Source organism: Actinomadura rifamycini DSM 43936, from assembly GCF_000425065.1.
Classification (GTDB): domain Bacteria; phylum Actinomycetota; class Actinomycetes; order Streptosporangiales; family Streptosporangiaceae; genus Spirillospora; species Spirillospora rifamycini.
On record NZ_KE384300.1, the window covers coordinates 38,559 to 94,294 of the forward strand.

Genomic DNA, 55,736 nt, shown 5'->3' on the forward strand with positions numbered 1-55,736 from the left:
GGGGGAGGGGCGGTCGGCTCCGGAGGTGCGGCTGGGAAAGGGGGCCCGGTTGTTTCTGGGGGGCATGGCGCGCATCGTATGGGAGCACGCGGCGGTCTCGGCCGCTGGGGTCAGTGGGCGCTTACTGCGGGTCCGGGGCGTAGTAAGAGTCGACGGCGGGCTGACCGGTGTAGTTCGGGCCGGCCCGGTCGTCGGCGCCCAGGTACCGGTACGGGAGGGTCGCCTCGCGGCGGCCGCGCAGCGTGATGCGGCGGCGGCGGGCGTCGTGGCCGAAACCGGCCCGGCGGAGCGCGGCCGCCAGCGGGCGCCCGGCGGGGGAGCCGTCGGCGAGCCGCACCGAGCGCGAGTCGAAGTCGGCGACCAGCAGGCCGCCCTCCGTCAGCCAGGACGCGGCGCGCGCGAGCAGCCCGAGCTTGTCGCCGACGTAGTGCAGCCCGTGGACGCACGTGATCAGGTCGGCGGGGGCGTCCGGCTCCCACGCGGTCACGGAGGCCACGACGAACCGGACGTTCGGCGGCGGCACCCCGGGCAGGAAGTGGCCGACGAGGTCGACGCCCGTGATCTCGACGTCCGGGGAACGTCCGGCGGCGTCGACCAGGGCGCGGCCCGTGCCGCAGCACAGGTCGAGCCAGCGGCCGGTCCCGTGCCGGGCGGCCTCGGCGAGGGGATCGACCCCGAGTTCGCGGCGGTAGGCGGCGAGGGTCCGTCCGCGGTTCATGGCGTTGTTCGCCACGACCGGGGACGCCTCGAGTGCGGCGTCGTCGAGGCGGCGCGTCATGCCCCGATCATCGCAGCACGGGCGGGCGCGCCGTACGGCCCCGCCGCGGCGGGCCGGGCGCGTAGCATGACGGCGGTGAGCACGCGGGACGTCCTGGAGCACCTCCGGCGGCTGGGCATGTCGGGGTACGAGGCCAAGGCGTACGTGGCGCTCGTCGCGGCGGGCCGGCCGGTCAACGGGTACGAGGTCGCCAAGCGGTCGGGGGTCCCGCGCAGCACCGTGTACGAGACGCTGGGCAAGCTCGTGGCGCGCGGCGCCGCGTACGAGGTGCGCGGCTCGTCCGACGCCACCGAGTACCTGCCGCTGCCGCCCGAGTCGCTGCTGGACCGGATGCGCCGCGAGTTCGACGGCTCCGTCGCGGCGCTGCGGACGGCGCTGCCCGCGGTCGCCGCCGCGCCGGAGGCGCCGCCGATCCACGGGCTCAAGGACGCCGAGGCGATGCTCGACCGGGCCGGGGACGTCGTCGCGGCGGCCCGCCGCGACCTGTTCGTGTCGATCTGGCCGGAGGAGATGCGGCGGCTGCGGGGCCCGGTCGAGGAGGCCGCGGGACGGGGCGTGGACGTGTCGGTCGTCGCGTTCGGCGACGACGCCGGGCCCGGCGCGGACGCGGGCGCGCGCGTCCACCGGCACCGGTACTCCGCGCCCGAGGCCGTCCTGGAGGACCTCGGCTACCGGCTGATCGTGGTGGTCGGCGACCGGCGCGAGGCCGTGGTCGGCGGCTTCGCCGAGAGCGCGGCGTGGGGCATCTACACCGCGGACCCGGCGGTCGCGCTGATGGCGGCCGAGTACGTCCGCCAGGACATCGCCCTGCAGATCCTCGCCGACCGGGTCGGCGCCGCCGAGCTGGACCGGCTGTTCGCCACCGACCCCGACCTGCTCCGCCTCCTCGGCCGCAGGTGAGCGCGGGTCACGGCCGCTCCCGGCGGACGGAGCCGAGCGCGAGCAGCGCCACGTGCAGCGACACGCACGACTCGACGTCGTCGAGGTCGGCGCCCAGCACGCGCCCGATGCGGCGCAGGCGCTCGTAGAGGGCGGGGCGCGACAGGTGGGCGCGCTGCGCCGCCTCGGCCTTGTTGCGGCCGCACTCCAGGTACAGCTCCAGGACGCGGGCGAGGTCGGTGCCGTGCGCGGCGTCGTGCCGCAGCAGCGGGCCGAGCTCCCGCTCGACGAACGTCTGCACGCGGGCGTCGTCCCGCAGGAGGTGCAGCAGGCCGCGCAGCCGCAGGTCGGGCAGCCGGTAGAAGGGGCGGTCGCCGGGGCCGCGGGCGGCGACGTCGGCGACCTGCTCGGCCTCCAGGAACGAGCGGCGCACGTCGCGGACCGTCTCGACGACGGAGCCGGCGGCGAGCACCCCGTCGTGCACCGACTGCCGGCGCAGCAGCGCGGCGATCTCGGTGAGCGCGGTCTCGGCGCCGGTGCGGGCGGGCAGCGACGCGAGCACGCCGACCCGCGCGTCCGGCCCGCCCTCGTCCAGCACGCCGACGAGCGCGGCGACCCGCGCCCGCCGGCAGGCGGCGGCGGTGGTCTCGGCGAGCTGGGAGAGCTCCCCGCCCGGCGCCGCCCCCGCGGCGCCCCGGTACCGCAGCACCGCGCCGAACAGCCGCCGCCCGGTCAGCGGGACCCCGAGCGCCCGGGCGCGCGCCGCGGCCTCCTGCGGATCGGAGTGGGCGTGCGCGATGATGCGGGCGAGGAGCGTCCCGTGCGCCTGCCGCTCGAGGCTCTCGGCGTGCCGGTCGAGCAGCCGGCCGAGCGCGAGCGTGGTCGCGGCCCGCTCGACCAGGACGGTCTCGCGCGGCGTCGGCGGCGACCCGAGGACGATGATCAGCCGTCCCCAGTCCTCGCCGCGGGCGCCCACCGCGGTCGCCAGCCAGCCGGACGTCGCGTCGTAGCCGGTGCGGCCGCCGGGCCGGACGGCCCGGGACCGCGCCTCCCACGCCGCCAGCACCTCCGCCGGGTCGGCGCCGCCCGCGTCGGCGGCCAGCACCCGGTGCGACAGGTTCTCCAGGACGACCGGGTGCCCGGCGAGCGCGGCGACCCGCCGGACGACCTCGTCGGTGGAGGCGCCCTCGACCGACAGCCGGGTGAAGATCTCGTGCAGCCGCTCCGACTCCCGCAGCTCCGCGAACTGCTCCTGGACGATCCGCGCGTGCACGGCCTCGGTGATGTCGACGAACACCGGCTCGTGCTCGAGCACGACCACCGGGAGTCCGTGCCGCTCGGCGGCGTCGATCAGCGGGCCGGGCAGCGCGGTGGCGTACCGGCGGCCCAGCTCGATCATCAGCCCGCACACCCCGACCTCGGCGAGGTCGGCGATGTAGGCGCGCAGCCGGTCCGGGTCGTCGGGCAGCGCGATGCCGGTGGTGAGGACGAGCTCGCCGCCGCGCAGCAGGGGCGCGATGTCGGTGACCTCGGCGACGTGGACCCAGCGGACGCGGCCGCCGGTGCGGTCGGCGCCCGCGACGACGCGCGGCCGGCAGCGGCGGACCGCGTCGAGCCGGAGCACGTCGTCGACCGTGGGCAGCATCACGCCGATGCTACCGGGCACAGTGTCAAGGACGCCGTTCGCCGCGTTACAGGCTGCCGGTGCCGGCGGGCCGCCCCCGGCCGCGTTTGCGTGGCCTTCTTACGGACCCGGCACGGCCGCGAATAATAGCAACTTCCATTGACTCGTTCTGTGCGCGGCGACACAATCTGACTGTCTCAATTAAATGAGGCGAAAATGAAAGTCAGGGCCCGGTGGCGACCGTGACCGCGGGGCCGGCGCAGGGAGCCGCGCAATGACCGCAGACGACCATGCCGCAGAGGTCGACGCGCTCGGACGGCGTTTTCCGGGCTGGACGTTCTGGTTCGGCCCGTTCACCCGCCGCTGGTGGGCGCTGCCGCCCCGCGAGCTGGACGTCGGCGACTTCCTGGAGGCCGACACCCCGCAGGCCCTCATCGCGCGGATCGAGGCGATCCGGCGGACCCCGCCCTCCGGCGCGCGGGGTCACCGGCCGCCCCTCCCCGACGACACCCGGCGGGACGCGCGGCGTCCCTCGAACCTCCTCCGGCTCGAGGGCGTCACACCGTCGCCGTTCCGCCGGGCGCCGGCGATCGCGTGGCCGGGCGGCTCCGCAGGATGACCGCTGTTCCCCGACCCGCCGCGCCCGCCGGTGCCGTCACGGCCCCGGGCAGGACGGTGTCCGCGCCGCAGCCCCCGCCGGAGAACTCCGTGTGCGGCGCGGACGCCGGCACCCGCCGTCCCCCGGGGCCGTGGCGGGTCCCGCGCCACCCGGGTGAAGGGCCGGAAACAGTGGCGGTAAATGGCGGTGAATGGTCGCCGCCGGCCGTGGCGGATCGGGTTCCGCCCCGGCGGACGCATTAGGCGCCGCCCCGCCGCTCGTGTTGCGCGTTGTTCCGGCCCATCCGAAATCCGGACGTCGGTTCGGGCGACGAACGGGCGGCGGTTCTTTCGCCGGGCGTCGTCCGTCCGAGGAAAAGGGCGGACGGTCCCGCGGCGCGCGCCCGGCCCCGCGCGGTCCCGCCGCCGCCCCGCCGCGAAGGCGCTACGCTGCGCCGACGGGGACGTTCGCGAATCCGGGGGAGCGGACCCGCGAGGCGAGCTGGGAGCGACATGCGGCTGACGGGCACGCGCCCGACGAACACGCGCCTGCTGGACGGGGTGCGCGCCAAGGTGCTGGCGGCCCTGGGGGCGTCCGCGGTGCTGGCCGCGGCGGGACTCGTCGCGTGCAGCGGCGGCGAGGACGACCGGGAGCCGGTCGGCGTCGCGAAGGCGGCGAGCACGCTCGGCCCCGGCGAGGGCGTCCTCAACCTCGTGACGCTGCCGGGCTACATCGAGAACGGCGGCACCGACCCGCGCGTCGACTGGGTCACCCCGTTCGAGGAGCGCACCGGCTGCAAGATCGGCTGGAAGGTCGCGACGACCCCGCGCGAGATGGCCGACCTGATGCGCGACGAGGGCCGGCACTACGACGGCGTCGCCGCGCCGCCCGAGGTCGCCGGGCGGCTCATCGCCGACGACCAGGTCGTCCCGGTGAACACCGACCTCGTGGACGGCTACAAGAAGCTCGAGCCGACGCTGCGCGGCCTGCTCGAACGGGACGGCGAGTACTTCGGCGTCCCGTACGTGTGGGGCTCGAACCTGCTGGTCCACGACTCGCGGTCGGTGCCGCAGCCGTCGAGCTGGGCCGCGCTGTTCGACCCCGACCGGGCCCGCGGCCGCTCGGGCGGGCTCGTCATGCGCGACAGCCCGCTGTCGATCGCCGAGGCCGCGCTGTACCTCAAGGGCGCCGAGCCCGGCCTCGGCGTCGAGGACCCGTACTCGCTGACGCCCGAGCAGCTCGCCGCCGCCGGGCGCGTCCTGAAGGAGCAGCGCCCGCACGTCGCCGAGTACTGGGAGCTGCCCGCCGACGCCGTCAGCGCGTTCGCGGCGGGCGGCGCTGTCCTGGGGCAGGCGTGGCCGTACCACGTGGACGTGCTGAACCGGGCGTCGCAGCCGGTGCGGGGCGCCGTCCCGGCGGAGGGCGTGACCGGCTGGCTGGACGCTTGGATGATCAGCTCCCGGGCGCAGCACCCGAACTGCATGTACCAGTGGCTGCAGTGGACGGCGTCCGCGGACGTCCAGCAGCAGGTGGCCGAGTGGACGGGCGTGGCGCCCGCCAACCCGCAGGCGTGCTCGGGCGACCGGCTCCGGCCGGGCTTCTGCAGCGCGTACCGCGTCGGCGACCGCGAGTACCTGGAGGACGTGATCTTCGCGCACACCCCGCGCGAGGACTGCGGCCGCGAGCCGGGCGCGGACGCCGGGGACGCCGGGGACGCCGAGGCGGGTTCGGGCGAGGACCGGTGCACGAGCTACGCGGAGTGGACGCGCACCTGGATCGAGTCGACGAAGCTGTAGCGGCGGTCCGGTGGGACCGTCAGAGGTCTCTCCGGCGCGCCCGACCGCCCCCAGCCGGGCGCGCCTCTCGGGTGGTCCCGGGCTTCCCCCCGAATGCCCGGGTCACCCTTCTCCCTGGAGAGACTCCATGGCGACGGCGGCGTGCAGAGCCGTCACCGGCGCCGGGTCCGGCTCTCCGACCGGTCCGGCGCCCGTGAAGCGCGGTTCTCGCGGGCCCCGCCGCGGGCGGGGTACCGGCGGGGCGGGTGCGCAGTCGTCGCACGCGAACACCCCGGTCGAATCCGGCAGGCGGCCGACGCGGACGCGCGGCCGGGGCCATCTCTTGCCGCAGACGACGCACGCGTCGCCCAGGCGCTGCGCTGTGCTCAGCGGCGCCGGGTCGAACGTCGGGTCACCCGCCTGGCCCATGTCCCATCCCCTCGCGGGAGTCGGCTTCACGTGACTCCTTTATAGGCCGGGGAGTGTGTTGTCCCAGCTAGCGAAGGTGAAAAGGGCGGCAAAGGCTCCTGTGCCGCCCGCCGGGGGCGCGGCCGGACGACCGGGCAGAAGATCAGTCCGCCCCATACGGTCGGCGCAGGTCTCCTTTGCCGTGGAATACGTACAAAGGAGACATGTCGGTCCGGAAAGCCGAGGGCCGGGTGCACCGGCCGCGCTCCGCACCGGCGCGTGGGACGGTGGGCGCGCTCGCGGTGACGGGGCCGCCGCTGCTGCTCGGAACGGTCGCGGCGGCGGTGGTCCTGCACGTCTTCGCGGACGCCCGGTGGAGCGTCCTCGCGCCCGTCCTGGCCGCGCTGCTCGCCGCCGCGCTCGGCCTCGGCGCCCGCGCCGCCCGGCGCGCGGCCGAGCGCGCGCTGCGCCCGGTGGCGGACGCCGAGGCGCAGATGGCGGAGATCCTCGAGACGGCGGACGCGTCCCGCCGGGTGCGCGTCCCGCCGACCGGCGACGCCGCCGACCGGCTGGCCGCGCGGATCAACGGCGTGCTCGACCGCCTGGAGCGCTCGGGCCGGCAGCGGCGCGCGTTCATCGCGGACGCCTCGCACGAGCTGCGCACCCCGCTGACCGGGCTGCGCACCCGCATCGAGCTGGCGCTGGCCGCGCCCGGCGACGCCGACCTCCCCGAGACGCTGGACGGCGCGCTGCGCGACGTCGAGCGGCTGCACCGCATCGTCGACGACCTCCTCGCGCTGGCCCGCCTGGACGCCGGCGAGGAACCCGCCCGCGAGCCGGTCGACCTCGGGGCGCTCGTCGAGTCGGAACTCGCCGTCCGCACCGCGCCCGTCCCGCTCAACGCGAAGGTCGAGACCGGGGTGATCGTCGAAGGCAACCCGATCCGCCTCGGCCGGCTGCTGGTCAACCTGCTCGCCAACGCCGAGCGGCACGCGGTCGGCCTCATCGAGGTCGAGGTGCGCCGGGACGGCGCGGAGGCCGTCCTGGAGGTCCGCGACGACGGCCCCGGCATCCCGCCCGCCGACCGCGACCGCGTCTTCGAGCGCTTCACCCGCCTGGACAGCGCCCGCAGCCGCGTCGACGGCGGCACCGGTCTCGGCCTGGCGGTCGCGCGCGCGACCGCGGTGTCGCACGGCGGCCGCCTCTACGCCGCCGACACCGGGCGGGACACCGGACGCGAGGCCCGCGGCGCCCGGTTCGTCCTGCGGCTTCCGCTCCTCCAGGGACCGGACGGGCGCGACGGCTGAGCACCGGAGACTCGCCATGGGCGGGGCGCGATGCGCGAGAATGGCCCCGTGATGACTCCCTCTGACGCCGCCGCCGACGCGGCCGCCGCCCGTGACGTCGTCCTGCTCGGCTCCACCGGATCGATCGGCACGCAGGCGCTCGACGTGATCCGCCGCAACCCCGGCCGGTTCCGGGTGACGGGCCTGGCCGCCGGCGGCGGCCGGGTCGGCCTGCTCGCCGAGCAGGCGCTGGAGTTCCGGCCCGAGATCGTCGCCGTCGCCAAGGCGTCCGCCGCCCAGGACCTGCAGCTCGCCTTCTACGCCGAGGCGAAGCGCCGCGGGTACGCCGCCGGCGAGTACCCCATCCCGAAGATCGTGGCCGGGCCGGACGCGGTCGCCGAGGTCGCCGGGTGGCAGTGCGACGTGGTGCTGAACGGCGTCACGGGCGCGCTCGGCCTGGCGTCCACGCTGGCCGCGCTGGACGCGGGGCGGACGCTGGCGCTCGCCAACAAGGAGTCGCTCATCATCGGCGGGCCGCTCGTGCGGGGGCGGGCGCGGCCCGGTCAGATCGTCCCCGTCGACTCCGAGCACTCGGCGCTCGCGCAGTGCCTGCGCGGCGGCGGTCCCGAGGAGGTGCGGCGGCTGGTGCTGACGGCGAGCGGCGGACCGTTCCGGGGCCGCACCCGGGACGAGCTCGCGGACGTCACCCCGGAGCAGGCGCTGAACCACCCGACGTGGGACATGGGCCCGGTCGTCACGATCAACTCGGCGACCCTCGTCAACAAGGGCCTGGAGGTCATCGAAGCCCACCTGCTGTTCGACGTCCCGATGGACCGCATCGAGGTGATGGTGCACCCGCAGTCGGTGATCCACTCGATGGTGGAGTTCACCGACGGCTCCACGCTCGCGCAGGCGAGCCCGCCCGACATGCGGCTGCCGATCGCGCTCGGGATGGACTGGCCCGACCGGGTCCCGGACGCCGCCCCGGGCATCGACTGGACGCGGGCGCACACGTGGGAGCTGTTCCCGCTGGACGACGAGGCGTTCCCGGCGGTGCGGCTGGCGCGCGGCGCGGGGGAGCGGGGCGGCACCGCCCCCGCCGTCTACAACGCGTCCAACGAGGAGTGCGTGGAGGCGTTCCGCGCGGGCCGGCTGCCGTTCCTCGGGATCGTCGACACGGTCGCGCGGGTCCTGGACGAGCACGACTCGGGCTCCGCCGGGTCGGCGGCGGACCTGACGGTCGACGACGTCCTCGCCGCCGACGCGTGGGCGCGGGCCCGCACCCGCGAAGTGATCGGCCTCCCCTGACCCGTCCCGCGCGGCGGACGGCCGCCGGGCGGGGCCGGGTGTGGGCGGTCGCCCCTCGGGAACCACGCGCCTAGGCACCCGGGGCCCGCCCGGGACGGACCCCCGAGGGGGCTGGGATGGCGTTCCTGCTCGGCGCGGTCGCCTTCGTCGTTGCGCTGCTCGCGTCGGTGATGCTGCACGAGGCCGGGCACCTGCTCACCGCGAAGCGGTTCGGGATGAAGGCCACCCAGTACTTCGTCGGGTTCGGGCCGACGCTGTGGTCGCGGCGGCGCGGCGAGACCGAGTACGGCGTGAAGGCGATCCCGCTGGGCGGCTTCGTCAAGATAGTCGGGTACACGCCGCTGGAGGAGATCGATCCGGCGGACCGGCCCCGCGCGTTCTACCGGCAGCCCGCCGGGCGCCGCGCGATCGTGATCGCCGCGGGCGTCGTCGCGAACTTCGTGTTCGCGTTCCTGCTGCTCATGGTGATGGCGATGACGCTCGGGATCCGCGACCCGGGGACCGTGACCACGACCGTCGACCGGGTGTCGGCGTGCGTGCCCGCCGGGGCGGGCGCCGAGTGCGGCCCGGACCGTCCGGCGTCTCCGGCGGCGCGGGCGGGACTGCGGGCGGGCGACCGGATCGTCGCGTTCGACGGCGCCCCGGTCGGCGGCTGGCGGGAGCTGACGCGGGCCATCGAACGCGCCGGAGCCGGACGGGCGGTCGCGGTGACGGTCGAGCGGCCGGGGGCTCCCGAGCCGGTGACGCTGCGGATGCGGCTCGCGGAACTCGGCGGCGAGCCGTTCGTCGGGGTGTCCGCGCGGGTGGCGGGGGCCGGGTACGAGCGGGTCGGGCCGATCAACGCGGTGGTGTTCGCCGGGCGCGGCATCGCGACGACGCTCGAGGGCATCGGCCGGGTCGCGGCGGACCTGCCGTCGGCGATCCCGAACCTGTTCTCGGACGAGCGGGCCAGCTCGCCCGGGGGGCAGGTGGGCAGCGTCGTCGGCGCGACCGACGTGTCGGGGCAGATCTTCGCGTCGGACGACTCGGCCCGCGACAAGCTCGCGCTGTTCCTGTCGCTCGTCGTCTCGCTGAACATCTTCCTCGGCGCGCTGAACGTCGTGCCGCTGCTGCCGCTGGACGGCGGGCACCTCGCGGTCGTCGCCTACGAGCGCGCCCGGGCGGGCATGGCGCGGGTCCGCGGCCGCCCGGATCCCGGCACGGCCGACATCACCAAGCTCATGCCCCTCACCTACCTCGCGGTCCTCCTGCTCGTCGGTTTCGGGGTCCTGCTGATACTGGCCGACCTGTTCAACCCGCTCGAGCTGCCCGAATGACCCGGGAGGTTTACGGTAAGTAGCTAAACGGTCACACTATTACGTGCCGGTCGCCGTCACCGCAATCGCCCGAGGCGCCTAGGCTTGTACGGGCCGGGCGGCCGTGTCACGCGGGGGACGCCCGCCTTCTCTGCGGGGGGCCGAGAGCGTCTCCGGTCGAGCAGAGGCGAACAGAGGAGAGGGATGAGCGTTTCACTGGGAATTCCTACGGTCCGTGACGGGCAGGAAGCGGGGCCCGCGGCCGGGCCGCGCCGCAAGTCCCGTCAGATCATGGTCGGGAACGTGCCGGTGGGGGGCGACGCGCCGGTGTCGGTGCAGTCGATGACCACGACGCTGACCGCCGATGTGAACGCCACGCTGCAGCAGATCGCGGAGCTGGCCGCGTCCGGCTGCCAGATCGTCCGGGTCGCGTGCCCGTCGCAGGACGACGCCGACGCGCTGCCCGCGATCGCCCGCAAGTCGCCGATCCCGGTCATCGCCGACATCCACTTCCAGCCGAAGTACGTGTTCGCCGCGATCGACGCGGGCTGCGCGGCCGTCCGGGTCAACCCCGGCAACATCAAGAAGTTCGACGACAAGGTCGGGGAGATCGCCAAGGCGGCGTCCGAGGCCGGGGTGCCGATCCGCATCGGCGTCAACGCGGGCTCGCTCGACAAGCGGCTGCTGGAGAAGTACGGCAAGGCGACGCCCGAGGCGCTGGTCGAGTCGGCGCTGTGGGAGTGCTCGCTGTTCGAGGAGCACGGCTTCCGCGACATCAAGATCTCCGTGAAGCACAACGACCCGGTCGTGATGATCGAGGCGTACCGGCGGCTCGCCGCCGCCTGCGACTACCCGCTGCACCTCGGCGTCACCGAGGCGGGCCCCGCCTTCCAGGGGACGATCAAGTCCTCGGTGGCGTTCGGCGCGCTGCTGAGCCAGGGCATCGGCGACACGATCCGGGTGTCGCTGTCGGCGCCGCCCGTCGAGGAGGTCAAGGTCGGCACGGCGATCCTGGAGTCGCTGGGGCTGCGGCAGCGCGGCCTGGAGATCGTGTCGTGCCCCTCCTGCGGACGCGCGCAGGTGGACGTCTACACGCTGGCCGAGCAGGTCACGGCGGGGCTGAAGGACTTCCCGGCCCCGCTGCGCGTCGCGGTCATGGGCTGCGTCGTGAACGGCCCGGGCGAGGCCCGCGAGGCCGATCTCGGCGTGGCGTCCGGCAACGGCAAGGGCCAGATCTTCGTCAAGGGCCAGGTCGTCAAGACCGTCCCCGAGGCGCAGATCGTCGAGACGCTGATCGAGGAGGCCATGCGGATCGCCGAGGAGATGGGCTTCGAGATCGGCGAGGACGGCTCCGTGTCCGGTCCCGGCGCCGAGGTCGTCGTGGCCTGAGCGGCCGCATGAGCTGACCGCGCCCGCCGATCCGCGCACGGATCGTCCGCGGATCGGCGCGAAGGCCCCCGGAACCGCTCCGGGGGCTTCGTCATGCCCGGGGTCCCGAACGTCCGGGACGATCACGAAGTTCCGGTGATCTCGTCACGATCGGGTCACCACCTTGTTGCGGGTCTGTCCGCGCCGACGCGAGCATCGCCACAATCTTCACTCATTTACCCATATGTCCGGCTCGACCGAGCTGGCACGTTAGGGGGATTTGTGAAGAGGATCGTCGTCGCGGCCGCCGTGGCCGCACTCGGCCTCACCGGCATGGGCGCCACGAGCGCGCAGGCCGCGAGCCCGCCCGCCGGACCGGCCGGCGGATTCGACCCCGCCGCCCTCGACTGGCACGCCTGCCCCGCGGACTTCGTGGAGACGGTGCGCTCGTCCTACGACTCGCTGTACCCGGTCTCGAAGACCGTGCAGTGCGCCGAACTGCAGGTGCCCCTCGACTACGGCGCGCCGAACGGCACGAAGATCACGCTGCAGCTCACGAAGACGCCGCACACCGGCGACGGCCCCGCCCAGGGCGACATCGTCGTCAACCCGGGCGGACCGGGCGGCGGCGGCGCGCTGTTCGGCCCGCGCGTGTTCGCCCAGAACTCCCCGGAGATGCGGGAGGCGTACAACGTCATCGGGTTCGACCCGCGCGGCGTCGGGATGAGCAGGCCCGCGCTGAGCTGCGACACGGCCTACACGAACGCCCCGCGCCCGGCGTACGGCGACGGCGAGATCGGCGCGGTCGCCACCTGGCTGTGGCGCTCGGCCGGGTACGCCCGCGACTGCGAGCGGGCCGACGAGATCGGGCTGCTCGACCACGTCAAGACGATCGACTCCGTCCACGACCTGGAGACGATCCGCAAGGCGCTGGGCAACGAGCGGCTCGACTACTACGGCGCGTCCTACGGCACGTACCTCGGCTCGTCGTACGCGACCGTGTACCCGAAGCGCGTCGACAAGATGGTGCTGGACGGCAACGTCGGCCCGTCGGACGTCTGGTACGACGCGAACCTCAACCAGGACGTCGCGTTCGACGAGAACGTCGAGTACTACTTCGGCTGGATCGCGCAATACGACGACGTCTACCACCTGGGCGACACGCGGAAGAAGGTGCACGACTTCTTCTACGGCCTGCGCGACGAGCTCAGGAAGAAGCCCGTCCGCCACACCGACCCCGAGAGCGGGCAGGAGCTCGCCGTCGGCCCGGCCGAGCTGACCGACGTGGTGCTGAACGCCGGATACCGCCGCAGCCAGGCGATCTGGCACGGGTACGCGGCCGGGCTGTCGGCCTACAAGAACGGGGACGCCGCCACGTTCGCGGGCACGTTCGGCTCGCCGACGAGCGGCGAGGCGGACGACAACGGGTACGCGATGTACCTCGCGACCGAGTGCACCGACGTGCAGTGGCCGCGGAGCTGGTGGAAGTGGTACCGCGACAACGCGCGGATCAACGCGAAGCACCCGTTCACGACGTGGGGCAACGCCTGGTTCAACGCCCCCTGCCTGTTCTGGGGCGCGAAGGCGGGCGAGCCGGTGGACGTCGGCGCGACGCCGGACCTTCCGGACGACATCCTCATGTTCCAGTCCACGCACGACGCCGCGACGCCCTACGAGGGCGCGCTCGACCTGCACAAGCGGCTCAGGGGCTCGCGGATGGTCGTCCAGGACGGCGACCGGACGCACTGCATCGTGCACCGCGGCTCGGAGGTCGTCGACGCCTACTTCGACGCGTACTTCCTGCGCGGCGAGCGTCCGGCGGAGCGGATCGTCCACGTCCCCGACCTCGGCGACCCCAAGCCGCCGGCCGGGGCGGACGCGGAGGCGGCGGCCGGCCTGCGCGCGCCTGAGGCCGCACTGCCGAAGGCGGACGTCATCCGCTGACGGGCGCACCGGCACGGCGTCGAGCGGACGGGCGGGTCCCGGGACCTCCCGGGCCCGTCCGGGCCGCCGCCGTGCCGGGCCGGAACGCCGCGGAACATCACGAAGTTCCGCTGATCTTGTCACGGTTCCGCATCCCTCTGCGGCTGCCTCTGCCCGCAAAGGGGGCGGAACCGCCACAATCACCCCGCAATTCATGCATCCGCTACGTATCGGCGCAGCTCCCCCTCCGGCGCCCTCGCGGCGCCCGGAGCCGCCGATCTGAGGGGGTCAGGTTGAAAAAGGTTCTTCTCGTCACGGCCGCCGCGGTCGTGGCGGCCGGCGGCCTCGGCGCCGCCGTGCCCGCGAGCGCGGACACCGGCCGGACGGCCGGCGCCGCCGCGCCCGCCGCGCCCGGTTCGATCGACTGGGGCACCTGCGAGGTGAGCGGGCCGGACGACCCGATGAACAACGCGCAGTGCGGCACGGTCGAGGTCCCGCTGGACCACGCGAAGCCCGGCGGCCGGAAGATCTCCATCGCGGTGTCGCGGTTCAAGCACACCGATGAGGCGAACTACCAGGGCGTCCTGTTCGTGAACCCGGGCGGCCCCGGCGGCAGCGGCCTCGCGTACGCGCCCGCGCTCGCCCGCTGGATCGCCGGCACCGGCCACGCCGACGTCGCGGCCAAGTACGACATCATCGGCTTCGACCCGCGCGGCGTCGGCTCCAGCGAGCCCAGCCTCTCCTGCGACCCGCACTTCTCCGACCCGATCCGGCCCGACTACGTGCCCGCGTCGTGGCGGGAGGAGCGGGCCTGGCTCGCCAAGTCGAAGAAGTACGCGCGGGACTGCGCCGAGAAGTTCGGCGACCTCCTGCCGAACATGCGCACCACCGACGCCGCCCGCGACGTCGACGCGATCCGCCGCGCCCTCGGCCAGGAGAAGATCAGCTGGTACGGCTTCTCCTACGGCACCTACCTCGGCGCCACCTACGCCTCGCTCTTCCCCGAGCGGGTGAAGCGCATGGTGATGGACGGCAACGTCAACCCGAAGAACATCTGGTACGACTCGCAGCTCGAGCAGAACAAGGCGTTCGAGCGCAACATCAAGTCCTGGTTCGCGTGGCTCGCCGAGTGGGACTCGGTCTACCGCCTCGGCGACACCCGGGAGAAGGTCGAGGCCAAGTACTACGAGGTGCGGGCCGCCGCGGAGAAGTCGCCGATCGGCGGCCGGATCGGCCCCAGCGAGCTGGACGACATCGTGCTCAGCGCCGGGTACAACACCGCGTACTACATCCCGTTCGGCGAGGCCCTCTCGGCGTGGGCGAACGACCGGGACCCGTCCGGGCTGCTCGGCTGGCTGAGCACCGGCGGCGACGACAACTCCTTCGCCGTCTACAACGCCGTGCAGGCCGCGGACGCCCGCTGGCCGCGCAACTGGTCCAAGTGGCACAACGACGCGGTGAAGCTCGTGCGGCAGGGCTACCGCTTCAACACCTGGAGCAACGTCTGGTTCAACGCGCCCGTCGCTTTCTGGCCGTTCCAGGGCGGGCCGGAGTACCGGCTGAAGGGGAGCAAGAAGCTGCCCGGCATCCTGCTCGTGCAGTCGTCGCAGGACGCCGCGACCCCGGTCGAGGGCGGCTTCGCGATGCACAAGGTGTTCCCGTCGTCCCGCCTGGTGGTGGAGGAGGGCGGCAAGACCCACTCCAACACGCTCAACGGCAACGTCTGCCTGGACGACAAGGTCGCGGCCTACCTCGACACCGGCGCGCTGCCGGAGAGCCGCCGCGGCGCGGACGCGACCTGCGCCGCCGTCCCGGCGCTGAACGACCCGGACCCGACGGCCGTTCAGCTGAAGGCCGCCGGTGCCGGTGCGGGCAAGGACCTTCCGGTCGGACGCCCGTAGCAGCCGCGTGACCGGGTCCCGGCCGCACGGCCGGGACCCGGTCAGGATCGGGCGGGACCCGGTCAGGATCGGGCGGGACCTCCCGGTTCGGGAGGGAAACGCGCGATCCCCGGTTCGGCGGGCCGCGGCGGTGCGGCCGATAGAAAGCGAAAGTGCCGAACCACGCAGCCCGCAGGGCCCTCGCGCGCGGAACCCGGCCCCGCGGGGCCCGTCCCCGCGGGGTCCCCGTCCGCGGAACCGGCAAGCGGGCCGCCGCCGGGACGGCCGCCGCCGCGCTCGCCCTCGCGTTCGCGGGCGCCGGCGGGCCGACCCCGCCGGTCGCGCCCGTGTCCGCCGACCTCGCCCCGCCGCCCGCCGGGATCGAGTGGAGGCCCTGCCCGGCCGAAGACCCCGTCGCGGGCGCGCGCCTCAAGGGCCTGCAGTGCGCCGAGATCCGCGTCCCCGTCGACCACGCCCACCCCGGCGGGCCGCAGCTCACGCTGGCCCTGAGCCGCGCCCCGCACACCGCGCCCGAGTCCAAGGGCGCCGTCCTGCTCAACCGGGGCGGGCCGGGCGCGTACGGGCGCGACCTCCCCGCCATGTTCGCGTCCGCGCTGCCGGACGACGTCGCCGCGGCCTACGACTGGATCGGGTTCGACCCGCGCGGCGTCGGCGCCAGCGAGCCCGCCCTGAGCTGCGACGAGTCGTACCGCGACCCGGGCCGCGCGATGCCCGACCCCGTCCCGGCGGACGCGGCGGAGGAGCGGGCGTGGGTGGAGCGGGCCCGCGCCTTCGCGCGCTCGTGCGCGGCGGAGCACGGCGAGCTGCTGCCGCACATGGGCACCGCCGACTGGGCCCGCGACCTCGACGCGATCCGCCGCGCCCTCGGGCAGGAGACGATCGACTACTTCGGGTACTCCTACGGCGCCTACCTCGGCGCGGTCTACGCGACGATGTTCCCCCACCGCGTCGACCGGATGGTCCTCGACAGCGTGCCCCGGCCGAGCGGCGCCTGGTACCAGAACAACCTCGACCAGAACGTCGCGTTCGAGGAGCGCATCGGCGCCTTCTTCGCCTGGATCGCCCGCCACCACGCGACCTACCGGCTCGGGACGACCGCCGCGGACGTCCGCGCCGCCTACGACCGGGCGCGCGCCGAGCTGGAGGCCGAGCCGATCGGCGGCCTGGTCGGCCCCGCGGAACTGGACGGCCTCTTCCTCGCCGACGGCTACGCCCAGAACTCGTGGGACGCCCACGCGCGCGCCCTGTCGGCGTACGCCGTCCGCGGCGACCCGGCCCCGCTGCGCGCCGCCTGGAAGCCGCCGAGCCGGCTCGACCTCAACGGCTACGCCGTCTACACCGCCGTGGAGTGCCGCGACGGGCCGTGGCCGCGCGACTGGTCCGACTGGCGCGCCGACGCCGAGCGCCTGTACCGGACGGGGCACCGCTTCGAGACCTGGAGCAACACCTGGTACAACGCGCCGTGCGCGTTCTGGGAGGTGGGCGGCGGGCCGCGCCCGGACGTGTGGGGGAGCGCGTCGATGCCGCCGATCCTGCTCGTCCAGGCGTCGGAGGACGCCGCGACCCCGTACCCGGGCGCCGCGGAGACGCACCTCAGGTTCCCCACCTCCCGGCTGCTGGTGCAGGAGGGCGGCGGGAACCACGGCGTCACGCTGACCGGCGACGCCTGCGTCGACCGGGCCGTCGCCGCCTACCTGGGGCGCGGCGAGCTGCCCGCGAGCCGCCCCGGCCCGGACGCGACGTGCCCGGCGGGACCGCCGCCCGTGCCCGTGCGGCACGACCGGCCGGAGGAGCCGCGCGGGCCCGCCGCCTGACCGGTGGCCGGACGGGAGCCGGTTGAGGTGATCGGGCCCGGGACCGCATAGGCTTGGCCACGTGGTGCTTTCAGTGGTGAAGGCCGCCGTGCGGGGCGCGTCCCCGGCCCGGGGCGGGTAGCGGCGGTGCGCATGCTCGGCTCGGCGCCCGTGCGGGTGCTGGACGACCGGCACCGGCGCGACGCGCTGGCGATCCTCGACGCCGACCCCGTCGCGAACGTGTTCGTGGGTTCGCGGGTGCACGCCGCCGGGCTCGACCCGCGGCGGCTCGGCGCCCAGATGTGGGGCTACCTGCGCGACGGGCGGCTGGTGTCGCTGTGCTACTCGGGCGCGAACCTGATCCCGGTCGCCGCCTGCCCGGACGCCGTCCGCGCGTTCGGCGAGCGGGCGCGGGCGCAGGGGCGGCGCTGCTCGTCCATCGTCGGGCCGGTCGACACGGTCGGCGCGCTCTGGCGGATCCTCGAGCCGTACTGGGGGCCGCCGCGGGCGGTGCGGGCGGTGCAGCCGGTGATGGCGACGTCGCGGATGCCGGACGTCGAGCCCGACCCGGCCGTCCGGCGGGTGCGGATGGAGGACTTCGACGTCGTCTATCCGGCGTGCGTGTCGATGTTCACCGAGGAGGTCGGGGTCTCGCCCAACGCCGGCGACGGGGGAGTGCTGTACCGGTCGCGGGTCGCGGAGCTGATCCGGGACGGGCGGGCGTTCGCCCGGATCGAGGACGGCCGCGTCCTGTTCAAGGCCGAGATCGGGGCGGTGACGCCGCACGCGTGCCAGGTGCAGGGGGTGTGGGTCCCGCCGGACATGCGCGGCCGGGGGCTGTCGGTGTCCGGGATGGCCGCGGTGGTCGCCGAGTCGCTGCGCGGCATCGCGCCGACGGTGTCGCTGTACGTCAACGACTACAACGCGCGGGCGCGGGCCGCCTACCGCCGGGTCGGCTTCGTGGAGACCGGATCGTTCATGTCCATCCTGTTCTAGAGGTTTGTTCTTCCCTGCCCGATTACTCCCCGATACCTGACGGGAACGGTCCGAAACGGTAGCATCCGGGCCGTGGAATTCGCCGGGGCGTTGCGGCAGGCCATCCAGGCCAGCGGTCTCACCCTGGAACGCGTCCGGCACCGGCTGGAGCGCAGCGGGCTGACCGTCAGCGTGGCCACCCTCAGCTACTGGCAGCGCGGCCGCAGCCGGCCCCGGTCCCGCGCCGTCGTCGAGTCCCTGGAGGACGTCCTCGGCGTCGCGCCGGGCACCCTGACCGCCCTGCTCGACGAGACCGCCCCCGTCGCCGGGGAGGTCGCGCGGCCCGCCGCGGGCCGGGGCGCCCTCGCCGCGGGCCCGTCCGCCGGGGCGGCCGCGTTCGCGAGCGGCCTGTGGCCCGACCCCGACGGCTACGCCCGCCTCGTCGGCCAGCTCGACCGGTCCGGCGACCACCGCCTCGAACGGCTCGGCGTCCACGACGTCTACCGGCTGGACGAGACGGGCCGCACCTGGACGCTGTCGGTGCGGGCCGTGCTGCGCGCCGCCGGGGACGACATCGACCGCGTCGTCTGCGTCCACGGCACGGGCCCCGCCGGGGACGGCGGCCCCGGCGGCTGCGCCGCGTCCGGCCTCGCCGCCGCCCGCTACTGCCGTCCCGGGCGGATCCGCGCCGGGGACGGCCTGGTCGCGTTCGAGCTCGTCTTCGACCGGGTGCTGGCGGCCGGGGACACCGCCGTCGTCGAGTACGACCTCGGCCCCGTCACCGTCCCCGCGGGGGCCGGCGCGCCCGGCGGCTACGACCGCCGCTTCCCGCACCCCGTCCAGCAGTACGTCGCGGTCGTCCAGTTCGACGGCGAGCGGCTCCCGGCCCGCTGCTACGGCTTCACCGCCGAGACCGCCGACGGGCCCCGCAACCGCCTCGGGGAGCTGTGGGTCGGGACGTCCGGCAGCGCGAACCTCGCGGTCGCGAACGTGCGGCGCGGTATCGTCGGCCTGGAATGGGAGTGGCACTGACAGTGCGGTGGGAAACGCGGCGCCGTTGTGAACCTTTGCCGGTCGACTCGGGGGACGAGGCGCCTTACAGTGAGCGCGGAAGCGGAAAATCCACGAGTCAAGGCCGTTTCACGGGGGCCGGCCGGACCGGATCCGGAGGCCCAGCAGTGCAGAGTGTCGCCGAGGACGATCTTCTCCAGGTCCTGCAGTACGGTCCCTTCAACGTCGCCCTCCAGGCCGCCATCCAGGCGCGCGGCCTGAGCCTGGAGTCGCTGCGCCGCCGCCTGGAGGAGCAGGGCATCGCCGTCAGCCTCTCCACCCTGAGCTACTGGCAGCGCGGCCGCACCCGGCCCGAGCGCGCCGACTCGCTGCGCGCCGTCCGCGGCCTGGAGGCCATCCTCGAACTGCCGCGCCACTCCCTGCTGACGCTGCTGCGCCCGTCCGCCGACCGCTCCGCCGGGCCGTGGCAGTCCGTCGAGGAGCTCTGCCCCGAGCCCGGCGTCCGCGACCTGCTCGACGAGATCGGCGACCGCGGCGAGCGGCAGCTCACCGGGCTCAGCCTGCACGACCAGCACATCATCGGCTGCCGCCGGGAGCTGCGCGAGATCCGCACCCGCGCGGTGTTCCAGGCCCAGCAGCGCGGCGTGGACCGCTGGATCGCCGTCTACCACCACCCGCACGGCATCCTCCCGTCGTCCCGGACGGCCCGCGGCTGCCGCTTCGGGCGCGTCCGGATGGACGAGTCGAGCGGCCTCATCGCCGCCGAGCTGCTGTTCGACCGCGCCCTCGGCCGCGGCGAGACGTACCTGCTGGAGTACGGGTTCGGCTTCGACGAGACCGGCCCGCCGGTGACCGAGGAGGGCCGCGGCTTCCGGACCCCGCAGCACGAGTACCTCATCGAGGTCCGGTTCCACCCCGCGACGCTGCCCGCCCGCTGCTACCGGACGTGGCGGCCCGACGGCCACACCGCCCTCAAGGACTCCGCGGACCTGCGGATGTCGAGCTACCACAGCGTCCACTACATCGAGTTCGGCATGGCCGCCGGGTACCACGGCATCCGCTGGGAGTGGGACTGAGGCCGCTACAGCACCAGCAGCCGCAGGAGGCGGTCGAGTTCGGCGGCGGGGTCCTCGGTGAGGCCCGCGTGCACCGGCCCCGGCTGGACGATCGTGCTGCGCGGCGCCGTCAGCCAGCGGAACCGGGCGCCCGGGGCCTCCTCCGCCGCCTGGCCCGCCCGCTCGCCGCCCCCGCACACCGCGTCGACGCCCGCGAGCGCCGACCGGACGCCGTCCAGGTCGAGGGACGCGTCGAGCGCGTGCAGGCGCGGCGCGTCCAGGTGGGTGCGGCAGCCCAGGTAGTCGCGGGCGCGGCAGTACACGACCACGCCGACGTTCATCGCCTCGCCGCGCTCCACCCGCGGGATCACCCGCAGCGCCGCGTACTCGAACACGGTTGGCTCGTCCGCCCGCCGGATGTTGGTCGCGCCGCTCATGCCGGGCCTCCGAGCCAGTCGGGGCGGTTCGCGCCGCGCCGCGACCCGGTGTCCGGGCGGCGCCCGGACACCTCGAGGTCCGGCAGCCACTCGCGGGGCTTCCCGGCGCGCGGCAGCAGCACCTCCACGTAGGCGTCCCGGACGGCCTGCGGCCCGGCGAACCCCGGCTCCCGCTCCAGCCACTCGTCCGGCACCAGCGCGGTCACCTCCCGCAGCATCCCCTCGGTGATCCGCGGCGCCAGCTCGGCCTCCGCCGCCTCCAGGCGCGTCGCGTACCGGGTCAGGACGTGGTCGTCGACGTCGTAGGGGCCGGAGAACAGCCGCGCCGCGTTCGCCCACGCGTGGTGGAAGATCAGGCTCGCGCCGTGGTCGATCAGCCACACGTCGCCGTGCCACACCAGCATGTTCGGGTTGCGCCAGCTGCGGTCGACGTTGCCGATGTAGGCGTCGAACCACAGCAGCCGGGACGCGAAGTCCGGTTCGGGCGTCCAGCCGAGCGGGTCGTAGCCCAGCGACCCCGGCAGGAAGTCGACGCCGAGGTTGCGGCCGGTGCTGGCCTTCAGCAGGTCCTGGACGTCCGGGTCGGGCTCGTGCCGCCCGATCACCGGATCGAGGTCGATGAGCACCTGGTCGGGCACCCGGAAGCCGAGGCGGCGCGCCAGTTCCCCGGCGATCACCTCGGCGATGAGGGCCTTGCGGCCCTGCCCGGCGCCGTGGAACTTCATGACGTACGTGCCGAGGTCGTCGGCCTCGACGACGCCCGGGAGCGACCCGCCCTCGCGCAGCGGCGTCACGTATCGGATGGCTGTCACATGAGGCAACACGCCGTAACGCTACCGGGTGCCGGGATAATCGCCCGCATGGATATGCGGCTGGTGGACCTGTCGGTGCCGATCACGACCGGCATGCAGGTCTACCCGGGGGACCCCGAAGTCGAGGCGGTTCCGGCCCTCACGGTCGCCGAGGAGGGCGTGAACGTCCTGCGGCTGCACCTGGGGTCGCAGTCCGGCACCCACGTGGACGCGCCGTTCCACATCGACGACTCCCTGCCCCGCCTCGACGAGCTGCCGCTCGCCCGCTTCACCGGGCCCGCCGCGCTCATGGACGTCCGAGGGCTGCCGCCGCGCGCCCCGATCGGGCCCGGCGCGCTCCCGGCGGGCCTCGGGCCGGGCACCGTCCTGCTCGTGGCCACCGGGTGGTCGCGGCACTGGGGCACCGGCCGCTACCTCGACCACCCGTACCTCGCGCCCGCGACGGCCGAGGCGATCGTCGCGGCGGGCGTCCGCACCGTCGGGATCGACGCCCTCAGCGTGGACCCGACGCCCGCGCCGGGCTCGGACGACGTCACCCTCGCGGCGCACCGGGTGCTGTGCGGCGCCGGGGCCGTCATCGCGGAGAACCTGACGAACCTCGACGCCCTCCTGGAGGCGCCGGGACGGGCGATCGAGGCGTCCCTGTTCCCGATCCGCCTGGCGGGGGCCGACGGCGCGCCCGTCCGCGCCGTCGCCCGCATCGGCCCGTGAGGCTCAGCCGCGGCGCATGCACCAGGTGCGGGGGCCGCCGTCCGGCAGATCCACCTCGGCGGTCGTCGTGAAGCCCAGCCGCTCGTAGAACGCCACGTTGCGCTCGCTGGAGGTCTCCAGGAACGCGGGGTACCCGGCGGCCTCCGCGGCCTCGACGCCGGCCCGCACGATCGCCGCGCCGAGCCCCCGGCCCTGCGCGTCCGGGTCGACGCCGACGGTGGCGAGGAACCACACCGGCTCGGCGGGACGGAACGGCGCGACGGCGGCCTCGGCGGCCGCGTACGCCTCGGCGCGGTCCCCGGCGAGCTCGGTCATCCGGGGGCCGAGCTCGGCGAACGCGGGGGTCGGGTCGGCGTCGGGGGTCGTCCACACGGCCACGGCGCGCGCGCCGTCCGACACCCACACCCGCCCGTACTCCATCCCGACCCGGCGGAGCAGCAGGTCCTGGAACTCCCGCACCCGCTCCTCGTGGCGGTCGGCGGCGATCACGTGGCGGGTGAAGGCGTAGTCGGCGAAGGCGCGCGAGAGCGTGCGCACGGCGGCGGGCACGTCCTCCGGCGCCGCGGGACGGACGGCGGCGTCGGCGTTCGTCATGGGCGTCTCCTCTCCTCGGTTCAAGATCACAGCGTATGCGGGGGCGGGCGTGCCGGATCCGGTCGCGGCTCCGCGCCCGGCGCGCGCGGTGCGCGATAGTGGGGGCCGGACACGGCGAGGGGAGTGCCATGCGGGTCACGTGGGCGACGGACGAGGGCGACCCGAGGCGCGGCAACGAGGACTTCGTGGCGGCGGCGGCCGGCGCGGCGGTCGTCCTGGACGGCTGCGGCCTCGCGCTCGGGACCGACCTCGGCTGCGTGCACGGCACCGCCTGGTACGCGCGCTCCCTCGGCACCCGCCTGCCGGCCCGGATGCTGGACGGCCCTGGGCCGCCGGCCGGCCCGCCGGTGGGGCCGCCCGAGGGCGCGCACGTCCCCGCGGACCGGCCGCTGGTGGGGCGACTCGCCGGCGCGATCGCCGACGTCGCCGCCGCGCACCGCGCGACGTGCGACCTGGCCGTCCCGACGACGCCCGCCGCGACCGTCCTGGCCGTCCGGGTGCGCGGCGACCTGCTCGACTACCTGGTGCTGGCCGACTCGACCCTGCTGCTGGACTGCCGCGACGGCCTGCGCGAGATCACCGGCGGCGCGTGCTGGGCCGGGGCCGACCCGGCCGGCGCCGAGGCCGCGATCACCGGGACGGTCCCGCTGCGCGACGTGCGGCACGCGCTGCTGCTCACCGACGGCGCCACCCGGCTCGCCGACCGGTTCGGCGCCACCGACTGGGCCGGACTCGCCCGCCTCGCCGTCGAATCCGGCCCGGCCGCCCTGGTCGAGCGGACCCGCGAGGTCGAGCGCACCGACCCGCGGGCCGTCCGCTGGCCGCGCGCCAAGCCCCACGACGACGCCACCGCCGCCGTCTGCGCGTTCTGAGCCCCGGCCGAGGCGCCGAGCAACCGCTTGATTAGGGTGGTCGCCGCCGACGCGCGACAGAGGGGGGCCGGGGATGCGGCTGGGCGTCACGATGTTCGCCACCGACCGGACGATGCCGCCGCACGAGCTGGCGCGGGAGGCGGAGGCGCGCGGCTTCGCGTCGCTCTACCTGCCGGAGCACACCCACATCCCGGTCGCGCGGGAGACGCCGCCGCCCACCGGCGACGCCGCGCTGCCCGCCGAGTACGCGCGGACGCTCGACCCGCTCGTCGCGCTCGCCGCCGCGGCCGTCGTCACCGAGCGGATCACGCTCGGCACCGGCATCCTGCTCCCGGCCCAGCGCGACCCGATCGTCACCGCGAAGGCCGTCGCCACTCTGGACCGGCTCGCGGGCGGGCGCGTCGCGCTCGGCGTCGGCTACGGCTGGAACGCCGAGGAGGGCGCCGACCACGGCGTGCCCTGGAAGCGCCGCCGGGCGGTGGCGCGCGAGCACGTCCTGGCCATGCGGGAGCTGTGGACGCGCGAGGAGGCGTCGTTCCGAGGCGAGTTCGTCGCGTTCGAACCGAGCTGGTCGTGGCCCAAACCGGACGGGCGGGTGCCGGTGCTGCTCGGCGGCGCCGCCGGGCCCACGCTGTTCGCGCACATCGCCGAGTACGGGGACGGCTGGCTGCCGATCGGCGGCGCGGGCGTCCGGGAGGCGCTGCCCCGGCTCCGGCGGGCCTGCGCGGACGCCGGGCGCCCGATGGTCCCCGTGGTCCCGTTCGGGACGCTGCCGTCCGCCGGGAAGCTCGACCACTACGCCTCCCTCGGCATCGAGGAGGCGGTGCTGCGCGTACCCGCCGGGGACCGCGACACGGTGCTCCCGTGCCTCGACGAGTACGCGTCGTCCTACCTGTGAGCCGGGCGGGCCGGCCGGGACCGGCCCGCCCGGGTCAGCGGATCATCCGGAAGCAGAAGAACGCCGGGATGCGGAAGTACTCGCCCCGGTTCGACTTCACCGAGCCCATGATCAGTGCGACGAACGGGCTGATCAGCACCTCGAGGTACATGACGACGAGCGGGATGAGGAACACGGGGTTCTCCGTGATCACCATGGGCACCACGGAGACCAGCAGCCACGCGACGACATGGATCATCAGCGTGATCGCGTAGTTCAGCGCCTGGGCGGCGTGGTAGCGGACGAACGCCGACTCGCGCCGCTTCACGAAGTAGATGGCGAGCGGCGCGACGAAGCCGACGATCAGCGAGCCGAGGTAGCAGAACATCGCCCACATCGGCTCGTCCCCGCCGCGGGGGCCTCCGGCGTGGGGCCCTCCGGCGTGCCCGCCCGGCGGCGGCCCGTAGCCCCAGCCGCCTTGACCGCCTCCGGGGTACCCGTACTGCTGCCCGTAACCCTGCTGCCCGTAACCCTGCTGCCCGTGACCCTGCTGCCCGTAGCCTTGCTGCGCGTAATCCTGCTGCCCGTAGCCCGCCTGCCCGTAGCCCTGCTGCCCGTACCCCGGACCGCCGTGGGCCTGCCCGTGCGACCGGTCGTCGGGCGGGGCGAAGTCGGGACGGGATCCGGATGGTTGACCGTACGGCGACGGGTGGGGCGGCGGCCGGTCCGGCCCGGGGGGCGGCTGATCGGTCATACGTCGGAATCTATCCCGGAACGGTCTTCTGCCGGGGCCCAACGGAGACCCCCGGCGTACCGGGCATGTCGCGGCACATCTTAGAATTCCGTTCGGGTTAAGGAGGCTCGATGAGAGAGGTGCTCGTGGACCGCGACGTCCTGTCCGGCGACGACGAGGCGAAGCTCGCCGCGCTCGCCGCCCGGATCCGGGAACTGGCCGAGGCCATGACCCTCACCAAGGTCGCGCCCGCCGAGGCCGCCTCGGTGGCCGCCGAGGTCGCGGCGCTCACCGACCGCCTGACGGCGGAACGCCGCGCCCACCCGCCCTTCGGGGAGGTCGGCGCGGGCGGGCTCGACCGGCAGATCGCCAACCCGGTCACCGGCCGCCTCAACCCGATCGCCCCGCCCGTGGACTTCGAGGTCTCCGAGGACGGCATCGTCCGCGCCGAGTTCACGCTGCCCGCGGTGTACGAGGGCCCGCCCACGTTCGTCCACGGCGGCGTCTCCGCGATGATCATGGACCAGGTGCTCGGCATGGCCGCCGCCGCGACCGGCACCCCCGGCATGACCGCGACCCTGGAGACCCGCTACCGCCGCCCCACCCCGCTCGGCGTCCCGCTCACCGTCGAGGCCAAGGCGGGCCGCGTCGAGGGCCGCAAGGTCTACGCCGACGGCACCATCAGCGGCCCCGACGGACGCGTGACCGTCGAGGCCAGCGCGATGTTCATCGCCCCCCAGAGCGGCCCCGCCCCCGTCCCGCCTCCCCCCCGGGCGTCCTGACGGCGGACCGTCCCGGCGGCGTCCGGTCTCACCGGCACGGCGCCGCCCCCGGCGGCTCCGGCGCGCCGTCGCCGCCGAGCACCCGCAGCACCCGGCCGGGCGTCCGGCCCAGCTCGTCCCGCATGACCCGCGTGAAGTGGGCCTGATCGCTGAATCCGAGGCCGGCCGCGAGGCCGGCGAGGTCGCGCTCGCCCCCGTCGATGCGGGCGAGGGCGCGGCTGACCCGCACGCGGTTGCGGTACCGGCTCAGCGGCATCCCCACGTGGTGGCGGAACGTCCGGCTCAGGTGCGAGGGGGACGTCTCCAGCAGCCGGGCCAGCGAGACCAGGTCGGCCGCGGCCGGTTCCCCGGCGGCGACCGCCTCCCGCGCCCGGTCGGCGAGCTCGCGGCGGCCCGGCGCGGGCAGGTCGTCGGGCTGCCCGCGGAGCACCAGGCGGAGGAGGCCGAGGAGGGCCTCGGCGGCGGCGAACGCCCGGTCCGCCCCGGCGCGCAGGAGCAGGCGGTGGGCGAGTTCTAGCCGCGCGTCCACGCGGACGGCCGGGGCGCGCGCGGTCTCCATCCCAGCGGTGAGGGCGTCGCCGGTGAACTCGACCGACGTGCAGGCGTCGCCGCCCGCCGGATGGGCGAAGCGCACCTCTTCCCCCGGACGGTGCAGATAGCCGGTGGTGGTGTCCGCCGTCAGCCGCACGCCCCGGTGGTCGAGCCGGAACCGGCCCCGCCGCACCAGGACGATCTCGGCGGCGGACGCCGCCTCGGGGCCGGACCAGCGGGCGCGGTCGTCCGCGCACTCGACCGCCCGGACGACGAAGTGCGGGCTCCGGACCACCGTCTTCGCAGTACGCACCCGCACGACCCTACGCGGCGCGGCGGAAGTCCCGATCCGCATATTTCTTCAAGACCGGCCCGGTGCGCGCACCCGATGCTCGGTCCCATGCCCCTCCCCCCTCATTCGGCCGCCGCGGCGCCGCGCCGACGGGCGGTGCTGGCCGTCCTGCTCACCGGGCAGCTCATGGCCTCCATGGACGGCTCGATCGTGTCGGTCGCCGCGCAGAGCATCCGGACCGGCCTCGGCGCGGACGGCACGGCGATCCAGCTCATCGTGTCCGGTTACCTGCTGGCCACGGGCGTCCTGCTGGTCACCTGCGCACGGATCGGCGACGTCGCGGGGTACCGGCGCGCGTTCCTGCTCGGCCTCGGCTGCTTCACCGGCGCGTCGCTGCTGTGCGGCGCGGCCCCGGACGCGGCCGTGCTCGTCGTCGCCCGCATCGCGCAGGGCGCGGGGGCGGCGCTCCTGATCCCGCAGGTCATGTCGCTGATCCAGGTGCACTGGGACGGGGCGGCGCGGCGCCGGGCGCTCGGGCTGTACGGCATGGTGCTCGCCCTCGGTGTCGCGCTGGGGCAGGTCGCCGGCGGGCTCGTCACCGGCGCCGACCTGTTCGGCCTCGGCTGGCGCCCCGTCTTCCTGATCAACGTTCCGGTCGGCGCGGTCCTGCTGCTGCTCGGCCCGCGCGTCCTGCCGGACTCCCGCGGCGACGGCCGGGCGCGCCTCGACCCCGCCGGCGTGGCGCTCCTCACCGCCGCGATGGCCGCGTTCATCGTCCCGCTCGTCTTCGGTCCCGAGCGCGGCTTCCCCGGCTGGGCGTGGTTCTCCCTCGCGGGCGGCGCCGCGCTGCTGGCGGCGTTCGTCCGGCACGAGTCCGGGGCGGGGCATCCGCTGCTGGACCCGGCGGCGCTCAAGCCGGAAGGCGTCCGGCCCGGACTGGCCGCATGCTGGCTCGTCATGGGCTGCTACACGGTCTTCCTCCTCGTCCTGACCCTGCACATGCAGTCCGCGCTGGGCTTCTCCCCGCTCCGGGCGGGCCTGGCGTTCGTCCCCTACACCGTCGGCTTCGGCGCGCTGAGCCTGACCTGGCACAGGTACCCGCGGCCGTTGCGGGACGCCCTCCCGGTCGCGGGACCGATCGCCTTCGCGTGCGGGACGGTCGCGCTGGCGATCCTCGTGCGCGACCAGTGGCACGCGTACGCCTCCGCCCCGCTGCTGTTCCTCGCCGGTGCCGGGCACGCCGCCGGCTACAGCCCCCTCATCGCGCGGATCGCGTCCCTGGTGGAGCCGCGGCTCGCGTCGGCGGTGGCGGCGCTCAACTCCACCGGCCCGATGCTGGCCGGGGTGGTCGCGGTCGCGGGGCTCGGCGGCGTCTACTTCGCGGCCCCCGCCTCCGCCGCGGGACTCCTCCGCGTGGCCGCCGCCGTGGCCGTCCTGCTCGCGCTCGGCGCGGTGTGCGCGGCACGGGCGTTGTCGTACCGGGCGGCTACGCTGCCGGACCATGCATGAGATGGCCGCGATGGCCGGATTCTTCGCCGCCCACGGTGTCTGGAGCGTCTCGGACGGCGAGACGCTGATCCCGATGCTCGCCTACGAGCACCCGAACGGCGAGCGAGGCATGGACCGGCTGGTCCACGACGACGTCGGGAATGCCGCGGCGGCCGGGCAGGAGGCGCTGCGCACCGGCCGCGACGGCTGGGTCCGCGCGGCGCTCGTCGTCGACGCCTACCTCCACCTCGACACGGGGCGCGTCGACGCGCTGGTCGTCGAGTCCGTCGAGTACGGGTCGTCCCCGCGGTCGCTGAAGATGGCCGTCCCGTACCGGCCGCAGCAGGCGCCCCGGGGGTTCGGCGTGTACCGGCCCAAGTTCATCGAGGTCGCGGGCGTCGACGATGCCGATCTGCCCGCCCTGGCCGACGCCTTCTTCGCCGGCGTCGACTCCCACGAGCAGGCGGCCGCCGTCTGGAACGCCCACCTGGTGGACGAGTCGGTGTGACCGCGCGCCCCGTCGACGCCGCCCGCGGCGGGGCCCATGATGGGGCGGCATGACGCAACCGCTCGCCGTCCTGGTCAACGGGCTGCCCGGGGCCGGGAAGACGACCCTCGCCCGGCAGGTGGGGCCCCGCCTCGGGCTGCCGGTGTTCAGCAAGGACGTCATCAAGGAGACCCACGCCGACGTGCTGGGCACCGAGTCGCCGGGCCTGCCGCAGCGCCGCTGGAACTCGATGCTCGGCGCGGCGGCGAGCGAGACGATGTGGTCGCTGCTGGCGGACGCGCCCGCCGGCGCGGTGCTGGAGTCGAGCTGGCCCCCGGACGTCCGCGGCCTGGTCGTGCGGGGGCTCGGCCGCGCCGGGAACCCTCGGACGGTCGAGGTCTGGTGCGACGTCCCGCTGGAGACCGCCCGGCGCCGCTTCGAGGACCGGCACCCGCGCCACCCGGTCCACGGCGAGCCGCTGACGGACGCCGAGTGGGAGGACCGGCGCGGCGCCCGGCCGCTCGGGCTGGGCCCGACCCTGCGGGTCGATACCGCGCGTCCGGTCGATGCGGACGCCGTCGTCGAGTGGATCCGCGCTCGGACGCCGTGAGCTGCCGGGAACCGCCCTGCCGGCGCGCGTCCCCGCCGCGTCCGTGTGGTCCCGGACGGCCGCGGAAGTCTGTAGCGGAAGGGAACCGGGACCGGCCGGGGGGCGTCCAGGCAGGAAGATCATCCGAACTTCCGAAGGGACGCCACATGGGTTACCCGGCCGAGTCTGTCGAGCTGTACGAGCGCGGGACGGCCGCGCTGGACGGCGGTCGGGGAGAGGAGGCCAGGGAGCTGTTCCGGCGCGCCTACGACGCCGGCCACCCGGGCGGCGCGCACCAGTTGGGGTGGGGCGCGTTGGCGCGCGAAGAGGACGACCGCGCACTGGAATGGTTCCGGCGGGCCGCCGAGATGGGGTACGCGGCGAGCGCCTTCGAGGTCGGCTGGGCCATGGACCAGAAGGGCGACCTCGCGGAGGCCGAGCGGTGGTACCGGCAGGCGGCCGAAGGCGGGCACGTCGGCGGCATGCTGAACCTCGGGTCGATCCTCGAGAAGAAGGACGGGACGGCCGAGGCCATGGACCTCTACCGCCGGGCCTGGGAACGGGGGGAGGACAAGGCGGCGTTCAACCTCGGCAGGCTCTTCGACGATGGAGGCAAGGGCGACCTGGACGCCGCCGCGACCTGGTACGGCCGCGCCGCCGAGCGCGGCAACGCCGTCGCGGCCTTCAACCTCGGGTTCGTCCGCGAGGATCAGGGCGACCTCGACGGGCGCGAGGCGGCGTGGCGGCGCGCGGCCGACCTGGGGCACCCGAAGGCCGCCTATGCCGTCGGCACGGTACGCGACCGGGCGGGGGACGAGGACGCCGCCGCCGCGTGGTTCCGCCGCGCCGTCCGGGAGCACGGCAGCGAGGCCGCCGCCCGCAAGCTCGGCGACATCTATATGCACCGGGACGACGCCCGGCGCGCCCGGTACTGGAGCCGCTTCCCGTCCGGCCTCGACGACTACAGCACGGAGTTCGAGCTGTTCGCCGGGGCGGGGTCGGCCGCCGCGATCCACCGGCAGGACGTCCTCTACAAGGAGATCGACACCGACGGCTACGTCGAGTTCGACCTCGACGCGCGGACCCTCACGGTCGGCGGCCGCACCTTCCGCGGCGTCACCCTGCTCGGCAGCTTCTCCCGCCTCGACGACAGCTGGCTGTGGGCCTGGGCCAACGGGAACCTGGCCCCGGACGGGCCCGCCGTCGCGCCGCTGCGCACGATCCGCGAGTACGGCGAGCGGCACGACGTCCCCGAGCTGGTGACGGGACGGCTCGACCTGAGCGGCTTCCCGGACCCGCGGCAGGCCGCGGTGACGATGGCCATCGGGGCCGCCGCGCTGCTCGGCGGGAACGGCGTGCACAGCTGCGCCGTCAACGACGGGAAGGGGTCGAGCTTCTTCCACATCGACGACCCGTCGCTGCCCGCCGCGCGGTTCGACCGGCTCGCGGCGCCGCGCCTGCTGACGACGGCCTCCCAGGTCTTCCCGAACGACCACCGCAACGTCGTCCAGGGGTTCCTGGCGCACTACGGGTTCCGCATCCGGATGTCCGCCGACGCCATCGACGGCGTGTCCCCGGACGGCGACCGGGTGACCGTCGCCTTCACCGAGGACGGGCTCATCGAGGCCATGACGGTGGGGCGCGAGGAGGACGCCTGACTCAGTACTCGTACACCCTGATCACCGGGTCGCGGCCGTTCCACGACGCGATGATCGACGACGTGCGGCGGTCGGCGCGGAAGTCGACGCGCAGCCAGCCCCGCGCGCCCGTCACGCGGGTCTCGAATCCGGGGTTCGGCGTCGCCGACACCAGCCGCACCTCGCCGCCGCGCAGCGACATCGCGGCCTGCCCGCCCTTCACCGCGTAGCTGCGCACGTTCCCCGGCGGCCGCGGCGCCGCCGGGCCGGGTGCCCGGTCGCGCCCGCCGGCGTCCGGCCGCGCGGTCGGACCGGCGGTCGGCGCGGTCGGGCTCCCGCGGATCACGGGGCCCGCGATCGGCGGCGGCGCGGCCCGTTCGGACACCGTCGCCCGCACCACGTCGCGGACGCCGAGCCATGACAGCGTCACCGCGAGCGCGGTCACCCCCGCCCACGGGGCAACATACGACATCACGCGACGCATCAGCACATCGTGGCATACGGTGCCGCCATGGCAAGTGTTCTGGTGGTCGAGGACGACGCCGACGTCCGTTCCGCCCTGATGCGGGAGCTCGGTGCCCGCTCCCACGTCGTGCGCAGCGCCGGAACCGCGATGGACGCCCTCCGCGAGGTCACCCGGGAGCCGCCCGACGTCGTCATCCTCGACCTCGGGCTGCCCGACCTCGACGGCGCCGAGGTGCTGAAGATGCTCCGCGGCGTCTCCGACGTCCCCGTCGTCATCGCCACCGCCCGCGACGACGAGCCCGAGATCGTCCGGCTGCTGCACGCGGGCGCCGACGACTACCTCGTCAAGCCGTTCTCCGCCGAGCACCTCAACGCCCGCCTCGCCGCCGTGCTGCGCCGGTCCGCGCGGTCCGGGCCCGCCGCCGAGCTGACCGTCGGCGGCCTGCACATCGACCTCGACCGCCGGGAGGCCAGCCTGGACGGCGCGGGCCTCGGGCTGACCCGCCGCGAGTTCGACCTGCTCGCCTACCTCGCGGCCCGCCCCGGCCGGGTCGTCGCCCGCCGCGAGCTCCTCGCCGAGGTGTGGCGGCAGGCGTACGGGGACGACCAGACCATCGACGTGCACCTGTCGTGGCTGCGCCGCAAGCTCGGCGAGACCGCCGCCGCGCCCCGCTACCTGCACACCGTCCGCGGCGTCGGCGTCCGGCTCGCCGCGCCCGAAGCATGAGGCGGACGCTCGTCCTGGTGTCCCTCGCGGTCACCTCGATGGTCGCGCTCGCGTTCCTCATCCCGCTCGCCCTCACGGTCCGGGAGATCGCCCGGGACCGCGCCCTCACCGCCGCCGAACGCCAGGCCAGCGCCCTCGGCCCGGTCCTCGCCGTCACCGAGGACCCCGCCGCGCTCGAACGCGCCGTCGCCAGCACCCGCGCGGGCGCCGCCGGCCGCATGACCCTGCACATGCCGGGCGGCGCGACCGTCCCGGCGGGGTCCCGCGGCGACGTCAACGCCGACCCCCGGCAGCTCGACCGGGCCGGCCGCCGCGGCCGCGCCTACACCGTCCGGGTGCCCGAGGGGTACGCGCTCCTGCAGCCGGTCGCGCTGGACGCCGGCCGCATCGCCGTCATCGAGGTGTTCGTCCCGTCCGCCGACATGTCCCGCGGGGTGCTGGAGGCGTGGCTCGTCATGACGGCCGTCGCCGCGGCCCTCGTCGCCGGGTCGGTCGCCGTCGCCGACCGGCTCGGCAACCGGATGATCCGGTCCACCCGGCGGCTCGCGGTGGCCGCGACCGCGTTCGGCGACGGGGAGCTGAGCGTGCGCATCGAGCCCGACGGCCCGCCTGAGCTCGTCGAGGCGGGCCGCGCCTTCAACGCCATGGCCGACCACGTCGTCCAGCTCCTGGCCGCCGAGCGCGAGATGGCCGCCGACCTCTCGCACCGCCTGCGCACCCCGCTCGCCGCGCTCCGGCTCAACGCCGAGGCGCTCGGCCCGGGACCCGTCGCCGACGAGACCCGCGAGGCCGTCGACCGCATCGAGCGCGAGGTCGACCAGATCATCCGCACCGTCCGCCGCCCCACCGGGCGCGGCAGCTGCGACGCCGCGAAGGTCCTGCGGGACCGCGTGCGGTTCTGGTCCGTCCTCGCCGAGGACGAGGGCCGCGCCTGCGAGCTGATCGGCGCCGAGGAGCCCGCGCCGCTCCCGCTCCCCGGCACCGAACTCGCCGCCGCCGTCGACGCCCTCCTCGGCAACGTGTTCCGGCACACCGCCGAGGGCACCGCCTTCGCCGTCACCCTGCACCAGGGGCAGGGCGTCACCGGCATCCTCGTCGCCGACGGCGGCCCCGGCATCGCCGACCCCGACGCCGCCCTGCGGCGCGGCAGCAGCGGCGGCGGCTCCACCGGCCTCGGCCTCGACATCGCCCGCCGCGCCGCCGAGTCGACCGGCGGCCACCTGCGCATCCACCGCTCGGTGCTGGGCGGCGCCCAGATCCAGATGTGGTTCCGCACGAAGTACCTGCCGCCGCCCCGCCGCTCCCGCCGGCTCGTCCGCCGCCGCCACGCCCGCTAGCGTCGGGCGCATGCACGCCATCGGAGTCGAGGCCGTCCACAGGAAGCAGACGGCCTGCCCCGCCCGGTTCGCCTTCGTCGTGCTCGACTTCGAACCGGCCGCGACGTACGCGTTCGTGAACGCGCTCGCCCCCGGCGCGATGGAGTACCCCGACTCCCAGGCACGGTTCGTCCCGGTCGTCGACGGGACCGCCCGCGAGCGGCTCGAGAACCACTTCGGCGCCGGACCCCTGCCCGTCCGCGTCACCCTCCGCGCCGCCCGCGACCACCCGACCGACTCCGACGACGCGAGCTTCCGCTTCGCGACGGCCCGGGCCGTCCACCTGGCCCTCGAACGGACGGGCCGAGAACGGGCGCTCCTCGCCGTGACCCTCGACCCGCCGACCGTCGCGGGCCTGCTGCCCCTCCTCGACGACCCGCGCCACGTCTTCCAGGCGCTCGACCTGTGCGGCGACCTGTTCCGCGAGCCGGGGCCCGCCGCCCCCGCGTCGCCGTCCCCGCGCGACACCGCCGACCTCCTGCGGCCGCTCGCGCGCCTGGCGGGCTCCCCGGACGACCGCGTCGCGCTCCGCGCCGTCCGCGTTTTGGCGCGGGCGCCCCACCGCCGCGCCCGCGACCTCGTCGCGGGCGCGCTGGCCCGCCCCGGCGGCGAGGCCCGCGACCTGGCCGTCCGCACGCTCGCCGAGCGGGGCGACGCCCGCGCCGCGCGCCCCCTCGCGGAGATCCTCGCCCGCGACCGGCTGCCGAAGGACATCGAGTGGGCCGTCCACGCGATGAAGGACCACGCGTCCGTCCTGCTGCCGCCGGTCCGCGCCCGCCTGGACGCCGCCGTCCCCGGAGCCCTCGAACCCTTCCTGTTCGAGCTCGTCTGCCAGGTCTCCCGCTGGGGCGGGACCGCCGCGCCGCTGGCCCCGTCCCTGCGGCGCCTCGCCGTCGACGACGGCACCTGGACGTCCCGCGAACTGACCCGGGCCCTCGCCCGCGCCACCCCGCCCCGCTGACCGCCCCGCCCCCTGCCGTGGAGACGGTGACCGTGCCAGCGGTAACTGGCGAATTAGCTGGCCAGGTGCGCGAAAGGCAGGCGCGGAGGCTCTGTGGATCTTGGTCTTATAAGTCCGGCTCAGCGCATCCCTAAGGGAGTCTTAAGGGGCGGGGCGGGGGGTCTGCGGGGGGCTAGCTTCGTTGTGTCGCGTCCCAGACCCGGTGGAGGTGCACTGGCGGACGGAGAAGTGGCGGCCGGACCTGGGGTCCGGCCAGGTTCCTGATTGAGACAGGATCCGGCCCGTACGGTCTCGTTACCCCGCTCTGGGACCGTCCGGGCCGGTTCCGTTTTCCCGGGGGAACGCGCCGAAGAGCAGGAGCCGGAAGGCGTCCGCGGTGCCGCCGGCGGTCGGGTCGCCGGTGGCGAGGCGGCGGATCGCGAGGCCGTACAGGAGCGCGACGACGGTGGGGGCGTGCCGTTCGGCGTCCGGGATGCCGAGCGCGGTGAGGACGGCGGCGGCGAGGCGGTCGTACGCCTCGACGGAGCGGGTCGCCGTCTCGCGGACGCCGGGGTCGCGGGCGGCGTGCAGGTGCAGTTCGAGGTTGGCGAGCTGCTCGGGGCCGTCCGCGAAGTCGATGACGGCCTTCTCGACCTGGTCGGGGGCCTGGAAGGGCGCGACGCCCGCGTCGGCGAGTTCGGCGAGGCGGGCGGTGATGCGGGCGAGTTCGAGGTCGACGAAGGTCTGCAGCGCCTCGCGCAGCAGGCCGTCCTGGCTCGGGAAGTGGTAGGTCAGGGAGCCGAGGGAGACGCCGGCCGCCTTGGCGACGGCGCGGTTGGTCACGGCGCCGATGCCCCGCTCGCCGATCAGGCGGAGGGTGGCGCTGAGGATCTGGTCGCGGGCGCTCATCGAGGTTCAGTCTTCCCCATCGCGCGCGCCGCGGATATCGTTCGTTCGAACGAACGAGAGGGGTGGTCGCGTGGATCTCGGGCTGGCCGGGCAGGCGGACGCGCTGGCGCACGGCGACGTGTCGAGCCGGGAGCTGGTGCGGGCGTCGCTGGACGCGATCCGGCGGCGGGACGATCTGGGCGCGTTCCGGGTCGTGCGGGAGGAGGCGGCGCTGCGCGAGGCCGCGGCGGCGGACGAGCAGCTCAGGGACGGCGAACGGCTGCCGCTGCTGGGCGTCCCGGTCGCGATCAAGGACGACACCGACGTGGCGGGGGAGACGACGCCGTTCGCGGTCGGCGGCGAGCACCCGGTGCGGACGCGGGACGCCGAGGTGGTGCGGAAGCTGCGGGCGGCCGGGGCGATCGTGGTGGGCAAGACGACGACGTGCGAGGTCGGGCTCTGGCCGTTCAGCGAGTCGCCCGAGTACGGGGTCGCGCGGAACCCGTGGAACCCCGCGTACACGCCGGGCGGCTCGTCGGGCGGCTCGGCGGCGGCCGTGGCGGCGGGGATGGTCGCGGCGGCGGTGGGGTCCGACGGGGCCGGGTCGATCCGCATCCCGGCGGCCTGGACCGGACTGGTCGGGATCAAGCCGCAGCGGGGCCGCGTGTCGGGGTTCCCGCACACCGACCCGTTCAACGGCATCACGGTGTGGGGGCCGCTCGCGCGGAGCGTGGAGGACGCCGCGCTGCTGCTCGACGTGCTCACCGGGAGCCGTCCGGAGGACGCCTACCGGCTGGACCCGCCGCTCCGGCCGTTCGCCGAGGCGGCGCGGCGGGACCCGGGGCGGTTGCGGGTGGCGGTGTCGTTCCGGACGGCGTTCGGGGCGAGCGGCCGGCTCGACCCGGAGATCCGGGCGGGCGTCGAGCGGCTGGCGCGGCGGCTGACCGAGCTCGGGCACCGGGTCTTCCCCGCCGACCCCGACTACGGGCCGGTGGGGCTCGGGCTGGTCCCGCGCGGGACGGCCGGGGCGGCCGACTGGCTCGACGCGATGAACGCCCCGCGGCCCGAGGCCCGCACCGAGGTGGAGGCCCGGATCGGGCGCGTGGTCGGCCGGCGCCTGCTGCCGCTGGTCAGGAAGATGGACCCCTACCTGTGGCGCAGGGTCGGGCGGATCTTCCGGTACGCGGACGTGGTGCTGACGCCCACCACCGCGTCACGCCCGCTGCGGATCGGGGCCTTCGAGGGGGCCGGGTACCGGAGGACGCAGTCCGCGGCCGCGGCGGCGTGCCCGTACGCGTGGCCGTGGAACGTCCTCGGGTGGCCCGGCGTGAACGTGCCCGCCGGGCTCACCCGGGACGGCCTGCCGTTCGGCGCGCAGCTCCTCGGCCGCGACTCGGACGAGGCCACGCTGATCTCCCTCGCGGCGCAGCTCGAGGCCGTCGAGGGGTGGGCGGACCGGCGGGCCGCCTGACGGGCGGGTCAGTAGCCGGCGCCCGTGAGCATGCCGCCGTCCACCAGGACCTCGCTGCCGGTGCAGTAGGACGAGTCGTCGGACGCCAGGTACACGACGAGGCCCGAGACTTCCTTCGTCTTGCCCATGCGGCCGAGCGGCAGCGCCTTCAGGAAGGCGTCGGCGCTGTCGGCGGTGGCGGCGACGACGTCCTCCTGTAGGGAGAGCGGGGTCAGGACGCCGCCGGGATGGATCGAGTTCACCCGGATGCCGTCGGCGCCCAGCTCGCGGGCCGCGGCCTTCGTCAGGCCGCGGATCCCGAACTTGCTGGCGCTGTAGGCGGCGAGGCCGGACGCGCCGATGAACCCCTCGGTCGACGAGACGTTGATGATCGAGCCGCCGCCCGCGTCCCGCATGGCGGCGGTCACCGACTTCACGCCGAGCCACTGGCCGACGAGGTTCACGTCGAGGACCTGCTTGAACTCGTCGACGGACATGTCCTCGATGCGCTTGTGCCGCATGATGCCCGCGTTGTTCACCAGGACGTTCAGCGATCCGTAGGTCTCGACGGCGGTCCGGACGGCGGTCGCCCAGTCGTCCGGGCTCGCGACGTCCATCCGGACGAACCGGGCGTCGTCCCCGACGTCGGCCGCGAGCTTCGCGCCCTCCTCCTCGAGGACGTCGCCGAACACCACCTTCGCGCCCTCGGCGACGAACCGGCGCACGTGCGCCTTCCCCATGCCGCGCGCGCCGCCGGTGATCAGCGCCACCTTGCCGTCGAGCCGTCCCATCAACGCTCCCTCTCGCCGTACCGTCGCAGCAAAACTAGCGAACGCTTGGTTGGCGAACAAGGGGCGTCAGCCGCGCAGCGCGTCCCGCGACAGCCGGTCCGCGCGCCGCGTCGTCTCCGGCAGCCGGTGCTCCGGCGCCAGCCCCAGGACGGTCCGGCACGCGGCGTCGAGGCCCGCGCGGTGCCCGACGGACACGAACACCGGCTTGACGCCGTCCTGCGTCCGCAGCACCCGCCCCACGACCTCGCCGCCGACCGTGAGCGGGCTCGTGTCGCCCCGCCGCCCGCCGGGCGCCGCGTACGCGCCGACGAACGCGGTCTTGCCGACCCCGATCGTGGGGAGGCCGGTCAGCACGCCGAGATGGCAGGCGAGCCCGAACCGGCGCGGGTGCGCGACGCCGAACCCGTCGCAGACGAGCAGGTCGGGGACCGTCCGCAGGTCGCGGAGCGCCTCGATCAGCGTGGGCAGCTCGCGGAACGCGAACAGGCCCGGGACGTACGGGAACGCGGCCGTCCCGACGGCGACCGACTCCTCCACCACCCGCAGCGTGGCGGCGTCCAGGACGACCGCCGCCGCGGCCAGGCGCGTGCCGGTCCCGCCGCCGTCGCCCGCGTACGAGACGTCCAGTCCGGCGACCGTCCGGGGGCGCTCGGGGCCGGGGGAGTCCAGGTCGAGCAGGGGGCGGAGCCGGTCCTGGATCGCCTCCGCCTCCTCCGGCGCGGACGGCCACGGGTGAAGATCGCGTACCTCCATGGAGCGGGACGGTATCTCAGCCGAGCGCGGCGTACGCGGCCTCGACGAGCCGGTAGGCGCGCAGGTCGCCGCCCAGGTCGCCCATGCGGTTCGGCAGGTAGGCGAGGGCGAGTCCGGCGTCGGGGTCGCCGAGCCCGATCGAGCCGCCCGCCCCCGTGTGCCCGAACGCCGTGTCGCGTCCGGCGGCCGGGACGAAGAACGTCTGCGCCGGACGCATGAAGCCGAGGCCGAACGCGCTGTCGATCAGCATCGTGCGGTCGGGGCCGCTCACCCGGGGCCGGATCGCCTCGCGGAGCGTGTCCGGGCGCAGGATCCGGCCGGCGACGAGGTCGCGGTAGAAGCCGGCGAACGCGGGGGCCGTCGCGATCATCCCCGCCCCCGGCCAGCCCGCGCGCAGGACCACCGGGTTGTTGTAGCCGCCCTTGCCGGGATGGGGGTTGTTCATCGCGCGGTTCATGCGGCTGTCCGGGTCGGTGTACGCGCTCGCGAGGCGGTCGAGGAGCGAGGCATCGCCAGCGGGACGCGGCGCATCGGTGCCGCGGGCGGGACGCGGCGCATCGGTGCCGCCGGCGGCCGTCGGTGCGCGGCCCGCCGTCATCTTCGCGGCCCGCTCGATGACGTCGTCCGGGGCGCCGATCCACAGGTCGCGGTCGCGGGCGAACTCGTCCCGGACGAACGCGCCGACCGTCCGCCCGGACAGCCGGCGCACGATCTCCCCGGCCAGCCACCCGTAGGTCAGCGCGTGGTAGCCGTGCCCCTCGCCGGGCGTCCACTCGGGTTCCTGCGCGGCCAACTCGGCGGCGCGCGCCGGGGCGTCCGCGGCCTCCTCCGCCGACACCGGACGGGCGAACGCGGGCAGTCCGGCCTGGTGCGACAGCAGGTGCGCGGCGGTCGTCGCGTCCTTGCAGGCGGCGCCGAACTCGGGCCACCAGGCGGTGACCGGGCCGTCCACCTCGTAGGCGCCGCGCTCGGCGAGCAGCAGCGCGGCGGCGGCCGTCACCGCCTTGGTGCAGGAGAACCCGAAGCAGGGCGTGTCGGCCCGCCACTCGCGGCCGGTGCGGCGGTCGGCCGTCCCGCCCCACAGGTCCACGACCTTGCGGTCGCCCGCGTACACCGCGACGGCGGCGCCCAGTTCGCGCCGCTCGGCGAAGTTCCGCTCGAACGCTTCGCGGACGCCGGCGAACGCGGGGTCGCAGTGGCCCTGCACGCCGGGCACGTCGGGGGGCACGGTCATGGGAGTCTCCTGCCTTTCCACGGGGACGTTCATCGAATCACGTTCGGGAACGTGCTCGCGATCAGGGGCGCGGCCGCGCGTCTAGAGTCGGAGGCGATGAAGAGGCTGCTGATCGTCCACCACACCCCGTCGCCGAACCTCCAGGCGATGTACGAGGCCGCGCGGTCCGGCGCGTCCACCGACGAGGTCGGGGGCGTCGAGGTCGTGGCCCGCCCGGCGCTGACCGCGTCGCCCGTGGACGTCCTGGAGGCGGACGGCTACCTGCTCGGCTCCCCGGTCAACCTCGGCTACCTGTCGGGCGCCCTCAAGCACTTCTTCGACCAGGTGTACTACCCGTGCCTGGAGGAGACGGTCCGCCGCCCCTTCGGCGCGTACCTGCACGCGGGAAGCGACGCGACGGGCGCGCTGCGGGCCCTGGAGTCGATCACCACGGGGCTGAAGTGGCGCGCCGTCCGGCCGCCCGCCGTCGTCACGGGCGAGCCCGGCCGCGCGGCGCTCGAGGAATGCTGGGAGCTCGGCGCGATGGTCGCCGCCGAGCTCGGCACCGTCTGAGCGCCCCGCCGGACGGGCGCGCCGGGCACGCGACGCGCCGGGGCGCGGCGACGGCCGCGACGGAGATCGCGACCCCGCTAACGTGCCGACATGAGCGGATTTCGGCATGTGGTGATGTTCAGGTGGGCCGAGGGGACGACCACCGGCCAGCAGGAGGACGTGGCGGCGCGGCTCGCGGAGCTGCCGGCGCTCATCCCGGAGATCCGGGAGTACTCCATGGGCGCCGACGCGGGCGTGAGCCCGGGCGCCTACGACTTCGTGGTGGTCGCGGACTTCGCCGACCGCGACGCCTACGTCGTGTACCGGGACCACCCGGCGCACCGGGAGATCGCGGACGGGCGCATCGCGCCGATCACGGCCGAGCGGGCGGTCGTCCAGTACGAGCGCTAAGGGCACCGAGCAAGCGCTTGTGTCTGAAGCTGTTTCGGGTTAACGTCGATGAGACGCCGCCCGCCGGGGACGGATCGCGCCCCGTCTCCGGCGGGCGGCCTCGATTCCGGCCGCGCCCCGCGCGCACCGTCCGTGGATCACCCGCGCGCCCGCGCGTTCAGGATCGCGTCGCGCAGCCTTTGCGGTGTCTCCGCCTCCAGCAGCCGCGGCCCGTCGCGCAGCGGCACCATGGCCCACCACGACCCGGTCGCCTCGCCGTACCAGACCCGCACCCCCGGGAACTGTTCCTGCAGCCCGCGCGCCGTGGCGCTGCGCATGGCGGGCGTGGGCTCCCCGTTTCCGGCATCCTGATCGGCCGTCATGTCGCCCTCCCCCCGTAGAACTCGTCCGTAACAGCGTCCCCACGGGCCAAGTCATCACCCCTGCCCAGGAAGTGTGACTAAGCACACTAAAGGGGTTCTCGAGGGCGCACCGGCGAATCGGCGCGGCCGCCGGGGCGGCCGGGGCGTCCGGCCCGGTCAGTGGAGGTTGATGCCGTCGAACATCACCTTGAGGTAATGCTCGGCCAACCCCTCGGCGTTGAGCTGCCCGCCCGGCTTGAACCAGCGGATGGCGACCCACACCGTGTCGCGGATCATCCGGTAGGTGAGCTTCGGGTCGAGGTCGAGCCGGAACACGCCCTGCTCCTGGCCCGCCCGGAGGGTGTCCACCCACATCTTCTCGACCTCGTCCTCGGACTTGGTCAGGTAGGCGAACCGCTCCATCCCCTTGAGGTAGTTCCAGTCGTTCTGCATCACCGTGATGGCCGCGCGGTGCGGCTCCAGCGTGCCGAACGCGGTGCGGACGAGCCCGGCGATCGTCGCGCGCGGGTCGTCGTTCTCGTCGATGACGCGGCGGTACGCCGCCATGATGTCCTCGAAGAAGCCGGTGAGGATCTCGTCGACGATCGACTCCTTGGAGTCGAAGTGGTGGTAGAGGCTGCCGGACAGGATGCCCGCCTCTTCGGCGATGTTGCGTACCGTCGTCGCCTGGAAACCCTTCTCGGCGAACAGTTCGGCCGCGAGCTTGACCAGGTGCTCCCGCCGCTCCGACGCCAGGGCCGGGGACCCCTTGCCGCGGCGGCGGGTTCCGCCCCCGCCGGAACTGCGGGTTCTGGGTCGTCCGGAATCAGCGTTCGTCGTGGTCACCCCCTCATTATGCCGCCTCGGACAACCGCTTGCTCGCCTTGCGTAGGCTCGGGGTATGCCCGACGTGATCGTGTTCGACCTGTACGGAGTGATCGCCCGGACGCAGTCCGCGGAGGCGGTGCGGCGCATCGAGTCCCTGGCGGGCCGCTCCGGCCCGGCGTTCTGGGACGCGTACTGGTCCAACAGGCCCGCCTACGACGCCGGCCAGGAGAGCACCGCCTACTGGACGGACGTCGCCGCGGCCCTCGGCACCGAGTTCCCCGACGTGCCCGCCCTCATCGAGGCCGACCTCGACAGCTGGACCGACGTCGACGAGCGCATGGTCGCCCTCGTCGGCGAGCTGGCCGACGAGGGGCGCACCCTCGGCCTGCTCTCCAACATCATCACCGATCTGGTCCCGCGCATGGAGGGGAAGCACGCGTCCTGGCTGGCCCGCTTCGACGCGCTGACCTACTCCTGCCGGATCGGCGTCGCGAAGCCCGACCCCCGCGCCTACCGCATCTGCGCCGAGCGCCTCGGCGCCGACCCCGCCGACGTCCTCTTCTTCGACGACACCGAGCGCAACGTCCGCGCGGCCCGCGAGGTCGGCATGCGCGCCGAGGTCTTCACCGGCCCCGACCAGGTCCGCGCCCTCGTCTCCTGACCCCGCCGCGGTCGCCCATGCCCGGACCCGCGTCCTCTAGGGCTTGCGGGCGACGCCGCCGAACGAGTCGATCGGCTTCCCGGCGTCGAGGTCGGGGAAGTCGGGACGCCACAGCGGCGTCGAGACGACGCCCGGTTCGACCGTCTCCAGGCCGTCGAGGAGCGACTCGATGAACGCGGGGGTGCGGGCGTGGTACGGGACGGTCCCGGCCTCGGCGCACAGCCGCAGCGCCTCGCCGCGCGCGGTGGCCTCCGCGGGCGTCCACGCGTCCACGCCGAGCACGTTCGTCCCGTCGTTGACCGCGACGATGCTGCCCGGCGGGAGCGCGTCCACGAGCCGCCGGACGACGCCGCGCGGGTCGTCCTCGTCGGGGACGTTGCCGACGATGCCGAGCAGCAGGAGCCCGACGGGGCGGGCGAGGTCCAGGGTCTCGGCGGCCAGCCCGACGATCGCGGCGGTGTCGCGGACGTCGGCCTCGACGTAGGCGCAGCCGCCGCCGGGGAGGCCGGTGAGCAGCGCGCGGGCGTGCGCGACGACCAGCGGGTCATTGTCGACGTACACGACGCGGGAGCCGGGCGCGGCGCGCTGGGCGACCTCGTGGGTGTTGTCGACGGCGGGCAGCCCGGTGCCGACGTCCAGGAACTGCCGCACGCCCTGCTCGACCATGTAGTGGACGACGCGGACGAGGAACGCGCGGGAGTGCCGCGCGACGTCGGCGATCTCCGGGTACACGGCCGCGATGCGGTCGCCGACCTCGCGGTCGACGGGGTAGGTGTCCTTGCCGCCCAGCCAGTGGTTCCACAGGCGGGCCTGGTGCGGCCTCGTGGTGTCGATGATCCCGGCGAGGCGCCGGTCGCCGTCCGTCATGGAGCCCTCGCGAATCCGGGGAGTCGGTGGGGAGCAGCGTAGTGCGGCGGGCCACGGCGCGGGGCGGCCGGATCAGGACGCGGGCGGGAGCTGGTCGGCGGCCTCGGCGGCCGCGGTGAGGCGCTCCCGCAGCGTGCCGATCAGCGCCTCGGACTGCTCGGTGAGCCGGTCGATCGCGGGGATCGCCAGGTCGTCGCGGACGGTGTCGGCGACCAGCTCGTCGTACTCGTGCGCCTTCGCGGCGATCTCCTCCAGCCGGCGGTGCGCCTCCAGCGCCTCGTCGGCGGCGCGGACCCGCTCGGCGTACCGCTCCAGCGCCTCGATCCGCCGGTCGACCGACTCGACCGACAGCTCCAGCTTTTCGCGCAGCGGCCGCAGCGCCGCCTCCACCTCGGGGAACGCCGCCGCGCCCGCCATCGCCGCGTGGTCGGCGCGCAGCTTCGACTGGCGCGCGAGGACCTGCGCGATCTCCCACTCCTGCCGCGGCAGCATGACCGCGTTGTCGGCGGAGTCCAGCAGGCCCTCCCGGTTGACCCGCGAGTCGCGGACGGCGTCGAGCGCGGCCTGCGCGCGGGCCAGCATCGCGCGGCCCTCGGCGTCGAAGTCGTCGAGGGTGCGGTAGCGGTCGCGGTTGCGCTCCAGCTCGCGGACGCGCCGGATGTCGGGTGCCAGCGAGCGGGACCCGAACGTGATCATCACGGCGAGCATGCCGAGGCCGAGCAGCCAGAACGGGCCGAGCAGGGTGGATCCGATCAGCCCGAGCATGAGCATGGACGCCGGGACCAGCCAGCCCGGCAGCACGCCGCGCGCGGCGACGGCGTCCAGCTCGGCGCGCAGCGCGGGGTCGGCGACGGGGCGCGGCTCGGGGGCCTCGCCCGCGCCGGCGGGCGCGGTGCCGCCGACGCGCTTCCAGTCGGCGCCGGTGTGGGTCTCGAACGCGACGTCGGTGGCGGCGATCTCGATCTCGACGCCGCCCTCGGGCAGCGGCCACGACGCGACGGGCTCGCCGCCGCCGGGCCCGGGGTAGCGGACCCACCAGCCGCCTTTGGCGTCGGTGCACAGGTAGCGGCCCGGCGCGATGTCGATGCCGACGAAGAACGTGCCGTTACCCGGGATGGAATCGCTCCACTGGCCAATGGTCACGGGGACCTCCCACCAGACTCCTGCGCCTGGGCGGCCCCGCCGGGCTCAGGCGTCGGCCGCCCTCCCACTCGTTCTGAACGATCGCGGAACGGTAAAGGTTGCCGTACCCACTCCGAGCGGCGGAAAGTCGTGTGCGGGGCATTGGATCGGGTTTGGAATACTCCAGGAGTGCGACCCGACTTCGATCCCCTCGACGATCCGCCGTGGGCCATGCAGCTGGTGGTCCGCGCGGAGAAGACCGATCCGCCCGCGCACGGCGCCGTCTGCGCGGCGGCCGCGGCGGCGGTCGTCCGGCTGCTCACCGACCCGCGGGCGACGGCCCCGGACGGCGAGTGGCGCGCGGCCGTCGAGGCGTGGGAGTCGCGCCGGATTCGCAAGGTGACGCGGCGGGCGCGGGGCGTCCGCTGGCCGGAGGCGCAGGCGCTGCCGGGCGTGACCGTCGAGCACGCGGGCGCGCAGGTGCGGGCGTTCCCGCCCGGGCCGGTGGCGGACGTCCCGCCGCGGCTCGCGAAACTCCAGGTCGCGGGCCTCGACCTGGCGGAGGCGGAGGAGCCGCCCCCGCCGCCGGCCGCCCCGTACGCGGCGATCGCCCTCAACCCGGACGTCGCGATGACCACGGGGAAGGCGGCGGCGCAGTGCGGGCACGCCGCGCAGCTGCTGCTCCGGCAGGGGAAGCGGAAGCACGTGGCGGCGTGGCTCGACGCGGGGGCGCGGGTGCACCTGACGCGGGACGTGCCGTGGCGGACGTGCGTGAAGGAGGCGGCGGTCGCGGTCCGCGACGGCGGCTTCACCGAGGTCCCGCCCGGCACGATGACCGCGATCGCCTGGATCGTCCGCTGACGTCCGGGGCGGGACGCGTCCCGCCCCGGACGCTCGCGCGTCTCCGGGGGGTCAGCCCGGCAGCGTCACCGCCAGCGGGTCGATCCCGGCCTCCGCGATGAGCGCGGGCAGCCGCCGCGCGAACGGGTGGTGGTCCACCGGCAGCCCGCGCGGGTTGGCGATCACGAACCGGACGGCGTCGCCGTCGCGGCGCGCGTCCCACGCCGCGCCGACCGACCGCAGCACCGACTCGGCGGCGGCGGCGTCCCCGGCGCGCACCGAGACCCGGATCGCCGCCTCGCGGTCCGGCAGCGCCGCCGCCGACCGGGACGCCTCCGCCGCGGCCGCCGCCCGCGGCCGCGCCGCCCCCTCCGGGTCGGGCCCGAGGATCGCGTTGCGCAGCAGCCCGGCCGTCCCGTCGGTGAACGCCCGGAAGTTCGGCTCGGCCGCGAACAGCACCGACCGGCCCGCGCCGACCGGCTGGTCGACGACCGCGGCCGTCCCGCCCAGCTCCTCGCCGCCGCGCTGGTACCCGGAGACGAACCAGTCGGGGGAGCCGCTCTCGGGATAGCGGACGACGACGCCGCTCGACGCGCGCATCACCGCGTCGTACGAGGTGAAGTTCCAGACGGTGCCGCCCACGCCCTTCGCCAGCGGGCTGCCCCGGTCGACGGTCGCGCGGAACAGCGTGCCGGGGATGTCGGACGCGGGCTCCGCGAGCGTCGCGGTGGTCAGCCCGAGCCGGGCCGCGAGTTCCGTGCCGCCCTGCCAGCCGACGTACCGGCCGCCGCCGTGCGTCCACTCCCGCAGCGCCGTCCGTCCCGCCTCGCCGAGCGCGTCGTGCGCCGCGCCGGCGGGGCCGTCCGGGACCAGCAGGACGTCCACGCCGTCCAGCCGCCCGGACGCCACGTCGGACGGGCGCAGCGGCGTGAACGGGAGCCGCCAGTCGCGGTCGAGGCGGTGCCGGAGCCAGCCGGCCGACTGCCGCGCCGACGACGAGGTCTCCGACAGCTGCAGGACGCCGATCTCCGGCACCTTGCCCGCGCGCTCCGGGCGCTCGGCGGGGACGGGCCCCACCGGACGGGCGCGGGGCCGCAGTTCCGCGCCGGACGAGCCGCCCGAGACGTTCGCCAGCAGCGGCAGGCTCCAGGCCGTCACGTCGTAGAAGTACGGGAACGGCGTGTAGGAGTCCTCGTTCAGCATGGCCTGGATCCAGTGCTTCTCCGGCTGGGCCATGGAGATCCAGTACGTGCCCGCGGGCAGCGTCGTCCGCCCCGCGGGGCGCCCGTACTCCTTGTAGTCCGGGACGGTCAGGGGCCGCGCGAGCCGCTCCACCTCGACGCCCATCCGCTGGAGGCGCCGCACGATCGTCCGGACCTCGTCGCGCTTGGCGCGGTCGCCGTCCCGCAGGAAGTAGTGCCTGACCTCGCGGTCGGGAACCGGGCGCTCGACCTCGTTGCCCGGGTTGTAGACCTGGTTCGGTTCGAGTGCGCCGGCCTCGCCCTGCCGCCGGGCCTCGACCGCCATCGCCCGCCACTCGGTGAGGAGCCGCTGCCGGTTGCGGGCGGCGGCCGACAGCGCCACCCACTGGGTGAGGTACTGCTCTTCCACCCGCTCCGGGTAGGGGCTGTCGCCGCCCTTCTCGAACGTCATCCCGGCCGCGTGGAACGCGCTCGTCGGCACCGTGTCGCCGTACCCCTGGTAGAAGAGGTCGTAGACGTTGCGGTTGAAGAAGTCGATGCCGCGCGCCTCGAACTCGGCGGCCATCGACGCCCCGTAGATCCCGTTGATCCATCCGATCGCCTGCTCGGGCGTCTCGTGGTAGATCGGGTCGGCGTTCGGCGGGAAGAAGTAGGACGTCCCGCCCATCTCGTGCGCGTCGATGTAGAGGACGGGCGGGTACCGGTTCAGCATCGCGAGCTTGCCGTCGGTCTCCGGCTGGGTACGGGCGAACCAGTCCCGGTTCATGTCGAAGCCGTAGGCGTTCTCGCGGGTGCCGAGCTCCCGGCCGTCCGGGTTCTGCGTCGGCAGGACGACCACGAGCGCGTTGTCGAGGATGCGCTCGGCGGCGCAGTCCGTGCGGTCGCCGAGGTCGCGCAGGACCCGCAGGGCGGCGTCCGTCCCGCTGGGCTCGTCGCCGTGCACGTTTCCGCTGACCCACAGGATCGGGACGCCGGTCCGCGCGAGGCGCTCGGCGAGGCGGTCGGGCGTGCGCGGGTCGCGCAGCCGGTGCGCGTCCCGCCGCGCCTTCGCCAGGCCCGCCTTCGTCACCAGCCGCGGCTCGCCCACGACGGCGTACTTCAGCGGGCGGCCCTGCGCGCTCGTGCCGAGGGTCCCGGACACGACGCGGTCGCTGCGCGCGGCGACCGCGTCCAGGTACCGGTCGGACTCGGCGGCGCGGACCGGGCGCTCGCCGAGGTCGAAGCCGAGGACGTCGGCGGGCGCGGGGACGTCGCCGCGGTACACGGGCTCGGTCCGGGTGGGATCGCAGGCGGCCGCGGGGGCCGCGGGCCGGGCGGCGGCGGGGGCCGCGGCGGCGGCGGGCACCGCCAGGGACGCGGCCAGCGCCACCGACCACGTCGTCTTTCGCACTCTCATGCTCCAGAAAGTGGCATGGGGCACATCGTGCACCAAGGGCAACATCTGCCAAGATCGGCTTTCCTCGCCTCCGGACCCACAAAACCTGCCAGTGATCAGTGGCGCCCGGCACTATCGCGCGGGCGGCGAACGTGGTTGCGTTCCGGGAACGACCGTTCGCCCGGAAGACCGGAGGCCGCGGATGCGCGCTGCGTTGACCACCGCCGACAAGACCATGATCGTGACCGACGTCCCGGACCCGGTCCCGCAGGAGGGGCAGCTCCTCGTCCGCACCCTCGCCTGCGGGATCTGCGGTTCCGACCTGCACGCCCTGCAGGACCCGGACGCCTTCATGGACACCACCCGGCGCTCCGGCGGCACCCCCCACGACCCCCGCGACGGCCTCGTCTTCGGGCACGAGTTCGCGGGCGAGATCGTCGGCTACGGCCCCGGGACCGAGCGGAAGCTGCCGATCGGCGCCGCCGTCTGCGGGCCGCCCATCGGGATCGGCCCGCAGGGCTCCGGCATCATCGGCTACACCCCCGCCTACCCCGGCGGCTACGGCGAGTACATGATCCTCAACGAGGCCCTCACGCTGCCCGTCCCGGACGGGCTCGACCCGCGGACCGCGGCCGTCACCGAGCCGTTCGCGGTCGGGACCCGCGCGGTCCTGCGCAGCGGGATCGCGCCGGGCTCCGTCGCGGTCGTCCTCGGCCTCGGCCCGATCGGGCTGGGCGTCGTCGCCGCCCTCAAGGCCCGCGGCCACGGCCCCGTGATCGCCGTGGACTTCTCCCCGAAGCGCCGGGCCCTCGCCGAAGGGCTCGGCGCCGACGAGGCCGTCGACCCGTCCGCCGCGTCCCCCTACGACCGCTGGGCGGACCTCGGCGTCCCCACCGGCACCGTCGACCGCATCGCCGCCGAGCTGTTCGGCCTCGACGTGCGCCAGGCCGTCGTGTTCGAGTGCGTCGGCGTCCCGGGGGTGCTTGGCGCCGCCGTGGCGGGCGCCCCCGCCGGGGCGACGATCATGGTGGTCGGGGTGTGCATGCAGCCGGACGAGATCGAGCCCGGCGTCGCGGTCAGCAAGGAGCTGACGATCCGCGGCACGTTCGGCGCGCTGCCCGCGGAGTACGGCGCCACGCTGACCGACATCGCCGAGGGCCGGATCGACGCCGGGTCCGTCATCACCGGCACGGTCGGCCTCGACGGCATCGCGGACGCGTTCACCGAACTGACCCGGCCCGACCGGCACGCGAAGATCGTCGTGGTGCCGTGACCCGGCGCGGGCGGCCCGCCGCCTTCCGGTCCGCCGCGCCCTGCCCCGGGCGCCGGGTCAGCGGCGCGGCAGCCGGTTGATCGCCGCGAGCGCGAGCTCCTGGGTCCGGGTCAGCCCCTCCGGCGGCGCCTCCGGCCCGGACGCCCGCGCCGCGCCGCCGACCTGCGCCTTCGCGCTCAGCCCGTACGACAGGAACAGCAGGATGACGAACCCGGCCAGATACAGCAGGTGCTCCAGCAGCCCGCCCCAGCGCGCGTTGAACACGTCCAGGACGGCGAACAGCGCGAAGCCCGCCATCCATCCGGCCAGCGGCGGCACGAACCAGGTGTCGCGGCGGCGCGCGACCGCCGCCGCGGTGAGCAGCACCAGCAGCACCTGGACCGCCTTCGCCAGGACGAGGATCGCCCCGGACGGGCCGGACGCGAAGTAGTCCCCGACCTCCTCGCGCCGGTCGCCCCACAGCAGCGCCCCGCTGATCAGGCTCATCACCCCGTAGGCGAGGAGGAACACGCCCACGGTGTAGTGCTGCCGGTGCCACGTCGGGCTCTCCCCGGGCGCGGCCGCCCCGCTCGTCCCGCCCTGCACGGGCGGCGCGGGAGCCGGCGACGGGGAGGGGGAGGGGCGCGGTGCCGGGACGGACGGCGCGGCCGCCGGGGCAGCGGGCTCGGGCGCCGGGAGCGGAGCCGGGGCCGTCGCGTCCGCCGGATCGGCGGGCTCGGCCGGTTCGGCGGGCCGCGGCACGGACGGGAGCGGCGCGGGCCGCGTCGCCTCCGCCTCAGCAACGGGCTCTGCAACGGGTTCCGCGGCGGGCTCCGGGGCGGGCTCCGGGGCCGCGTCCGCCGCTTCGTCCTCGGGCGGCGCCGCCGGGAGCGGCGCGGGCCGCGTCGCCTCGGGCCCGGACGCGGCGGGCGGCCCGTCCTCCGGGTCCTCGGCGCCGTCACCGCCGGACGGCGCGGGCAGTTCGGCCGTCCAGCCCTCCTTCGGCACCCGCGGGGACGGCCCGTCCACGAGGGTCTGCCCGGCGACCAGCTCGTCGCCGGCCTCGGCACCGGTCTCGGCACCGGCCTCGGCGTCGGGCTCGGCGTCGGGCTCGTCATCCGGGCCGTCGGCCGCCCCGCCGCCGGTCTCCTCGCCGGCGTCGTGGACGGTGTCCCCGGCGGCCGCGTCCCCGGCGGCCGTGTCCCCGGCCGCCTCGTCGCGGGTCTCGTCCTCGGCCGCCGCGGTCTGCCCCGGCACGCCGTCGCGCTTCGGCAGCCGCTGGTCCGGCCGTGTCCGCTCCGCCTCGGCGCCGCCCACGTCATCGCCCCCATCTCGCCGCTTGCCGTCTGCAATGCGCAAGATATCCCGGATGGCGGGCCGTCCGTCGGCGCGCCGCGCCCGTCCGTCGCGGCGCGCCCCGCTGACCTGCCCGAAGTGCTTGCACCCGGGCCGCGGACACGGAAAGGTGACTCCTCGTCGGGCCGCCGGATCCACGAAGGAACGAGGATGACGCCTGACGGCATGGAGCCCGCGACGCCGACGAAGTCGCGGATCGAATACCTGGAAGAGCTCGGCGACGCGCTGTCCGCCCGCGGCTTCCGCGTGCGGCTCACGCTGCCCCGCGGGCAGTCGCCCGCGCTGCACGTGGCGAACCCGGACGCGTCCGCCCTGACCGAGAACATCCTCGTCGAGGAGGCCGCCGACGGCTGGTGGTTCTGGTGGTCGTGGTCCGAGCGGATCACCCCGGCCGACGACGTCGCCGGCGCGGCCGCCCGCATCGCCGCCGTGCTCGCGTCGCCGCTCTGACGCGCCGGTTCAGCAGCGGAACCACGTGGTCGGGCGGTACTCGTAGACGGTGTTCTCGTCGGCCATCACCAGGGCGAGCGCGCCCGCCATGGCCTCGGCCCCGCGGCGGTGCGCCCGGTACTCGTCGGGCGACAGGGGCCGCAGGCCGAACGCCTCCGCGGCCTCGTCGTCCGCCTTCTCGGGGTCGCGGCCGTCGGGGTCCGCGCTGACCATGAACCGCAGGGCCTCCTCCAGGTCGCGGCCGAGCACCTGGTAGCCGCCCTCGGAGTCGGCGTACAGGACGGGGCGCCGGGGGCCGTCGCCGCACAGGAAGTACGTGCCGCCCGTGCCGTGCCCGGCGAACGCGTACAGCGGGGCCCCGCAGTACAGGTGCACGGCTTCGACGTGCTCGTGCGGCAGCGCGCAGTCGAGCCCGGCGAGGAGGTCCCGCAGCTCCTCGCTCTCCCAGACACGCGTCAGCAGTTCGGGCAGCGGCGCCGGCTCGGGCGCGCCGAAACCGAGCCAGCCCGCGGCCTCCAGCGGGTCCGCCGCGTCGGCGGGCACCAGGATCGCGGCGCCGTCCCAGGCGCCGCCGGACCGCACCACCACGCGGGCGTCCCGGCCGAGCAGCACCGCCGGGACGTCGTGCAGCGTCAGCGCGCAGCCCGGGTCACCGGGGTCGGGCACGGGCCCGGCCACGCGGGCCAGCGGCGCCTCGGCGGCGAAGCGCGCCCAGCCCAGCCGGTCGACCGCGCAGCGCCGCAGGTCGGGCGCGATCCGGTCGGCCGGGAGGGCGGCGGCGTACGAGGCGGCGCCGAACTCCCGCACCGCGCGGCCCCGCAGTTCCTCGTCGGACGCCCGGACGACGTCCTCCGCGCTCCACCCGGGATCGACGAGCCCGGCCGGCACGAGCCCGCCGCCCCAGCAGTGGTGGGCGAAGCCGTCCGCGTACCGGACGGCGGGGCCGTCCTCCCGGTGCAGCCGCCCCAGCTGGTCGGTGTGCACCTCGGCCGGGGGAGCGGCCACCACGGCGATGCCGCCGAGCGCCCACCACCAGCCGACGGCCGGGACCATGCGCAGCCGGGCGGACAGGTCGCCGGTCGCGGGGACGCCGCCGCGGCGCGCCGCCGCGAGGATGAGCAGCGCGTGGTGGTCCGGTGCGCGCACCGCCTCCCACACCCGCCGCCACCGCTTCCAGTCGTCCGGCCGGGGCTCCGCGGCGCAGGAGCGGAGCGCCGCGGACACCGCGTCCCAGTGCGCGGCGGGGAAGGCCGGGCGCAGGTCCCGCAGCAGCCGCTCGTGCGCCCGCGCGGCGACCGCGGCGAAGCGGCCGGGATCGCCGGGCGACAGCGCCTCCTCCTTGAAGCGGTGGGCGACGGCGGTGCTGACCGCCCAGGCGGGCTCGCCGACCCGGCCGAGGACGGCCCGCACGTCCGGATCGTCCAGGTCGTAGGACAGCTTGTAGGCCGAATCCATCGCCGGGACCCGCCACCGCGCGGCGAGAGGCTCGTCCTCCTCGAAGGGGGAGGGCTCCGGTCCGCCGAAGGTCCCGTACGCCCCCTCCAGGCGCGGCGTGGCCGCGTGGACCCAGCGGGCGCGGGCCTCGGGGTGGCGGGCGGGGTCCAGATGCTCGTGGCCGTAGAGCAGGGTCCGCGCCGCTATCGCCCCGGCCAGGGGCGAGTCGAGCCAGACGACGGCTTCGGGGCGTCCCCACCCGCGGGCCTCGTACAGTTCCGCGATGGCCCGTTCGGCGTCGCCGCGGTCCGGAGCGGCCACGGCGGCCTCCCACCGCCCGCACAGCTCGTCGACGAGGCGTCCGGCGCCGGTTCCTGCTGAGGTCATCGATGGCTCTCCGCGTTCGTCGCGACAGGTCCCTTCTCAGAGCCGCACCGCGCCGCGCCGGTTCCGGGGGCGCGCGGAACCGGGGAATGTTGATCCGGCGAACAATCCGGAGTCCGTGCCGGTCATGGCCTTGATCAGGTCGTTCGCCGGTGACGTGCGGTTCGCCTCGTGTTACTTGATTGTTACTGCCCACAACAAATTGGGCCGGGTCCGGGTCTGGTGCGACGGCCGGACGGGGCATATGTTGCGGGGCACAACATTCACGCCGGTGCAGGACGGGCCCGCACACCGGCGGGGACAACCCCCGAGGCCGCTCTGCGGCCGACCCCCCAGAAAGGACCCGGGCACATGCGCAAGGGGATCCTCCGCCTGGCGGCGGCGTCCGCCGCCGCGGCACTGTCGCTCACGTCGCTCACCGCCTGCGGGGACGACTCCGAGGGCGGCGCGACCGGCACGGCCGAGGGCAAGATCGGCGTGATCCTGCCCGACACGACGTCGTCGGACCGGTACGAGAGCTTCGACCGCCCGTACCTGGCCGAGGCGTTCAAGGCGGCGGGCGTCGAGTACGACATCCAGAACGCCGAGGGCTCGGCCCAGCGGTTCCAGACGATCGCCGAGCAGATGCTCACCAACGGCGTCACCGTCCTCATCGTGGACGGCATCGACTCCAACTCGGCCGCGGCCGTGCAGCGCCTGGCGAAGAACCGGGGCGTGCCGACGATCGACTACGACCGGCTCACGCTCGGCGGCGTCGCCGACTACTACGTGTCGTTCGACAACGTGGTCGTCGGCCAGCACCTCGGCAAGGGCCTCCAGGAGTGCCTCGGCGACGAGCAGGCGAACATCGCCTACCTGAACGGCGCTCCGACCGACAACAACGCGACGCTCTTCGCGCAGGGCTACCACGGCGTCCTCGACAAGGTCGCGAACTACAAGAAGGTCGCGGAGCAGGCCGTCCCGGACTGGAAGGCCGAGGAGGCCGCCACGCTCTTCGAGCAGATGTGGACCGAGCAGAAGGGCGAGATCGACGGCGTGCTCGCCGCCAACGACGGCATCGGCAACGCGGTCATCTCGATCCTGAAGAAGAACCGGGCCGCCGGAGAGGTCGCCGTCACCGGCCAGGACGCCACCCTGCAGGGCCTGCAGAACATCCTGGACGGCAACCAGTGCATGACCGTCTACAAGCCGATCAAGCAGGAGGCGGACGCCGCCGCGAAGCTCGCCGTGTCGCTGCTGAACGGCGAGAAGGGCGAGACGAACGGCACCGTCAAGGACCCGAAGGGCGACCGCGACGTCCCGTCGGTGCTGCTCGAGCCGATCACCGTCACCGAGAAGAACATCAAGCAGGTCGTCGACGACGGCTTCGTGAAGGCCGCGGAGCTGTGCGCGGGCGCCTACGCGCAGAAGTGCAAGGACGCCGGCGTCCAGTGACGGCTCCCCGTTGACCTCGTGGCGGGCCCCCGCTCCCCCGAGCGCCCCGGGTGCCCGGAACCCCGGGACGCTCAGGGGGCCCGCCACGGGCACGACCCCTGGAAGGAAACACGTGGCAGACAACGGTGACCCCGTACTGCGCCTGACCGGGCTCAACAAGAGCTTCGGCCCCGTCCACGTGCTGCACGACGTGGACTTCGCGGTGCGGCGCGGGGAGGTGATGGCCCTCGTCGGCGACAACGGCGCGGGAAAGTCCACCCTCATCAAGTGCATCGCCGGGATCCATCCCGTCGACTCGGGCCGGATCGAGTTCGAGGGCCGCCCGGTGACCATCGACGGCCCGCGCGCCGCCGCCGACCTCGGCATCGAGGTCGTCTACCAGGACCTCGCGCTCGCCGACAACCTCGACATCGTCCAGAACATGTTCCTCGGCCGGGAGCGGCGGAAGTTCGCCGTGCTGGACGAGGCGTCCATGGAGAAGGCGGCCCGCGAGACGCTCGCGCGGCTGTCGGTCCGGACGGTCAAGTCGGTGCGGCAGCAGGTGTCGAACCTGTCGGGCGGGCAGCGGCAGACGGTCGCCATCGCCAAGGCCGCCCTGTGGGAGTCGAAGGTCGTCATCCTGGACGAGCCGACGGCCGCGCTCGGCGTCGCGCAGACCGAGCAGGTGCTGGACCTGGTGCGGCGGCTCGCCGACACCGGCCACGCCGTCGTGCTGATCTCGCACAACATGAACGACGTGTTCGAGGTGGCCGACCGGATCACCGCCCTCTACCTCGGACGGGTCGCGGCGGACGTCGCGTGCTCCGAGGTCACCCACGGCCAGGTCGTGGAGCTCATCACCGCCGGCCGTTCCGGCGATCTCGGCCTCGCGCCGACGACCGCCGCCGAGAACATCTGAAAAGGGGCAGCAGGTGTCCACCGAAATCCCCGAAGGCAAGAAGGCCGCCGTGCGGCTGGCGGACTCGGACTTCGCCACCGACCTGCGCGAGCACGACCTGCGATCGGCGCTGCTCGACTACTGGGGCCGGCTGCGGGCCGGCGAGCTCGGCGCCCTGCCCGCCGCGCTCGGCCTGATCTCCCTGGTCGTCCTGTTCACCGCCCTCAAACCCGAGACCTTCCTGAGCAACACCAACATCGCGAACCTGTTCACCCAGGCGCTGCCCATCTCGCTGCTCGCGATGGGCCTGGTGTTCGTGCTGCTCCTCGGCGAGATCGACCTGTCGGCGGGCGTGACGAGCGGCGTCACCGCGGCGGTCCTGGCCAAGCTGCTCACCGACGCCGGGTACGCCTGGCCGGTCGCGGTGATCAGCGCCCTCGCCGCCGGGATCGTCATCGGCGCCGTGATCGGCTGGCTGGTCGCGGTGGTGCGGATCCCCTCGTTCGTCGTCACGCTCGCGTTCTTCCTCGGCCTCCAGGGCGTCATCCTGTGGCTCATCGGCGAGGGCGGCACGGTCGCCGTCCGCGACGACGTCATCGTGGCGCTCGCCAACCGCAACATGCCGATCTGGCTGGGCTGGACGCTCGCCATCGCCTGCTCGGGCGGCTACGCGGGCCTGCAGCTGCTGCGCTGGCGGCGGCAGCGGACCGCGGGCCTGCACTCCCGCCCGCTGCAGCTCGTCCTGCTCCAGTCCGGCGCCATCGCCGCGGCGCTGCTGATCGGCACCGCCGTGCTGAGCGTCGACCGCGCGCCCAGCCCGCTGGCCGTGGTCGCGGGCGTCCCGTGGGGCGTGCTGCTCGTCGGCGTCCTGCTGATCGGCTGCACGTTCGTCCTCACCCGGACGCCGTTCGGACGGCACGTGTACGCG

The 55,736-nt window shown here is 75.1% G+C and carries 53 protein-coding genes (1 of these 53 only partly in view); 34 read left to right on the top strand and 19 right to left on the bottom strand.

Annotated elements, in window-relative coordinates; genetic code table 11:
- Positions 1-121: 121 nt before the first annotated feature.
- A complete protein-coding gene (locus tag H505_RS0133555) occupies positions 122-778 on the bottom strand; it encodes a class I SAM-dependent methyltransferase (protein WP_026405433.1) in 657 nt (218 codons plus the stop codon).
- A 66-nt stretch (positions 779-844) separates the two neighbouring features.
- Between H505_RS0133555 and H505_RS0133560 the strand changes: the two genes are divergently transcribed.
- The gene (locus H505_RS0133560) at positions 845-1,678 is read left to right on the top strand and encodes a TrmB family transcriptional regulator (protein ID WP_026405434.1); all 834 of its coding nucleotides are present in this window, start codon (positions 845-847) and stop codon (positions 1,676-1,678) included.
- 7 nt (positions 1,679-1,685) lie between these two features.
- Here H505_RS0133560 and H505_RS0133565 read toward each other — a convergent pair whose 3' ends face one another.
- Positions 1,686-3,302: a PucR family transcriptional regulator gene (locus H505_RS0133565; RefSeq protein ID WP_026405435.1), complete on the bottom strand. Its 1,617-nt coding sequence runs from the start codon at positions 3,300-3,302 to the stop codon at positions 1,686-1,688.
- A 253-nt stretch (positions 3,303-3,555) separates the two neighbouring features.
- Here H505_RS0133565 and H505_RS0133570 point away from each other — a divergent pair, with 253 nt between their 5' ends.
- The 12 genes from H505_RS0133570 to H505_RS0133630 all read left to right on the top strand — a co-directional run bounded on the left by H505_RS0133570 (position 3,556) and on the right by H505_RS0133630 (position 19,998).
- Positions 3,556-3,900: a hypothetical protein gene (locus H505_RS0133570; protein ID WP_026405436.1), complete on the top strand. Its 345-nt coding sequence runs from the start codon at positions 3,556-3,558 to the stop codon at positions 3,898-3,900.
- Between the two features lie 491 nt (positions 3,901-4,391).
- A complete protein-coding gene (locus tag H505_RS46130) occupies positions 4,392-5,675 on the top strand; it encodes an extracellular solute-binding protein (RefSeq protein ID WP_084551126.1) in 1,284 nt (427 codons plus the stop codon).
- 611 nt (positions 5,676-6,286) lie between these two features.
- Complete coding sequence (locus H505_RS46140; protein WP_051301471.1) at positions 6,287-7,369, top strand: sensor histidine kinase; 1,083 nt, start codon at positions 6,287-6,289, stop codon at positions 7,367-7,369.
- 51 nt (positions 7,370-7,420) lie between these two features.
- A complete protein-coding gene (gene dxr, locus H505_RS0133590; RefSeq protein WP_051301556.1) occupies positions 7,421-8,656 on the top strand; it encodes a 1-deoxy-D-xylulose-5-phosphate reductoisomerase in 1,236 nt (411 codons plus the stop codon).
- Between the two features lie 116 nt (positions 8,657-8,772).
- Positions 8,773-9,972: a M50 family metallopeptidase gene (locus H505_RS0133595; protein ID WP_026405438.1), complete on the top strand. Its 1,200-nt coding sequence runs from the start codon at positions 8,773-8,775 to the stop codon at positions 9,970-9,972.
- A 183-nt stretch (positions 9,973-10,155) separates the two neighbouring features.
- A complete protein-coding gene (gene ispG / locus H505_RS0133600; RefSeq protein WP_026405439.1) occupies positions 10,156-11,340 on the top strand; it encodes a flavodoxin-dependent (E)-4-hydroxy-3-methylbut-2-enyl-diphosphate synthase in 1,185 nt (394 codons plus the stop codon).
- A gap of 261 nt (positions 11,341-11,601) precedes the next feature.
- On the top strand, positions 11,602-13,263 hold the full coding sequence (locus tag H505_RS46145) for an alpha/beta hydrolase (protein WP_051301472.1): 1,662 nt from the start codon (positions 11,602-11,604) through the stop codon (positions 13,261-13,263).
- Between the two features lie 272 nt (positions 13,264-13,535).
- Complete coding sequence (locus H505_RS46150; RefSeq protein ID WP_034521236.1) at positions 13,536-15,143, top strand: alpha/beta hydrolase; 1,608 nt, start codon at positions 13,536-13,538, stop codon at positions 15,141-15,143.
- Between the two features lie 152 nt (positions 15,144-15,295).
- Complete coding sequence (locus H505_RS46155; RefSeq protein ID WP_084551130.1) at positions 15,296-16,957, top strand: alpha/beta fold hydrolase; 1,662 nt, start codon at positions 15,296-15,298, stop codon at positions 16,955-16,957.
- Positions 16,958-17,089: 132 nt separating this feature from the next.
- On the top strand, positions 17,090-17,932 hold the full coding sequence (locus H505_RS0133620; protein ID WP_026405440.1) for a GNAT family N-acetyltransferase: 843 nt from the start codon (positions 17,090-17,092) through the stop codon (positions 17,930-17,932).
- Positions 17,933-18,004: 72 nt separating this feature from the next.
- A complete protein-coding gene (locus H505_RS0133625) occupies positions 18,005-18,943 on the top strand; it encodes a helix-turn-helix domain-containing protein (protein ID WP_125617609.1) in 939 nt (312 codons plus the stop codon).
- A gap of 146 nt (positions 18,944-19,089) precedes the next feature.
- On the top strand, positions 19,090-19,998 hold the full coding sequence (locus H505_RS0133630) for a hypothetical protein (protein WP_026405442.1): 909 nt from the start codon (positions 19,090-19,092) through the stop codon (positions 19,996-19,998).
- Positions 19,999-20,003: 5 nt separating this feature from the next.
- Here H505_RS0133630 and H505_RS0133635 read toward each other — a convergent pair whose 3' ends face one another.
- Positions 20,004-20,414 carry a DUF3037 domain-containing protein gene (locus H505_RS0133635; RefSeq protein ID WP_051301473.1) on the bottom strand — a complete coding sequence of 137 codons (411 nt, stop codon included), beginning with the start codon at positions 20,412-20,414 and terminating at the stop codon, positions 20,004-20,006.
- Positions 20,411-21,238 carry a HipA family kinase gene (locus tag H505_RS0133640; protein WP_026405444.1) on the bottom strand — a complete coding sequence of 276 codons (828 nt, stop codon included), beginning with the start codon at positions 21,236-21,238 and terminating at the stop codon, positions 20,411-20,413. The genes H505_RS0133635 and H505_RS0133640 overlap by 4 nt, the downstream gene beginning before the upstream one ends.
- Positions 21,239-21,280: 42 nt before the next feature.
- Here H505_RS0133640 and H505_RS0133645 point away from each other — a divergent pair, with 42 nt between their 5' ends.
- Entirely contained in the window at positions 21,281-21,937 is a 657-nt protein-coding gene (locus tag H505_RS0133645; protein ID WP_034521239.1) for a cyclase family protein, read from the top strand.
- Between the two features lie 3 nt (positions 21,938-21,940).
- On the opposite strand, the gene H505_RS0133650 is transcribed toward H505_RS0133645, so the two are convergent.
- A complete protein-coding gene (locus tag H505_RS0133650; protein ID WP_026405446.1) occupies positions 21,941-22,531 on the bottom strand; it encodes a GNAT family N-acetyltransferase in 591 nt (196 codons plus the stop codon).
- Between the two features lie 128 nt (positions 22,532-22,659).
- On the opposite strand from H505_RS0133650, the gene H505_RS0133655 reads away from it, so the two are divergent.
- Both H505_RS0133655 and H505_RS0133660 read left to right on the top strand, forming a co-directional pair.
- The gene (locus tag H505_RS0133655; protein ID WP_026405447.1) at positions 22,660-23,403 is read left to right on the top strand and encodes a hypothetical protein; all 744 of its coding nucleotides are present in this window, start codon (positions 22,660-22,662) and stop codon (positions 23,401-23,403) included.
- 73 nt (positions 23,404-23,476) lie between these two features.
- Positions 23,477-24,301, top strand: coding sequence for a TIGR03619 family F420-dependent LLM class oxidoreductase (locus tag H505_RS0133660; protein ID WP_026405448.1), 825 nt, complete (start codon positions 23,477-23,479; stop codon positions 24,299-24,301).
- A 34-nt stretch (positions 24,302-24,335) separates the two neighbouring features.
- Here the strand turns inward: H505_RS0133660 and H505_RS50390 are convergent, their stop codons facing one another.
- Positions 24,336-25,034 carry a DUF4870 domain-containing protein gene (locus H505_RS50390; protein WP_157433239.1) on the bottom strand — a complete coding sequence of 233 codons (699 nt, stop codon included), beginning with the start codon at positions 25,032-25,034 and terminating at the stop codon, positions 24,336-24,338.
- Positions 25,035-25,144: 110 nt separating this feature from the next.
- On the opposite strand from H505_RS50390, the gene H505_RS46165 reads away from it, so the two are divergent.
- Positions 25,145-25,795, top strand: coding sequence for a PaaI family thioesterase (locus H505_RS46165; protein ID WP_064743766.1), 651 nt, complete (start codon positions 25,145-25,147; stop codon positions 25,793-25,795).
- A gap of 28 nt (positions 25,796-25,823) precedes the next feature.
- Here H505_RS46165 and H505_RS0133675 read toward each other — a convergent pair whose 3' ends face one another.
- Positions 25,824-26,639 (bottom strand): helix-turn-helix domain-containing protein, encoded by an 816-nt coding sequence (locus tag H505_RS0133675; protein WP_026405449.1) that lies wholly within the window; start codon positions 26,637-26,639, stop codon positions 25,824-25,826.
- 87 nt (positions 26,640-26,726) lie between these two features.
- Between H505_RS0133675 and H505_RS46170 the strand changes: the two genes are divergently transcribed.
- The 4 genes from H505_RS46170 to H505_RS48330 all read left to right on the top strand — a co-directional run bounded on the left by H505_RS46170 (position 26,727) and on the right by H505_RS48330 (position 30,840).
- Positions 26,727-28,127, top strand: coding sequence for an MFS transporter (locus tag H505_RS46170; protein WP_034521242.1), 1,401 nt, complete (start codon positions 26,727-26,729; stop codon positions 28,125-28,127).
- Entirely contained in the window at positions 28,120-28,614 is a 495-nt protein-coding gene (locus H505_RS0133685) for a hypothetical protein (RefSeq protein ID WP_157433240.1), read from the top strand. The genes H505_RS46170 and H505_RS0133685 overlap by 8 nt, the downstream gene beginning before the upstream one ends.
- Positions 28,615-28,663: 49 nt before the next feature.
- On the top strand, positions 28,664-29,203 hold the full coding sequence (locus H505_RS46175; RefSeq protein ID WP_034521243.1) for a P-loop nucleotide/nucleoside kinase family protein: 540 nt from the start codon (positions 28,664-28,666) through the stop codon (positions 29,201-29,203).
- A 146-nt stretch (positions 29,204-29,349) separates the two neighbouring features.
- Entirely contained in the window at positions 29,350-30,840 is a 1,491-nt protein-coding gene (locus tag H505_RS48330) for a tetratricopeptide repeat protein (protein ID WP_051301477.1), read from the top strand.
- A 1-nt stretch (position 30,841) separates the two neighbouring features.
- On the opposite strand, the gene H505_RS0133700 is transcribed toward H505_RS48330, so the two are convergent.
- Positions 30,842-31,303, bottom strand: a complete 462-nt coding sequence (locus H505_RS0133700) for a hypothetical protein (protein WP_034521244.1) — start codon at positions 31,301-31,303, stop codon at positions 30,842-30,844.
- Between the two features lie 27 nt (positions 31,304-31,330).
- Here H505_RS0133700 and H505_RS0133705 point away from each other — a divergent pair, with 27 nt between their 5' ends.
- The 3 genes from H505_RS0133705 to H505_RS0133715 are packed head-to-tail and all read left to right on the top strand — an operon-like array spanning position 31,331 to position 34,348.
- The gene (locus H505_RS0133705) at positions 31,331-32,011 is read left to right on the top strand and encodes a response regulator transcription factor (protein ID WP_026405452.1); all 681 of its coding nucleotides are present in this window, start codon (positions 31,331-31,333) and stop codon (positions 32,009-32,011) included.
- The gene (locus tag H505_RS0133710; protein ID WP_026405453.1) at positions 32,008-33,348 is read left to right on the top strand and encodes a sensor histidine kinase; all 1,341 of its coding nucleotides are present in this window, start codon (positions 32,008-32,010) and stop codon (positions 33,346-33,348) included. Before H505_RS0133705 ends, H505_RS0133710 begins: the two co-directional genes overlap by 4 nt.
- 10 nt (positions 33,349-33,358) lie before the next feature.
- On the top strand, positions 33,359-34,348 hold the full coding sequence (locus H505_RS0133715; RefSeq protein ID WP_026405454.1) for a HEAT repeat domain-containing protein: 990 nt from the start codon (positions 33,359-33,361) through the stop codon (positions 34,346-34,348).
- A gap of 294 nt (positions 34,349-34,642) precedes the next feature.
- Here H505_RS0133715 and H505_RS46185 read toward each other — a convergent pair whose 3' ends face one another.
- The gene (locus H505_RS46185; protein WP_051301479.1) at positions 34,643-35,236 is read right to left on the bottom strand and encodes a TetR/AcrR family transcriptional regulator; all 594 of its coding nucleotides are present in this window, start codon (positions 35,234-35,236) and stop codon (positions 34,643-34,645) included.
- Between the two features lie 70 nt (positions 35,237-35,306).
- Between H505_RS46185 and H505_RS0133725 the strand changes: the two genes are divergently transcribed.
- On the top strand, positions 35,307-36,686 hold the full coding sequence (locus H505_RS0133725) for an amidase (protein WP_034521245.1): 1,380 nt from the start codon (positions 35,307-35,309) through the stop codon (positions 36,684-36,686).
- A gap of 8 nt (positions 36,687-36,694) precedes the next feature.
- Here the strand turns inward: H505_RS0133725 and H505_RS0133730 are convergent, their stop codons facing one another.
- The 3 genes from H505_RS0133730 to H505_RS0133740 form a co-directional block, all read right to left on the bottom strand.
- A complete protein-coding gene (locus tag H505_RS0133730; RefSeq protein WP_026405456.1) occupies positions 36,695-37,456 on the bottom strand; it encodes a glucose 1-dehydrogenase in 762 nt (253 codons plus the stop codon).
- A gap of 66 nt (positions 37,457-37,522) precedes the next feature.
- Positions 37,523-38,209, bottom strand: coding sequence for an endonuclease V (locus H505_RS0133735; RefSeq protein ID WP_026405457.1), 687 nt, complete (start codon positions 38,207-38,209; stop codon positions 37,523-37,525).
- 16 nt (positions 38,210-38,225) lie between these two features.
- Positions 38,226-39,443, bottom strand: coding sequence for a serine hydrolase domain-containing protein (locus H505_RS0133740; protein WP_026405458.1), 1,218 nt, complete (start codon positions 39,441-39,443; stop codon positions 38,226-38,228).
- A gap of 96 nt (positions 39,444-39,539) precedes the next feature.
- Here H505_RS0133740 and H505_RS0133745 point away from each other — a divergent pair, with 96 nt between their 5' ends.
- Together H505_RS0133745 and H505_RS0133750 are read left to right on the top strand one after the other, a co-directional pair.
- Entirely contained in the window at positions 39,540-39,995 is a 456-nt protein-coding gene (locus H505_RS0133745; RefSeq protein WP_026405459.1) for a flavodoxin family protein, read from the top strand.
- Between the two features lie 90 nt (positions 39,996-40,085).
- Positions 40,086-40,385, top strand: coding sequence for a Dabb family protein (locus tag H505_RS0133750; RefSeq protein ID WP_026405460.1), 300 nt, complete (start codon positions 40,086-40,088; stop codon positions 40,383-40,385).
- A 137-nt stretch (positions 40,386-40,522) separates the two neighbouring features.
- Here H505_RS0133750 and H505_RS0133755 read toward each other — a convergent pair whose 3' ends face one another.
- Together H505_RS0133755 and H505_RS0133760 are read right to left on the bottom strand one after the other, a co-directional pair.
- Positions 40,523-40,702, bottom strand: coding sequence for a hypothetical protein (locus H505_RS0133755; protein WP_245592703.1), 180 nt, complete (start codon positions 40,700-40,702; stop codon positions 40,523-40,525).
- A 201-nt stretch (positions 40,703-40,903) separates the two neighbouring features.
- On the bottom strand, positions 40,904-41,572 hold the full coding sequence (locus H505_RS0133760) for a TetR/AcrR family transcriptional regulator (RefSeq protein WP_026405462.1): 669 nt from the start codon (positions 41,570-41,572) through the stop codon (positions 40,904-40,906).
- Between the two features lie 55 nt (positions 41,573-41,627).
- Here H505_RS0133760 and H505_RS0133765 point away from each other — a divergent pair, with 55 nt between their 5' ends.
- On the top strand, positions 41,628-42,215 hold the full coding sequence (locus H505_RS0133765; protein ID WP_026405463.1) for an HAD family hydrolase: 588 nt from the start codon (positions 41,628-41,630) through the stop codon (positions 42,213-42,215).
- A gap of 36 nt (positions 42,216-42,251) precedes the next feature.
- Here the strand turns inward: H505_RS0133765 and H505_RS0133770 are convergent, their stop codons facing one another.
- Positions 42,252-43,082, bottom strand: a complete 831-nt coding sequence (locus H505_RS0133770) for an SAM-dependent methyltransferase (RefSeq protein WP_026405464.1) — start codon at positions 43,080-43,082, stop codon at positions 42,252-42,254.
- 72 nt (positions 43,083-43,154) lie between these two features.
- The gene (locus H505_RS0133775) at positions 43,155-44,225 is read right to left on the bottom strand and encodes an Rv1352/Rv1906c domain-containing protein (RefSeq protein WP_026405465.1); all 1,071 of its coding nucleotides are present in this window, start codon (positions 44,223-44,225) and stop codon (positions 43,155-43,157) included.
- 168 nt (positions 44,226-44,393) lie between these two features.
- On the opposite strand from H505_RS0133775, the gene H505_RS0133780 reads away from it, so the two are divergent.
- Positions 44,394-45,065: an aminoacyl-tRNA hydrolase gene (locus H505_RS0133780; RefSeq protein WP_026405466.1), complete on the top strand. Its 672-nt coding sequence runs from the start codon at positions 44,394-44,396 to the stop codon at positions 45,063-45,065.
- 51 nt (positions 45,066-45,116) lie between these two features.
- Here H505_RS0133780 and H505_RS46190 read toward each other — a convergent pair whose 3' ends face one another.
- Complete coding sequence (locus H505_RS46190) at positions 45,117-47,642, bottom strand: M14 family zinc carboxypeptidase (protein WP_034521246.1); 2,526 nt, start codon at positions 47,640-47,642, stop codon at positions 45,117-45,119.
- Between the two features lie 181 nt (positions 47,643-47,823).
- Between H505_RS46190 and H505_RS0133790 the strand changes: the two genes are divergently transcribed.
- Complete coding sequence (locus tag H505_RS0133790; protein ID WP_026405467.1) at positions 47,824-48,894, top strand: zinc-binding dehydrogenase; 1,071 nt, start codon at positions 47,824-47,826, stop codon at positions 48,892-48,894.
- A 57-nt stretch (positions 48,895-48,951) separates the two neighbouring features.
- Here the strand turns inward: H505_RS0133790 and H505_RS51305 are convergent, their stop codons facing one another.
- On the bottom strand, positions 48,952-50,190 hold the full coding sequence (locus H505_RS51305; protein ID WP_034521247.1) for a hypothetical protein: 1,239 nt from the start codon (positions 50,188-50,190) through the stop codon (positions 48,952-48,954).
- A gap of 189 nt (positions 50,191-50,379) precedes the next feature.
- On the opposite strand from H505_RS51305, the gene H505_RS0133800 reads away from it, so the two are divergent.
- The gene (locus H505_RS0133800; protein ID WP_026405468.1) at positions 50,380-50,679 is read left to right on the top strand and encodes a hypothetical protein; all 300 of its coding nucleotides are present in this window, start codon (positions 50,380-50,382) and stop codon (positions 50,677-50,679) included.
- 9 nt (positions 50,680-50,688) lie between these two features.
- Here H505_RS0133800 and H505_RS48335 read toward each other — a convergent pair whose 3' ends face one another.
- Positions 50,689-52,500, bottom strand: a complete 1,812-nt coding sequence (locus tag H505_RS48335; protein WP_026405469.1) for a DUF6745 domain-containing protein — start codon at positions 52,498-52,500, stop codon at positions 50,689-50,691.
- A 348-nt stretch (positions 52,501-52,848) separates the two neighbouring features.
- Here H505_RS48335 and H505_RS0133810 point away from each other — a divergent pair, with 348 nt between their 5' ends.
- The 3 genes from H505_RS0133810 to H505_RS0133820 all read left to right on the top strand — a co-directional run.
- Positions 52,849-53,931 carry a sugar ABC transporter substrate-binding protein gene (locus H505_RS0133810; RefSeq protein ID WP_026405470.1) on the top strand — a complete coding sequence of 361 codons (1,083 nt, stop codon included), beginning with the start codon at positions 52,849-52,851 and terminating at the stop codon, positions 53,929-53,931.
- A gap of 112 nt (positions 53,932-54,043) precedes the next feature.
- On the top strand, positions 54,044-54,829 hold the full coding sequence (locus H505_RS0133815; protein WP_026405471.1) for an ATP-binding cassette domain-containing protein: 786 nt from the start codon (positions 54,044-54,046) through the stop codon (positions 54,827-54,829).
- Positions 54,830-54,842: 13 nt separating this feature from the next.
- A protein-coding gene (locus tag H505_RS0133820) for a sugar ABC transporter permease (protein ID WP_026405472.1) crosses the window boundary here: on the top strand, positions 54,843-55,736 show its 5' portion. It continues 390 nt past the right edge of the window; only the first 894 of its 1,284 coding nucleotides appear in the window; its start codon is at positions 54,843-54,845; its stop codon lies off the right edge, out of view.

Excerpts from the sequence above, each read along its gene's own strand:
- H505_RS0133555 (WP_026405433.1), bottom strand. The coding sequence starts at position 778 with ATGACGCGCCGCCTCGACGACGCCGCACTCGAGGCGTCCCCGGTCGTG.
- H505_RS0133560 (WP_026405434.1), top strand. The coding sequence starts at position 845 with ATGACGGCGGTGAGCACGCGGGACGTCCTGGAGCACCTCCGGCGGCTG.
- H505_RS0133565 (WP_026405435.1), bottom strand. The coding sequence starts at position 3,302 with ATGCTGCCCACGGTCGACGACGTGCTCCGGCTCGACGCGGTCCGCCGC.
- H505_RS0133570 (WP_026405436.1), top strand. The coding sequence starts at position 3,556 with ATGACCGCAGACGACCATGCCGCAGAGGTCGACGCGCTCGGACGGCGT.
- H505_RS46130 (WP_084551126.1), top strand. The coding sequence starts at position 4,392 with ATGCGGCTGACGGGCACGCGCCCGACGAACACGCGCCTGCTGGACGGG.
- H505_RS46140 (WP_051301471.1), top strand. The coding sequence starts at position 6,287 with ATGTCGGTCCGGAAAGCCGAGGGCCGGGTGCACCGGCCGCGCTCCGCA.
- dxr (WP_051301556.1), top strand. The coding sequence starts at position 7,421 with ATGACTCCCTCTGACGCCGCCGCCGACGCGGCCGCCGCCCGTGACGTC.
- H505_RS0133595 (WP_026405438.1), top strand. The coding sequence starts at position 8,773 with ATGGCGTTCCTGCTCGGCGCGGTCGCCTTCGTCGTTGCGCTGCTCGCG.
- ispG (WP_026405439.1), top strand. The coding sequence starts at position 10,156 with ATGAGCGTTTCACTGGGAATTCCTACGGTCCGTGACGGGCAGGAAGCG.
- H505_RS0133620 (WP_026405440.1), top strand. The coding sequence starts at position 17,090 with ATGCTCGGCTCGGCGCCCGTGCGGGTGCTGGACGACCGGCACCGGCGC.
- H505_RS0133635 (WP_051301473.1), bottom strand. The coding sequence starts at position 20,414 with ATGAGCGGCGCGACCAACATCCGGCGGGCGGACGAGCCAACCGTGTTC.
- H505_RS0133645 (WP_034521239.1), top strand. The coding sequence starts at position 21,281 with ATGCGGCTGGTGGACCTGTCGGTGCCGATCACGACCGGCATGCAGGTC.
- H505_RS0133650 (WP_026405446.1), bottom strand. The coding sequence starts at position 22,531 with ATGACGAACGCCGACGCCGCCGTCCGTCCCGCGGCGCCGGAGGACGTG.
- H505_RS0133655 (WP_026405447.1), top strand. The coding sequence starts at position 22,660 with ATGCGGGTCACGTGGGCGACGGACGAGGGCGACCCGAGGCGCGGCAAC.
- H505_RS0133660 (WP_026405448.1), top strand. The coding sequence starts at position 23,477 with ATGCGGCTGGGCGTCACGATGTTCGCCACCGACCGGACGATGCCGCCG.
- H505_RS50390 (WP_157433239.1), bottom strand. The coding sequence starts at position 25,034 with ATGACCGATCAGCCGCCCCCCGGGCCGGACCGGCCGCCGCCCCACCCG.
- H505_RS46165 (WP_064743766.1), top strand. The coding sequence starts at position 25,145 with ATGAGAGAGGTGCTCGTGGACCGCGACGTCCTGTCCGGCGACGACGAG.
- H505_RS46170 (WP_034521242.1), top strand. The coding sequence starts at position 26,727 with ATGCCCCTCCCCCCTCATTCGGCCGCCGCGGCGCCGCGCCGACGGGCG.
- H505_RS0133685 (WP_157433240.1), top strand. The coding sequence starts at position 28,120 with ATGCATGAGATGGCCGCGATGGCCGGATTCTTCGCCGCCCACGGTGTC.
- H505_RS46175 (WP_034521243.1), top strand. The coding sequence starts at position 28,664 with ATGACGCAACCGCTCGCCGTCCTGGTCAACGGGCTGCCCGGGGCCGGG.
- H505_RS48330 (WP_051301477.1), top strand. The coding sequence starts at position 29,350 with ATGGGTTACCCGGCCGAGTCTGTCGAGCTGTACGAGCGCGGGACGGCC.
- H505_RS0133700 (WP_034521244.1), bottom strand. The coding sequence starts at position 31,303 with ATGCGTCGCGTGATGTCGTATGTTGCCCCGTGGGCGGGGGTGACCGCG.
- H505_RS0133705 (WP_026405452.1), top strand. The coding sequence starts at position 31,331 with ATGGCAAGTGTTCTGGTGGTCGAGGACGACGCCGACGTCCGTTCCGCC.
- H505_RS0133710 (WP_026405453.1), top strand. The coding sequence starts at position 32,008 with ATGAGGCGGACGCTCGTCCTGGTGTCCCTCGCGGTCACCTCGATGGTC.
- H505_RS0133715 (WP_026405454.1), top strand. The coding sequence starts at position 33,359 with ATGCACGCCATCGGAGTCGAGGCCGTCCACAGGAAGCAGACGGCCTGC.
- H505_RS46185 (WP_051301479.1), bottom strand. The coding sequence starts at position 35,236 with ATGAGCGCCCGCGACCAGATCCTCAGCGCCACCCTCCGCCTGATCGGC.
- H505_RS0133730 (WP_026405456.1), bottom strand. The coding sequence starts at position 37,456 with ATGGGACGGCTCGACGGCAAGGTGGCGCTGATCACCGGCGGCGCGCGC.
- H505_RS0133735 (WP_026405457.1), bottom strand. The coding sequence starts at position 38,209 with ATGGAGGTACGCGATCTTCACCCGTGGCCGTCCGCGCCGGAGGAGGCG.
- H505_RS0133740 (WP_026405458.1), bottom strand. The coding sequence starts at position 39,443 with ATGACCGTGCCCCCCGACGTGCCCGGCGTGCAGGGCCACTGCGACCCC.
- H505_RS0133745 (WP_026405459.1), top strand. The coding sequence starts at position 39,540 with ATGAAGAGGCTGCTGATCGTCCACCACACCCCGTCGCCGAACCTCCAG.
- H505_RS0133750 (WP_026405460.1), top strand. The coding sequence starts at position 40,086 with ATGAGCGGATTTCGGCATGTGGTGATGTTCAGGTGGGCCGAGGGGACG.
- H505_RS0133755 (WP_245592703.1), bottom strand. The coding sequence starts at position 40,702 with ATGCGCAGCGCCACGGCGCGCGGGCTGCAGGAACAGTTCCCGGGGGTG.
- H505_RS0133765 (WP_026405463.1), top strand. The coding sequence starts at position 41,628 with ATGCCCGACGTGATCGTGTTCGACCTGTACGGAGTGATCGCCCGGACG.
- H505_RS0133770 (WP_026405464.1), bottom strand. The coding sequence starts at position 43,082 with ATGACGGACGGCGACCGGCGCCTCGCCGGGATCATCGACACCACGAGG.
- H505_RS46190 (WP_034521246.1), bottom strand. The coding sequence starts at position 47,642 with ATGAGAGTGCGAAAGACGACGTGGTCGGTGGCGCTGGCCGCGTCCCTG.
- H505_RS0133790 (WP_026405467.1), top strand. The coding sequence starts at position 47,824 with ATGCGCGCTGCGTTGACCACCGCCGACAAGACCATGATCGTGACCGAC.
- H505_RS0133800 (WP_026405468.1), top strand. The coding sequence starts at position 50,380 with ATGACGCCTGACGGCATGGAGCCCGCGACGCCGACGAAGTCGCGGATC.
- H505_RS48335 (WP_026405469.1), bottom strand. The coding sequence starts at position 52,500 with ATGACCTCAGCAGGAACCGGCGCCGGACGCCTCGTCGACGAGCTGTGC.
- H505_RS0133810 (WP_026405470.1), top strand. The coding sequence starts at position 52,849 with ATGCGCAAGGGGATCCTCCGCCTGGCGGCGGCGTCCGCCGCCGCGGCA.